General features: G+C 43.6%; 60 protein-coding genes and 3 pseudogenes (1 of these 63 cut by a window edge). 54 read left to right on the top strand and 9 right to left on the bottom strand.

Features of this window, described 5'->3' with window-relative positions; all coding sequences use genetic code 11:
• The 26 genes from rplD to rplQ all read left to right on the top strand — a co-directional run.
• Positions 1-562 carry the 3' portion of a 50S ribosomal protein L4 gene (gene rplD, locus DFP79_RS10040; RefSeq protein ID WP_133503824.1) on the top strand. The gene continues 44 nt to the left of window position 1, outside the view, so only the last 562 of its 606 coding nucleotides appear in the window; the start codon falls outside the window, past its left edge; the stop codon is at positions 560-562.
• The gene (gene rplW, locus DFP79_RS10035; RefSeq protein WP_013659450.1) at positions 559-855 is read left to right on the top strand and encodes a 50S ribosomal protein L23; all 297 of its coding nucleotides are present in this window, start codon (positions 559-561) and stop codon (positions 853-855) included. The genes rplD and rplW overlap by 4 nt, the downstream gene beginning before the upstream one ends.
• A gap of 14 nt (positions 856-869) precedes the next feature.
• A complete protein-coding gene (gene rplB / locus DFP79_RS10030; RefSeq protein ID WP_013659451.1) occupies positions 870-1,694 on the top strand; it encodes a 50S ribosomal protein L2 in 825 nt (274 codons plus the stop codon).
• Positions 1,695-1,709: 15 nt separating this feature from the next.
• Positions 1,710-1,985, top strand: coding sequence for a 30S ribosomal protein S19 (rpsS, locus tag DFP79_RS10025; protein WP_013659452.1), 276 nt, complete (start codon positions 1,710-1,712; stop codon positions 1,983-1,985).
• A gap of 15 nt (positions 1,986-2,000) precedes the next feature.
• Complete coding sequence (rplV, locus tag DFP79_RS10020) at positions 2,001-2,333, top strand: 50S ribosomal protein L22 (RefSeq protein ID WP_133503823.1); 333 nt, start codon at positions 2,001-2,003, stop codon at positions 2,331-2,333.
• A 14-nt stretch (positions 2,334-2,347) separates the two neighbouring features.
• Positions 2,348-3,028, top strand: a complete 681-nt coding sequence (rpsC, locus tag DFP79_RS10015) for a 30S ribosomal protein S3 (RefSeq protein WP_133503822.1) — start codon at positions 2,348-2,350, stop codon at positions 3,026-3,028.
• A 13-nt stretch (positions 3,029-3,041) separates the two neighbouring features.
• Positions 3,042-3,455 (top strand): 50S ribosomal protein L16, encoded by a 414-nt coding sequence (gene rplP / locus DFP79_RS10010; RefSeq protein ID WP_133503821.1) that lies wholly within the window; start codon positions 3,042-3,044, stop codon positions 3,453-3,455.
• Positions 3,456-3,647 carry a 50S ribosomal protein L29 gene (gene rpmC, locus DFP79_RS10005; protein ID WP_013659456.1) on the top strand — a complete coding sequence of 64 codons (192 nt, stop codon included), beginning with the start codon at positions 3,456-3,458 and terminating at the stop codon, positions 3,645-3,647.
• A gap of 2 nt (positions 3,648-3,649) precedes the next feature.
• Positions 3,650-3,913 carry a 30S ribosomal protein S17 gene (rpsQ, locus tag DFP79_RS10000; RefSeq protein WP_133503820.1) on the top strand — a complete coding sequence of 88 codons (264 nt, stop codon included), beginning with the start codon at positions 3,650-3,652 and terminating at the stop codon, positions 3,911-3,913.
• 47 nt (positions 3,914-3,960) lie between these two features.
• A complete protein-coding gene (gene rplN / locus DFP79_RS09995; protein ID WP_133503819.1) occupies positions 3,961-4,329 on the top strand; it encodes a 50S ribosomal protein L14 in 369 nt (122 codons plus the stop codon).
• Positions 4,330-4,344: 15 nt separating this feature from the next.
• Positions 4,345-4,662, top strand: a complete 318-nt coding sequence (gene rplX, locus DFP79_RS09990) for a 50S ribosomal protein L24 (RefSeq protein WP_133503818.1) — start codon at positions 4,345-4,347, stop codon at positions 4,660-4,662.
• A gap of 17 nt (positions 4,663-4,679) precedes the next feature.
• On the top strand, positions 4,680-5,219 hold the full coding sequence (rplE, locus tag DFP79_RS09985; RefSeq protein ID WP_013659460.1) for a 50S ribosomal protein L5: 540 nt from the start codon (positions 4,680-4,682) through the stop codon (positions 5,217-5,219).
• Positions 5,220-5,231: 12 nt separating this feature from the next.
• Entirely contained in the window at positions 5,232-5,537 is a 306-nt protein-coding gene (gene rpsN / locus DFP79_RS09980) for a 30S ribosomal protein S14 (RefSeq protein WP_133503817.1), read from the top strand.
• A 131-nt stretch (positions 5,538-5,668) separates the two neighbouring features.
• Positions 5,669-6,061: a 30S ribosomal protein S8 gene (gene rpsH / locus DFP79_RS09975; protein WP_133503816.1), complete on the top strand. Its 393-nt coding sequence runs from the start codon at positions 5,669-5,671 to the stop codon at positions 6,059-6,061.
• An 8-nt stretch (positions 6,062-6,069) separates the two neighbouring features.
• Entirely contained in the window at positions 6,070-6,603 is a 534-nt protein-coding gene (gene rplF, locus DFP79_RS09970; RefSeq protein WP_133503815.1) for a 50S ribosomal protein L6, read from the top strand.
• A 10-nt stretch (positions 6,604-6,613) separates the two neighbouring features.
• Complete coding sequence (gene rplR, locus DFP79_RS09965) at positions 6,614-6,964, top strand: 50S ribosomal protein L18 (protein WP_133503814.1); 351 nt, start codon at positions 6,614-6,616, stop codon at positions 6,962-6,964.
• A gap of 10 nt (positions 6,965-6,974) precedes the next feature.
• Positions 6,975-7,475, top strand: coding sequence for a 30S ribosomal protein S5 (gene rpsE, locus DFP79_RS09960; RefSeq protein WP_133503813.1), 501 nt, complete (start codon positions 6,975-6,977; stop codon positions 7,473-7,475).
• Between the two features lie 6 nt (positions 7,476-7,481).
• Positions 7,482-7,667, top strand: a complete 186-nt coding sequence (gene rpmD / locus DFP79_RS09955; protein ID WP_133503812.1) for a 50S ribosomal protein L30 — start codon at positions 7,482-7,484, stop codon at positions 7,665-7,667.
• Position 7,668: 1 nt separating this feature from the next.
• Positions 7,669-8,103 carry a 50S ribosomal protein L15 gene (rplO, locus tag DFP79_RS09950; RefSeq protein ID WP_133503811.1) on the top strand — a complete coding sequence of 145 codons (435 nt, stop codon included), beginning with the start codon at positions 7,669-7,671 and terminating at the stop codon, positions 8,101-8,103.
• Complete coding sequence (secY, locus tag DFP79_RS09945) at positions 8,104-9,435, top strand: preprotein translocase subunit SecY (protein WP_133503810.1); 1,332 nt, start codon at positions 8,104-8,106, stop codon at positions 9,433-9,435.
• Positions 9,436-9,454: 19 nt separating this feature from the next.
• The gene (gene rpmJ, locus DFP79_RS09940) at positions 9,455-9,571 is read left to right on the top strand and encodes a 50S ribosomal protein L36 (RefSeq protein ID WP_013659469.1); all 117 of its coding nucleotides are present in this window, start codon (positions 9,455-9,457) and stop codon (positions 9,569-9,571) included.
• 121 nt (positions 9,572-9,692) lie between these two features.
• Positions 9,693-10,049: a 30S ribosomal protein S13 gene (rpsM, locus tag DFP79_RS09935; RefSeq protein ID WP_133503809.1), complete on the top strand. Its 357-nt coding sequence runs from the start codon at positions 9,693-9,695 to the stop codon at positions 10,047-10,049.
• A 65-nt stretch (positions 10,050-10,114) separates the two neighbouring features.
• Positions 10,115-10,507: a 30S ribosomal protein S11 gene (rpsK, locus tag DFP79_RS09930; RefSeq protein WP_133503808.1), complete on the top strand. Its 393-nt coding sequence runs from the start codon at positions 10,115-10,117 to the stop codon at positions 10,505-10,507.
• Between the two features lie 14 nt (positions 10,508-10,521).
• On the top strand, positions 10,522-11,142 hold the full coding sequence (rpsD, locus tag DFP79_RS09925; RefSeq protein WP_013659472.1) for a 30S ribosomal protein S4: 621 nt from the start codon (positions 10,522-10,524) through the stop codon (positions 11,140-11,142).
• A gap of 39 nt (positions 11,143-11,181) precedes the next feature.
• Positions 11,182-12,186, top strand: a complete 1,005-nt coding sequence (locus DFP79_RS09920) for a DNA-directed RNA polymerase subunit alpha (protein WP_133503807.1) — start codon at positions 11,182-11,184, stop codon at positions 12,184-12,186.
• 42 nt (positions 12,187-12,228) lie between these two features.
• Positions 12,229-12,612, top strand: a complete 384-nt coding sequence (rplQ, locus tag DFP79_RS09915; protein WP_133503806.1) for a 50S ribosomal protein L17 — start codon at positions 12,229-12,231, stop codon at positions 12,610-12,612.
• Positions 12,613-13,148: 536 nt separating this feature from the next.
• Here rplQ and uvrA read toward each other — a convergent pair.
• A complete protein-coding gene (uvrA, locus tag DFP79_RS09910) occupies positions 13,149-15,971 on the bottom strand; it encodes an excinuclease ABC subunit UvrA (RefSeq protein ID WP_133503805.1) in 2,823 nt (940 codons plus the stop codon).
• Positions 15,972-16,272: 301 nt separating this feature from the next.
• Between uvrA and DFP79_RS09905 the strand changes: the two genes are divergently transcribed.
• Complete coding sequence (locus DFP79_RS09905) at positions 16,273-17,631, top strand: MFS transporter (RefSeq protein WP_133503804.1); 1,359 nt, start codon at positions 16,273-16,275, stop codon at positions 17,629-17,631.
• Between the two features lie 26 nt (positions 17,632-17,657).
• On the top strand, positions 17,658-18,383 hold the full coding sequence (ssb, locus tag DFP79_RS09900) for a single-stranded DNA-binding protein (protein ID WP_133503803.1): 726 nt from the start codon (positions 17,658-17,660) through the stop codon (positions 18,381-18,383).
• Between the two features lie 244 nt (positions 18,384-18,627).
• On the opposite strand, the gene DFP79_RS09895 is transcribed toward ssb, so the two are convergent.
• The 3 genes from DFP79_RS09895 to DFP79_RS09885 form a co-directional block, all read right to left on the bottom strand.
• Entirely contained in the window at positions 18,628-19,947 is a 1,320-nt protein-coding gene (locus DFP79_RS09895) for a KAP family P-loop NTPase fold protein (RefSeq protein WP_166637683.1), read from the bottom strand.
• A 115-nt stretch (positions 19,948-20,062) separates the two neighbouring features.
• Positions 20,063-21,151 carry a hypothetical protein gene (locus DFP79_RS09890; protein WP_133503801.1) on the bottom strand — a complete coding sequence of 363 codons (1,089 nt, stop codon included), beginning with the start codon at positions 21,149-21,151 and terminating at the stop codon, positions 20,063-20,065.
• 93 nt (positions 21,152-21,244) lie between these two features.
• Complete coding sequence (locus tag DFP79_RS09885; RefSeq protein ID WP_133503800.1) at positions 21,245-22,588, bottom strand: hypothetical protein; 1,344 nt, start codon at positions 22,586-22,588, stop codon at positions 21,245-21,247.
• Between the two features lie 866 nt (positions 22,589-23,454).
• Between DFP79_RS09885 and DFP79_RS09880 the strand changes: the two genes are divergently transcribed.
• The 8 genes and pseudogenes from DFP79_RS09880 (at position 23,455) to DFP79_RS18275 (ending at position 30,285) form a co-directional block, all read left to right on the top strand.
• On the top strand, positions 23,455-24,222 hold the full coding sequence (locus tag DFP79_RS09880) for an ABC transporter permease (RefSeq protein WP_133503799.1): 768 nt from the start codon (positions 23,455-23,457) through the stop codon (positions 24,220-24,222).
• Positions 24,222-24,962 carry an ABC transporter ATP-binding protein gene (locus tag DFP79_RS09875; RefSeq protein ID WP_133503798.1) on the top strand — a complete coding sequence of 247 codons (741 nt, stop codon included), beginning with the start codon at positions 24,222-24,224 and terminating at the stop codon, positions 24,960-24,962. The genes DFP79_RS09880 and DFP79_RS09875 overlap by 1 nt, the downstream gene beginning before the upstream one ends.
• A 2-nt stretch (positions 24,963-24,964) precedes the next feature.
• A complete protein-coding gene (locus tag DFP79_RS09870; protein WP_133503797.1) occupies positions 24,965-26,746 on the top strand; it encodes a glycosyltransferase family 2 protein in 1,782 nt (593 codons plus the stop codon).
• Positions 26,736-27,890: a UDP-galactopyranose mutase gene (gene glf, locus DFP79_RS09865; RefSeq protein WP_133503796.1), complete on the top strand. Its 1,155-nt coding sequence runs from the start codon at positions 26,736-26,738 to the stop codon at positions 27,888-27,890. The genes DFP79_RS09870 and glf overlap by 11 nt, the downstream gene beginning before the upstream one ends.
• A complete protein-coding gene (locus DFP79_RS09860) occupies positions 27,887-28,831 on the top strand; it encodes a glycosyltransferase (protein ID WP_133503795.1) in 945 nt (314 codons plus the stop codon). Before glf ends, DFP79_RS09860 begins: the two co-directional genes overlap by 4 nt.
• 136 nt (positions 28,832-28,967) lie before the next feature.
• A pseudogene (locus tag DFP79_RS09855) lies at positions 28,968-29,453 on the top strand (integrase core domain-containing protein); the annotation flags it as partial.
• A gap of 233 nt (positions 29,454-29,686) precedes the next feature.
• Positions 29,687-29,845 carry a VOC family protein gene (locus tag DFP79_RS17890; RefSeq protein ID WP_166637682.1) on the top strand — a complete coding sequence of 53 codons (159 nt, stop codon included), beginning with the start codon at positions 29,687-29,689 and terminating at the stop codon, positions 29,843-29,845.
• 173 nt (positions 29,846-30,018) lie between these two features.
• Positions 30,019-30,285 (top strand): WYL domain-containing protein, encoded by a 267-nt coding sequence (locus DFP79_RS18275; RefSeq protein WP_481822764.1) that lies wholly within the window; start codon positions 30,019-30,021, stop codon positions 30,283-30,285.
• On the opposite strand, the pseudogene DFP79_RS17965 reads toward DFP79_RS18275, so the two are convergent.
• A pseudogene (locus DFP79_RS17965) lies at positions 30,268-30,789 on the bottom strand (LipL32 family surface lipoprotein). The gene DFP79_RS18275 and the pseudogene DFP79_RS17965 sit on opposite strands and share 18 nt — an antisense overlap.
• 256 nt (positions 30,790-31,045) lie before the next feature.
• Here DFP79_RS17965 and DFP79_RS09835 point away from each other — a divergent pair.
• The 6 genes and pseudogenes from DFP79_RS09835 (at position 31,046) to DFP79_RS09810 (ending at position 40,699) form a co-directional block, all read left to right on the top strand.
• Positions 31,046-31,952: pseudogene (locus DFP79_RS09835) on the top strand (IS30 family transposase).
• Positions 31,953-32,960: 1,008 nt separating this feature from the next.
• Positions 32,961-34,871, top strand: coding sequence for a methyl-accepting chemotaxis protein (locus DFP79_RS09830; RefSeq protein ID WP_133503794.1), 1,911 nt, complete (start codon positions 32,961-32,963; stop codon positions 34,869-34,871).
• Between the two features lie 248 nt (positions 34,872-35,119).
• The gene (smrA, locus tag DFP79_RS09825; RefSeq protein WP_133503793.1) at positions 35,120-35,704 is read left to right on the top strand and encodes a DNA endonuclease SmrA; all 585 of its coding nucleotides are present in this window, start codon (positions 35,120-35,122) and stop codon (positions 35,702-35,704) included.
• A gap of 167 nt (positions 35,705-35,871) precedes the next feature.
• Entirely contained in the window at positions 35,872-38,796 is a 2,925-nt protein-coding gene (locus DFP79_RS09820) for an insulinase family protein (RefSeq protein WP_133503792.1), read from the top strand.
• A 30-nt stretch (positions 38,797-38,826) separates the two neighbouring features.
• Positions 38,827-39,930: a 1-acyl-sn-glycerol-3-phosphate acyltransferase gene (locus DFP79_RS09815; RefSeq protein ID WP_133503791.1), complete on the top strand. Its 1,104-nt coding sequence runs from the start codon at positions 38,827-38,829 to the stop codon at positions 39,928-39,930.
• Between the two features lie 37 nt (positions 39,931-39,967).
• Positions 39,968-40,699: a lysophospholipid acyltransferase family protein gene (locus tag DFP79_RS09810; protein ID WP_133503790.1), complete on the top strand. Its 732-nt coding sequence runs from the start codon at positions 39,968-39,970 to the stop codon at positions 40,697-40,699.
• A 63-nt stretch (positions 40,700-40,762) separates the two neighbouring features.
• Here DFP79_RS09810 and fabB read toward each other — a convergent pair whose 3' ends face one another.
• Together fabB and fabA are read right to left on the bottom strand one after the other, a co-directional pair.
• Complete coding sequence (fabB, locus tag DFP79_RS09805) at positions 40,763-41,977, bottom strand: beta-ketoacyl-ACP synthase I (protein ID WP_133503789.1); 1,215 nt, start codon at positions 41,975-41,977, stop codon at positions 40,763-40,765.
• Positions 41,978-41,998: 21 nt separating this feature from the next.
• Positions 41,999-42,514, bottom strand: coding sequence for a 3-hydroxyacyl-[acyl-carrier-protein] dehydratase FabA (fabA, locus tag DFP79_RS09800; protein WP_013659495.1), 516 nt, complete (start codon positions 42,512-42,514; stop codon positions 41,999-42,001).
• Positions 42,515-42,797: 283 nt separating this feature from the next.
• On the opposite strand from fabA, the gene DFP79_RS09795 reads away from it, so the two are divergent.
• Entirely contained in the window at positions 42,798-43,682 is an 885-nt protein-coding gene (locus tag DFP79_RS09795) for an alpha/beta fold hydrolase (protein WP_133503788.1), read from the top strand.
• 49 nt (positions 43,683-43,731) lie between these two features.
• Here DFP79_RS09795 and ispB read toward each other — a convergent pair whose 3' ends face one another.
• On the bottom strand, positions 43,732-44,721 hold the full coding sequence (gene ispB, locus DFP79_RS09790; RefSeq protein ID WP_133503787.1) for an octaprenyl diphosphate synthase: 990 nt from the start codon (positions 44,719-44,721) through the stop codon (positions 43,732-43,734).
• Positions 44,722-45,024: 303 nt separating this feature from the next.
• Between ispB and rplU the strand changes: the two genes are divergently transcribed.
• The 5 genes from rplU (at position 45,025) to DFP79_RS09765 (ending at position 48,471) form a co-directional block, all read left to right on the top strand.
• The gene (gene rplU / locus DFP79_RS09785) at positions 45,025-45,333 is read left to right on the top strand and encodes a 50S ribosomal protein L21 (RefSeq protein WP_133503786.1); all 309 of its coding nucleotides are present in this window, start codon (positions 45,025-45,027) and stop codon (positions 45,331-45,333) included.
• Between the two features lie 32 nt (positions 45,334-45,365).
• Entirely contained in the window at positions 45,366-45,623 is a 258-nt protein-coding gene (rpmA, locus tag DFP79_RS09780; RefSeq protein WP_013659499.1) for a 50S ribosomal protein L27, read from the top strand.
• 109 nt (positions 45,624-45,732) lie between these two features.
• Positions 45,733-46,923, top strand: coding sequence for an Obg family GTPase CgtA (gene cgtA / locus DFP79_RS09775; RefSeq protein ID WP_133503785.1), 1,191 nt, complete (start codon positions 45,733-45,735; stop codon positions 46,921-46,923).
• A gap of 39 nt (positions 46,924-46,962) precedes the next feature.
• Positions 46,963-48,087 carry a glutamate 5-kinase gene (gene proB / locus DFP79_RS09770; protein WP_133503784.1) on the top strand — a complete coding sequence of 375 codons (1,125 nt, stop codon included), beginning with the start codon at positions 46,963-46,965 and terminating at the stop codon, positions 48,085-48,087.
• A gap of 15 nt (positions 48,088-48,102) precedes the next feature.
• Positions 48,103-48,471 carry a diacylglycerol kinase gene (locus tag DFP79_RS09765; RefSeq protein ID WP_133503783.1) on the top strand — a complete coding sequence of 123 codons (369 nt, stop codon included), beginning with the start codon at positions 48,103-48,105 and terminating at the stop codon, positions 48,469-48,471.
• A 74-nt stretch (positions 48,472-48,545) separates the two neighbouring features.
• Here DFP79_RS09765 and rpsT read toward each other — a convergent pair whose 3' ends face one another.
• Positions 48,546-48,809 (bottom strand): 30S ribosomal protein S20, encoded by a 264-nt coding sequence (gene rpsT / locus DFP79_RS09760; RefSeq protein ID WP_133503782.1) that lies wholly within the window; start codon positions 48,807-48,809, stop codon positions 48,546-48,548.
• 316 nt (positions 48,810-49,125) lie between these two features.
• Here rpsT and murJ point away from each other — a divergent pair, with 316 nt between their 5' ends.
• The 6 genes from murJ to ispH all read left to right on the top strand — a co-directional run bounded on the left by murJ (position 49,126) and on the right by ispH (position 56,458).
• On the top strand, positions 49,126-50,688 hold the full coding sequence (gene murJ, locus DFP79_RS09755; protein WP_133503781.1) for a murein biosynthesis integral membrane protein MurJ: 1,563 nt from the start codon (positions 49,126-49,128) through the stop codon (positions 50,686-50,688).
• Between the two features lie 108 nt (positions 50,689-50,796).
• A complete protein-coding gene (ribF, locus tag DFP79_RS09750; protein WP_133503780.1) occupies positions 50,797-51,726 on the top strand; it encodes a bifunctional riboflavin kinase/FAD synthetase in 930 nt (309 codons plus the stop codon).
• Positions 51,727-51,757: 31 nt separating this feature from the next.
• The gene (gene ileS / locus DFP79_RS09745; protein ID WP_133503779.1) at positions 51,758-54,580 is read left to right on the top strand and encodes an isoleucine--tRNA ligase; all 2,823 of its coding nucleotides are present in this window, start codon (positions 51,758-51,760) and stop codon (positions 54,578-54,580) included.
• Positions 54,580-55,080, top strand: coding sequence for a signal peptidase II (lspA, locus tag DFP79_RS09740; protein ID WP_133503778.1), 501 nt, complete (start codon positions 54,580-54,582; stop codon positions 55,078-55,080). The genes ileS and lspA overlap by 1 nt, the downstream gene beginning before the upstream one ends.
• Positions 55,080-55,508, top strand: coding sequence for an FKBP-type peptidyl-prolyl cis-trans isomerase (locus DFP79_RS09735; protein ID WP_133503777.1), 429 nt, complete (start codon positions 55,080-55,082; stop codon positions 55,506-55,508). The genes lspA and DFP79_RS09735 overlap by 1 nt, the downstream gene beginning before the upstream one ends.
• Positions 55,508-56,458, top strand: a complete 951-nt coding sequence (gene ispH, locus DFP79_RS09730; protein WP_133503776.1) for a 4-hydroxy-3-methylbut-2-enyl diphosphate reductase — start codon at positions 55,508-55,510, stop codon at positions 56,456-56,458. The genes DFP79_RS09735 and ispH overlap by 1 nt, the downstream gene beginning before the upstream one ends.
• Positions 56,459-56,791 lie beyond the last annotated feature (333 nt).

Genomic DNA, 56,791 nt, shown 5'->3' with positions numbered 1-56,791 from the left:
TGATGTAACCTTCGCTCGTGAATACAACGAAGCATTGGTACACCAAGTTGTTACAGCATACTTGGCTGGTGCTCGTCAGGGTACACGAGCTCAAAAAACTCGCTCTGAAGTAGCTGGCGGTGGTCGTAAACCTTGGAAACAAAAAGGTTCTGGTCGCGCTCGTGCAGGTACTATTCGTAGTCCTCTATGGCGTTCTGGTGGCGTAACATTCGCTGCTAAACCACAAGACCACACTCAGAAAGTAAACAAGAAGATGTATCGTGCAGCATTGCGCACCATCTGGTCTGAACTTGTTCGTAAAGACCGTCTTGTTGTAGTTGAAGAGCTTAAAATTGAAGCTCCGAAAACTAAGCTTTTCAAAGCAAAAATGGCAGAGTTGAATGTAGAAAACGCGTTGTTTGTTTCTCATGATTTAGATGACAACCTGTTTTTAGCTGCGCGTAACATTCCGAATGTAGGCGTGTGCGACGCTGCGTCTATCGATCCTGTTAGCTTGATTGCATACGACAAAGTGTTGGTGACAGTTGGTGCTCTGAAACAAGTTGAGGAGGCACTAGCATGATCGGCGAACGCATTTATAAAGTTTTGTTAGGTCCACACATCTCTGAAAAAGCGACAATCGTTGCCGAAGGTAACGGTCAGTACGTTTTTCGAGTTACTGGTGATGCTACAAAACCTGAAATTAAACAAGCAATCGAAGCGTTGTTTGAAGTGAAAGTAGAATCTGTTCGCACGTTGAACCAAAAAGGTAAAACTAAGCGTACGGTTCGTGGCCTAGGTAAGCGTAACGATGTGAAAAAAGCATACGTTCGTTTGGCTGAAGGTCAAGAAATCGACTTCATGGGCGCTGAATAAGGGGAGATAGGTCAATGGCTGTTGTAAAAAGTAAGCCAACATCTGCAGGCCGTCGTCACGTTGTTAAAGTTGTAAACAACGATTTGCACAAAGGCGCACCTTACGCTCCTTTGCTAGACAAAAAAAGCAAATCAGGTGGTCGTAACAACAACGGACGCATCACTACTCGTCACGTAGGTGGTGGTCATAAGCAGCATTACCGTATGATCGATTTCCGTCGTAACAAAGATGGAATCACAGCGGTAGTTGAGCGTTTGGAATATGATCCAAACCGTTCTGCAAATATTGCACTAGTTAAATATGCTGATGGTGAGCGTCGTTACATTATCGCTTCCAAAGGTATGGCGGCTGGTACTGTTGTTTCTAGTGGTTCAGATGCCCCTATCAAGCCAGGTAATACTTTGCCATTGCAAAATATTCCTGTAGGTAGTGTGGTTCACTGTGTTGAATTGAAACCAGGCAAAGGTGCACAAATTGCACGTTCTGCTGGTGCTTCAGCTCAACTAGTTGCTCGTGAAGGTCGTTACGTAACTCTACGTCTTCGCTCTGGCGAAATGCGTAAAGTGTTGACTGAATGTCGTGCAACTCTTGGTGAAGTGTCTAACTCTGAGCACAGTTTACGTGTTCTTGGTAAGGCTGGTGCTAAGCGCTGGCGTGGTGTTCGTCCAACTGTACGCGGTGCAGCAATGAACCCGGTTGACCACCCACACGGTGGTGGTGAAGGCCGTTCATCTGGTGGCCGTCATCCAGTAACACCATGGGGTGTGCCTACTAAAGGGTACAAAACACGCAAGAACAAGCGTACTGATAAACTTATTGTACGTCGTCGTACTAAGTAATAAGAGGAAACGACTGTGCCACGTTCACTAAAAAAAGGTCCTTTTATCGACCTTCATTTGTTGAAAAAGGTAGAGGCTGCGGTAGAGAAAAGCGACCGTCGACCAATCAAAACTTGGTCTCGTCGTTCTACTATCTTCCCAGAATTTGTTGGGTTGACTATCGCTGTCCATAATGGTCGCCAGCATGTCCCAGTTCTAGTAACTGAAGACATGGTCGGTCATAAATTGGGTGAGTTCGCTCCGACCCGTACGTACAAGGGTCATGCTGCGGACAAGAAGGCCAAACGGTAAATAAGGGGTATAATCATGAGTGAAGTAAGTGCTTCATTGAAAGGTGCTCGCCTCTCAGCACAGAAGGCCCGTTTGGTTGCAGATCAAATTCGCGGCAAGTCTGTAAGCGATGCACTGAACATTTTGGCGTTCAGTCCTAAGAAAGCGGCAGCGATTGTTAAGAAAGTGCTAGAGTCTGCTGTAGCTAATGCTGAGCATAACGAAGGCGCAGATATCGATGACTTGCGTGTATCTACGGTTTACGTTGACGAAGCTATGACTTTGAAACGTATTAAGCCACGTGCTAAAGGCCGTGCTGATCGTATTTTGAAACGCGGTTGCCACATTACAGTTAAAGTCGCTGACTAATTAGGAGAAACCCAATGGGTCAGAAGGTTCATCCAACTGGAATTCGCCTAGGGATAGTTAAAGACCATACTTCTACTTGGTATGCGAACAATCAAAACTACTCTAAGCTACTACTAAACGATCTTCAGGTTCGTGAGTACCTAGAAGAGAAATTAGTTCAGGCATCTGTTTCTCGCATCGAGATCCAGCGTCCTGCACAAACTGCTCGTATTACTATTCACACTGCTCGTCCGGGTATTGTGATTGGTAAGAAGGGTGAAGATGTTGAGAAACTACGTAATGCAGTTTCCAAGATGATGGGCGTGCCTGTTCACATCAACATCGAAGAAATTCGTAAACCAGAACTTGATTCTAAGCTTGTTGCTCAGAATATCGCTGGTCAGCTTGAACGTCGTGTTATGTTCCGTCGCGCTATGAAGCGTGCGGTACAAAATGCAATGCGTGCTGGCGCGAAAGGTATCAAGGTTCAGGTAAGTGGTCGTCTGGGCGGTGCAGAAATCGCACGTGCAGAATGGTACCGCGAAGGTCGTGTGCCTCTACACACTCTACGCGCTGACATTGACTACGCTACTTATGAAGCAAGCACTACATACGGTATTATCGGTGTTAAAGTGTGGATCTTCAAAGGCGAAATCTTGGGCGGTATTGAACAAGTGCGTGCTGATAAAGGCGCACAAAAGAAGAAGTCTAAGTAAGGGGTAGTAAGTCATGTTACAACCTAAACGTACTAAGTTCCGCAAAATGCAAAAAGGCCGCAACCGTGGTTTGGCATTGCGCGGTAACCAAGTTAGCTTTGGTGAATACGGATTGAAATCGACTGCTCGCGGTCGTATCACAGCTCGCCAAATTGAGGCGGCACGTCGTGCGATGACTCGTCACATTAAACGTGGTGGTAAAATCTGGATTCGTGTATTCCCTGATAAGCCGATTACTCAGAAGCCTCTAGAGGTTCGTCAAGGTAAAGGTAAGGGTAGCGTAGAATACTGGGTTGCTCAGATTCAACCTGGTAAAATGCTTTATGAAGTTGAGGGTGTTTCAGAGCAGCTAGCACGCGAGGCATTCGCACTAGCCGCAGCTAAGCTTCCTTTGTCCACAACTTTCGTAACGCGTACGGTGATGTAGATGAAAGCAAAAGAACTGCAAGAAAAGTCTGTAGCTGAGCTACAAGAGACGTTGATCGAACTGTTACGTGAGCAATTCACTCTGCGTATGCAGAAGGCCACGGGTCAGTTAGCGCAAAGTCATTTGCTCTCAGAAGTTCGCCGCAATATCGCACGTGTTAAAACCGTGCTTAACGATAAGGCAGGTAACTAATAATGAGTGCAGAAACTAAAGCGCGCATTGCTACTGGTAAAGTGGTAAGCAATAAGATGGAGAAGTCCATCACAGTACTAGTTGAACGTACAGAAAAACACCCTTTATACGGTAAGTTTATTCGTCGTTCTACTAAGCTACATGCTCACGATGAGAACAATGAGTGCCAAATCGGTGATACAGTAACGGTGGTTGAATGTCGCCCTTACTCTAAGTCTAAGACTTGGAAACTGGTTCAGGTAGTTAATAAAGTAGCAGCTATTTAAGCTGTTACTTCGTGAGACTCGTTATCTAATTTGATTGGAGAGCAGCAATGATTCAAACGGAATCGATGCTTGATGTAGCAGATAACAGCGGCGCAAAGCGCGTTCAGTGTATTAAAGTACTGGGTGGCTCTCATCGTCGTTATGCTGCTATCGGTGACATCATCAAGGTCACAGTAAAAGAAGCGATCCCACGTGGTCGTGTTAAGAAAGGGCAGGTTTTAAACGCAGTTGTCGTTAGAACTAAGAAAGGTGTTCGTCGTCCAGATGGTTCTATTATCCGCTTTGATGTAAACTCTGCGGTTCTATTGAACGCTTCAGGGCAGCCTCTTGGTACTCGTATCTTTGGCCCTGTTACACGTGAGTTGCGTACAGAGCAATTCATGAAAATTGTTTCTCTTGCGCCTGAAGTGCTGTAAGAGGAGGGGGACATAATGCGTAAAATCAAACGTGACGACGAAGTTGTTGTAATTGCTGGTAAAGATAAAGGCAAGCGCGGCAAAGTTGTTAAGGTAGTAGACGAGACTCGTGTTCTTGTTTCTGGTATCAACATGATCAAGAAACATGAGAAGCCAAACCCTATGAAGGGAACAACTGGCGGTATCGTTGAAAAAGAAGCACCTATCCAAATTTCTAACGTAGCAATTTTTAATACTGCTACTGGTAAAGCGGATCGCGTCGGCTTTAAAGTGAATGAAGACGGTACTAAAGTACGTGTTTTCAAATCTAACAGTGAAGCGATCGACGCCTAAGAGCGAGAATTATAGCCATGGCGAGACTTAAGCAAGTTTATACAGATCAAGTTGTAGCTAAACTGACTGAACAGTTTGACTACAAAAACGTAATGGAAGTGCCAAAAATCACTAAAATTACGTTAAACATGGGTGTTGGTGAAGCTATCGCAGACAAGAAACTTCTTGAACATGCGGTAAATGATCTTCAAGCCCTTAGCGGCCAGAAAGTAGTAGTTACTAAGGCTCGTAAATCAGTAGCAGGCTTTAAAATCCGTGACGGTTACCCGATCGGTTGTAAAGTTACTCTACGTGGTGAGCGTATGTGGGATTTCTTCGATCGTCTAGTTGACGTTGCGATTCCACGTATCCGTGACTTCCGTGGTTTGAATCCAAAATCATTCGACGGTCGCGGCAACTACAGCATGGGTGTTAAAGAGCAGATCATCTTCCCAGAAATCGATTACGATAAAGTTGATCGTGTGCGTGGTCTTGATATCACAATCACAACAACAGCTCGTACCGACGAAGAAGGTCGCGCTTTGCTAGCCGCCTTTAGTTTCCCTTTCAAGAAATAAGAGGTAGGAATCATGGCAAAAGTATCAATGGTTCAGCGCGAAGCTAAGCGTACCAAGTTAGTAGCAAAACACGCTGAAAAGCGTGCTGCTCTAAAAGCGATCATTAGCGACGTTAATGCATCGGACGATGAGAAATGGGAAGCAACTCTTAAGTTGCAGGCGCTTCCACGTGACTCATCTTCTTCACGCCAACGTAATCGTTGTCAAGTAACAGGTCGTCCGCACGGTGTATACCGTCGCTTCGGTCTATCACGCATCAAGCTTCGTGAAGCGGCAATGCGTGGCGACGTACCAGGCTTGAAGAAAGCTAGTTGGTAAGCAAGTAGAGCGCGATCATAATACATTGCAGTGAGGGGGTGTCCGGAAAACTCTGGACATTCCGCTCGCTGCTGTGTACTATGCGCGAGCTCTATTTGCTGCACAATGGTTTTTTATTTAGGAGCTCTTAAATGAGTATGCAAGATACACTTGCGGATATGTTCACTCGTATTCGTAATGCTCAGATGGCAGCTAAGACATCTGTTAGCATGCCTTCATCAAAAATGAAGGTGTCATTAGCCAATGTTCTACAAGAAGAAGGGTATGTCACAGACTACTCTGTAGAAGATGGTGTTAAACCGACCCTTACTATCGAGTTGAAATACTACGAAGGTAAGCCGGTTATCGAAGAAATTAAACGCGTTTCTCGCCCAAGTTTGCGTCAGTACAAAGCATCTAACAATCTACCAAAAGTAGAAGCAGGTTTAGGTGTTGCAATCATCTCTACCTCTAAAGGTTTGATGACTGACCGTGCAGCTCGCGCTGCAGGGATTGGCGGCGAAGTAATCTGCACAGTATTCTAGGAGTTAGTATGTCTCGAGTTGCTAATAGTCCCGTGACGCTTCCTAGTGGTGTAGAAGCTGCTTTAAAAGGCCAAAATGTCGTCGTAAAAGGCGCTAAAGGTTCTTTGGAGCTAGACGTACACGCAAGCGTTGAAGTTAAAAAAGAAGAGAGTGTTCTTACTTTTGCTGCACGTGATGGTGCTAAGCAGAGCCGTGCTCTAGCTGGTACAACACGTGCACTAATAAACAACATGGTTGTTGGTGTGAGCCAAGGTTTTGAGAAGAAACTATTACTACAAGGTGTTGGTTACCGTGCTGCTGTTAAAGGCAAAGTGCTTAACCTATCTCTTGGTTTCTCTCACCCAGTTGACTACGAACTACCAGAAGGCATCACTGCGGAGTGTACTTCTCAAACTGAAATCGTGATCAAAGGCATTGATAAACAAGCCGTTGGCCAGGTTGCAGCAGAAGTTCGCGGTTTCCGTCCACCAGAGCCATATAAAGGCAAGGGTGTACGCTATGCTGACGAACATGTTCGTCGTAAAGAAGCTAAGAAAAAGTAGGTAAGCATTCATGATCACTAAGAAACAATCTCGAATTCGTCGTGCTCGTAAAGCACGTTTGCATATTCGTGACCTAGGTGCGAATCGTCTTACTGTACACCGTACTCCTCGTCACATGTATGCACAGGTAATTTCGCCATGTGGTAGCCAAGTGCTAGCAAGCGCTTCTACTTTGGACGAAAGCCTACGTTCTGGCGCTACCGGTAACAAAGATGCTGCTACTAAAGTAGGTGCTTTGATTGCTCAGCGTGCTAAAGAAGCAGGTGTTACTGCGGTCGCTTTCGATCGTTCAGGCTTCAAATACCACGGTCGCGTTCAAGCTCTAGCTGACGCTGCTCGTGAGGCTGGTCTAGAGTTCTAAGGGGAAGCAAATGGCAGTTAATGAACAACAAACTAGCGATCTACAAGAGAAGCTAGTTCAGGTAAACCGTGTTGCTAAAGTTGTGAAGGGTGGTCGTATCTTCTCTTTCACTGCATTGACAGTAGTTGGTGACGGCAACGGTAAAGTCGGTTTCGGTCGTGGTAAGGCTCGCGAAGTTCCTCAAGCTATTCAAAAAGCAATGGAACAAGCTCGTCGTAACATGGTTTCCGTTAAACTTGACGGTGATACTTTACAATACCCAGTAAAAGCAGCACATGGCGCTTCAAAAGTTTACATGCAGCCTGCTTCTCAAGGTACTGGTGTAATTGCCGGTGGTGCTATGCGTGCGGTTCTTGAAATCGCTGGCGTACACAACGTATTGGCAAAATGTTACGGTTCTACAAACCCAGTAAACGTTGTTCGCGCAACGATCAAAGGTTTGCAGGATATGAAAGCACCTGAGCAGGTTGCGGCTAAGCGCGGCAAGTCTGTCGATCAAATTTTGGGGTAATCTGGCATGGCTAATAATACCATCACAGTACAATTGACCCGCAGCCCGATCGGTCGTCTTCCAAAGCACCGTGAAACAGTTAAAGGCTTGGGTCTTAAGAAAGTTGGCCAATGCCGCGAGCTAGAGGATACTCCAGCAGTGCGTGGTATGGTTAATAAAGTTTATTACATGGTTAAAGTAGTAGGAGAATAACATGTTCCTAAATACCATTCGTCCTGGCGAAGGTAGCAAGCATGCTCCTAAACGTGTTGGTCGCGGTATCGGTAGCGGCTTGGGCAAAACAGGCGGACGAGGCCATAAAGGTCTTAAATCTCGCTCTGGTGGCTCAGTTAAACCTGGTTTTGAAGGTGGTCAAATGCCTTTGCAGCGTCGTCTGCCAAAATTCGGTTTCACATCACGTCAGGCTAAGTATGTTGCTGAAGTTCGTTTGAATGAGCTAGCAGCAGTAAATGCTGAAGTTGTAGATTTGGCTGCTCTTAAAGGCGCAGACATCATTGGTCATCAGATCAAAACAGCACGCGTTATTTTGTCAGGTTCAATTGACAAAGCGGTAACTGTTCGTGGTCTTAAAGTGACTAAAGGTGCACGCGCTGCTATCGAAGCAGCTGGCGGAAAAGTCGAGGAATAAATGGCAAAGCGTGGCTCACTACCAGCTGGAATGCAAAGCGGATTAAGCGAACTTTGGTCTCGCATCCGTTTCGTGTTTTTAGCGATTATTGTATATCGTATCGGTGCACATATCCCTGTTCCAGGTATTAACCCTGACAGGCTGTCTGCATTGTTTGATCAAAATGAAGGCACAATTCTGAGTTTGTTTAACGTATTCTCAGGTGGCGCACTAGAGAGAATGAGTATTTTTGCTCTAGGTATACTGCCGTATATTTCTGCCTCGATCATTATGCAGTTACTTACAGTAGTGAGTCCGCAGCTAGAGCAACTTAAGAAAGAAGGTGAGGCAGGACGCCGTAAAATCACTCAATATACACGTTACGGAACGGTACTTCTCGCGTTAGTCCAATCTGCTTCAATGGCAGTGGGTCTAGCAAGTCAGGGTATCTCGTTCAGCTCTGGTATCGAGTTCTACGCAGTTGCGGTAGTGACTTTGGTAGCAGGTACGGTGTTCTTGATGTGGTTAGGTGAACAAGTCACGGAGAAAGGTATCGGTAACGGTATCTCTATTCTGATCTTCGCCGGTATCGTTGCAGGCCTTCCTTCTGCTCTAGGGCAGTCATTTGAATCGGCTCGTCAAGGCGATATAAATATTCTAGCTTTGCTATTGATCGGTATTTTAGCAATAGCGACAGTTGCATTCGTGGTCTTCATCGAGCGCGGTCAACGTCGTATTACTGTTAATTACGCGAAACGTCAGCAAGGCAAAAAGGTTTTTGCCGCACAAAAGAGTCATTTACCGCTAAAAGTAAACATGGCGGGTGTAATTCCCCCTATCTTTGCTTCTAGTATTTTGTTGTTCCCTGCGTCTATTGGCCAATGGTTTGGTCAAGGAGAGGGCATGGAATGGCTGCAAAATGTATCGTTGGCTCTAGCTCCTGGGCAACCGCTATATGTGCTGTTGTTTGCGATAGCAATTGTATTCTTTTGCTTCTTTTACACAGCGCTGGTGTTCAACCCTAAAGATGTGGCAGATAACTTAAAGAAATCCGGAGCGTTTTTGCCGGGAATTCGTCCAGGCGATCATACAGCTCGATATATCGATGGTGTAATGACACGATTGACACTGTTTGGTGCGTTATACATCACCCTAGTGTCGCTTATGCCTCAGTTCTTTGTAGTTTTGTGGAATGTACCATTCTACTTCGGCGGTACTTCAATGTTGATCGTCGTAGTTGTTGTAATGGACTTTATGTCCCAAGTACAAAGTCACTTAATGAGTCATCAGTACGAGTCATTAATGAAAAAGTCTAATCTGACTGGTTATGGTCCAAATGGCCTAATGCGTTAAGCATAGGTTGGAGTTGAACATGAAAGTACGTGCATCTGTAAAAAAAATCTGTCGTAACTGTAAAGTCGTTCGTCGTAACGGTTCAGTTCGAGTAATTTGTAAAGCCGAGCCTCGTCACAAACAGCGTCAAGGTTAATTGAGTAATTACTCGATGATGGGATCGGGTGGTTGATTTTTGTCCGAGAATTCGGCATAATCTGCCGCCCTTGTAAAAGCAAAGTGATGATTTAGTCATCCATAACAACGGAGTAAAGTGAATGGCTCGTATAGCCGGTGTCAATATTCCTGACAATAAACATGCGGTCATTTCTCTGACTTACATCTTCGGAATTGGTCGCACTCGTTCTCGCTCGATTTGTGCAGCAACTGGCGTTGCTGAGACTGCGAAAATCGGTTCTTTGAGTGATGAAGTTCTTGACCAGCTACGTGGCGAAGTTGCTAAGTACACGGTAGAAGGTGATCTACGCCGCGAAGTCAGTATGTCTATCAAACGTTTGATGGATCTAGGCTGTAACCGTGGTATCCGTCACCGCCGCAGCTTACCAGTTCGTGGTCAACGTACCAAAACGAACGCTCGTACACGAAAAGGCCCTCGTAAGCCAATTCGTAAGTAATATTAACGCGTTTCGCTCTAACTAGAGATAGGGTTAGAGCTGAGCATTAGATAGGAAAGTGCAATATGGCTAAGCCAGCAGCGCGCAGCACCAAGAAGAAAGTCAAAAAGACGGTTGTCGACGGTGTTGCTCATGTACACGCGTCGTTTAACAACACGATCGTGACTATTACTGACCGCCAAGGTAACGCTCTATCATGGGCTACTGCAGGTGGATCAGGCTTCCGTGGTTCTCGTAAGAGTACACCATTCGCAGCTCAGGTTGCGGCAGAACGAGCTGGAGCAGTTGCTCAAGAGTTCGGTCTTAAAAACGTAGACGTACTGATCAAGGGCCCTGGTCCTGGTCGTGAGTCCGCAGTACGTGCATTAAATGCATTAGGTCTGCGCATTAACAACATCACAGACGTGACGCCAATTCCACACAATGGTTGCCGTCCGCCTAAGAAACGTCGCGTTTAAGAGGAGACAGACACATGGCTCGTTATTTAGGTCCAACTTGTAAGCTGTCTCGTCGTGAAGGCACAGATTTGCTTCTTAAGAGTGGCGCTCGCGCTCTTGAATCAAAATGTAAAGCAGAAACGGTTCCTGGTGTGCACGGTGCACGTCGCGGTCGTCTATCTGATTACGGCCTTCAACTTCGTGAGAAGCAAAAAGTTCGTCGTACATACGGCGTATTGGAAAAGCAATTCCGTAATTACTACAAGCACGCTGCTCGCATTAAAGGTGCGACAGGTGAGAACCTTCTACAACTTCTAGAATCTCGTCTAGATAACGTTGTATACCGTGCAGGTTTTGGTTCTACACGTGCGGAAGCTCGTCAACTAGTTGGCCACAAAGGCATTCTAGTAAACGGCGAAACGGTTAACGTTGCATCTTACCAAGTTAAAGCTGGTGATGTTGTGTCTATCCGTGAAAAAGCTAAGAAGCAGTTGCGTATTCAAAACGCACTAGAGCTATCTAAAAATCGTACTTCTATCCATTGGATTGAAGTAGACGCTACTAAATTGGAAGCAACTTTTAAAGCTGCTCCAGAGCGTGCCGATTTGTCAGCTGAAATTAATGAGAACCTAATCGTCGAACTTTACTCTAAGTAATAGTTAATTGACGATTAGGATAATGAAATAGGTGGATCTATGCAGCGTTCAGTGAGCGAATTGTTAACCCCACGCAACATTGAAGTACAGGAAATTAGCAGTACTCGCGCTAAAGTGACTCTACAACCATTAGAACGTGGTTTTGGTCATACTTTAGGTAACGCGTTACGCCGTATACTGCTGTCTTCAATGCCTGGTTGTGCAATTGTCGAAGTTGAAATCGACAGCGTATTGCATGAATACAGTGCGATTGAAGGGGTAAAAGAAGACGTAATTGAAATTCTTCTTAACCTTAAAGGAGTTGCGATCGCTCTACACGGGCAAGATGAAGCAACTCTGACTTTGAGTAAAAAAGGCCCAGGTGTCGTAACCGCTGGTGATATTCAGTTGGTAACGGACTCTGAAATTTCTAACCCAGATCATGTTATAGCGCACTTAGATGACACTGCAGAATTAAACATGCAGATCAAAGTCGCTCGTGGTCGTGGTTATGAGCCTGCTGACGCTCGTGTTGCCAGCGACGATGAGACTCGTCCAATTGGTCGTTTGCAACTGGATGCCTCTTTCAGTCCTGTTCGCCGTGTGGCTTACAGTGTTGATAATGCTCGTGTTGAGCAGCGTACTGATTTGGATAAGCTTGTCCTAGACATCGAGTCTAATGGTACTATCGACCCTGAAGAAGCAATTCGTCGTGCAGCGACTATTCTTCAACAGCAAATTGCTGTCTTCGTAGCGCTTGAAAGCGAAAGCGAAGCAGTTGTTGAAGAAGAAGAGGATGAAATTGATCCGATTTTGCTACGCCCGGTTGATGATCTTGAGTTAACTGTTCGCAGTGCTAACTGTCTGAAGGCAGAAAATATTTACTATATCGGTGACCTAATCCAACGTACTGAAGTTGAGCTTCTTAAGACGCCTAACTTGGGTAAGAAGTCGTTAACCGAAATTAAAGATGTTTTAGCACAGCGTGGTTTGTCTTTGGGAATGCGTCTAGAAAACTGGCCACCGGCTAGTCTAAAAGACGATAGCAAGGTACTAGCTCGCTAGATCATTGTTCCCTGACCACCGTAGTTTGGTAAGGAATTAAAAATGCGTCATCGTAAGAGTGGACGTCACTTAAACCGTACTAGCTCTCATCGTAAAGCGATGTTCAAAAATATGGCTGCTTCTTTATTCGAGCACGAAGTTATTAAGACTACGTTGCCGAAAGCCAAAGAACTTCGTCGCGTTGCTGAGCCACTAATCACATTGGCGAAAGAAGATTCCGTTGCGAATCGTCGCCTTGCATTTGCTCGTACTCGTAGCAAAGATGCAGTTGGTAAATTGTTCTCAGAACTAGGTCCACGTTACCAAAACCGTCCAGGCGGTTACGTACGTATCCTTAAGTGCGGTTTCCGCGCTGGAGACAATGCGCCAATGGCTTACGTAGAATTGGTTGATCGACCAGCTACAGAAGCTGCAGACGCTGAGTAATCAGCTCTCGAAATAGCAAAAAACCGGACTTATGTCCGGTTTTTTTATATCTAAAAAACCTGCTCTACTTTCTACTCTAACTTCTCCCGAAGAAGTTGATAGCCTCGATCTTTTCGTAATGCCTATAGTTGTGTCTTTAACGTTGTATAGGTTTCTCTTGTACATCTTATTAGATAATTCGGCGAAATAGTTTCGGCTCTTTTGATGTACTTATATTTAGTAACCCTCTGTTTATTTGAATTCTAAAATTTGTCCACAGCAAGAAGGGAAGTGTCAAAAAGACGAATTGTTGAAAACCCTGTATATAACCTGATTAATATGCACACAATTCCAATATCGATCGTGGGAAGGCACGGTTTGAGGATAGAACCAGTACCGCTCTTAACAAATTGGATTTTAATGGGGGTATAAAAGAAATGGGCGCGTCACTCTAACTTATCCACTGATCAAATAAAAAAGATTCAGTGGATAAGTTAGAGTGACGCGCCTATCAGTGATTCTAGCTAACGACGTTTACCGATAACGATTTCAGTAAGCTAGGAAAGCATTGGTTTTAAGAATCGTGCAGTATGCGACCCTTCTTGTTCAGCCACTTTTTCTGGCGTTCCTTCAGCAATGATATAGCCACCGCCGCTACCGCCTTCAGGCCCTAAATCAACAATCCAATCTGCAGTTTTGATTACATCGAGATTATGTTCAATTACGACAATTGTATTGCCGTGATCACGCAAACGATGCAATACCTTAAGCAGTTGCTCAATATCGGCAAAGTGCAGCCCTGTTGTTGGTTCGTCGAGTATGTATAAAGTTTTGCCTGTATCGCGTTTAGATAGTTCTTTTGCCAGTTTCACACGTTGTGCTTCGCCGCCTGAGAGCGTCGTCGCAGCCTGACCTAGTCGGATATACCCAAGACCCACGTCAATGAGAGTCTGTAGCTTACGCGCAATGGAGGGCACCGGATCAAAGAACTCACGAGCGTCTTCGATGGTCATTTCCAAACATTCGTGAATGTTTTTGCCCTTATAGTGGATCTCCAATGTTTCACGGTTGTATCGTTTGCCCTTACAGACATCACAAGGCACATAAACGTCAGGTAAAAAGTGCATTTCTACCTTGATCACACCGTCGCCCTGACAGGCTTCACATCGTCCGCCTTTCACGTTAAAACTAAATCGTCCTGGCTTGTAGCCTCGAGAGCGAGCTTCCTGAGTGGCAGAGAACAATTCACGCATTGGTGTGAAGATGCCTGTATAGGTCGCAGGGTTTGAGCGCGGAGTACGTCCAATTGGGCTTTGGTCTATATCGACGCATTTATCGAATAGGTCGAGGCCGTCTATTTTATCATGCGGTGCTGCTTTAAGTGTTGTGGCGCCGTTCAAAGCGGTTGCGGCTAACGGAAAAAGTGTCCCGTTAATCAATGTTGATTTACCGGATCCTGATACGCCCGTCACACAGGTCATAACGCCATAAGGAATATTCAGCGTTACATCGTTTAGGTTATTACCTTTTGCGCCGTGCAGTGTCAGTTGCTTGCCTTCTTTAGCAGGATGGCGTAATGCTGGAATTTCGATCTTACGCTCACCATTAAGAAATTGCCCAGTAATCGATTCTTTGCAAGACATGATGTCATCGGGTGTACCGCTGACGATGACTTCACCACCGTGAATACCCGCCCCTGGACCGATATCTACCACATGATCGGCGACTCTTATTGCGTCTTCATCATGCTCAACGACGATAACGGTATTGCCCAGATCTCTTAATCGGGTCAATGTTTGAATAAGACGTTCGTTGTCCCGTTGATGAAGACCGATGGACGGCTCATCTAGGATGTACATGACACCCACAAGCCCCGCGCCGATTTGGCTAGCAAGTCGGATACGTTGCGCTTCACCGCCTGAAAGTGTGTCTGCCTGCCTATCTAGTGTCAGGTACTCAAGTCCCACGTTAACTAAAAAGGTGAGTCGATCTTTGATTTCTTTGAGGATTTTTGACGCGATTTCACCTTTTGCGCCTACTAGTTTTAGCTCATCGAAATACTTTAAACACTCGGCAATTGGTAATTTAACAATTTCCGGCAATGTTTCTTCACTGATAAACACATTGCGCGCTGAACGGTTTAGACGTGAACCGCCACAATCGCTGCATGGCTGGATACTGATGTATTGAGACAGATCATCACGTACGCTTTCAGATTCGGTTTCGCGGTAGCGTCGTTGTAGGTTTGGTATGACACCTTCAAAGACGTGCGAACGTGTCATCTTATCGCCGCGCTCATTGATATATACGAAATCGATTTTGTCTTTTCCGGAGCCGAATAGAATCTTATCTTGGAATTTTTTCGGGATGTCTTGGTACTTCGACTCAATATCAAAGTCATAAAAATTTGCCAACGCATTGAGCTGCTGGAAGTAGAAAATGCTCCGTCGTCCCCAGCCCCGAATGGCGCCTTCAGCAAGCGTGAGAGATTCATCTTGAATGACTCTTTCTGGATCGAAAACCTGATGCGTCCCTAACCCGTCACAGGTTTGGCAAGCGCCATTAGGATTATTAAACGAAAAGAGCCTCGGTTCCAATTCGGTTAAGCTGTATCCACAAATTGGGCAAGCAAACTTACTGGAGAAAATATGTTCTTCCGTTGGCTCGTCCATGTTGATGACTTTCGCAATGCCGTCTGAAAGTGTTAAACAGGTTTCGAACGATTCGGCGAGACGGAGTTTTAAATCCGGTCGAACTTTAAAGCGATCAATGACTACTTCGATGGTGTGCTTTTTGTTCTTCTCTAGCGCAGGTGCATCGTCGAGATCGACCACTAAACCATCGATTCTTGCACGAATAAAGCCCTTAGACAGCAAATCACTAATAGTGTGTAAGTGCTCACCTTTGCGGTCTTTTACAATCGGCGCGAGCAGCATCATTTTACTTTCTTCAGGTAGGGACAAAACCTTATCCACCATCTGAGAGATCGTCTGTGCTTCTAATGCTTCTCCATGGTCAGGACATCTTGGTTGGCCTGCGCGAGCGAACAAAAGTCGTAAGTAATCGTAGATCTCTGTAATTGTCCCCACAGTGGAGCGTGGGTTATGCGAAGTAGATTTTTGCTCAATAGAAATAGCAGGAGACAAGCCCTCGATATGATCAATATCGGGCTTCTCCATCATGGAAAGGAACTGCCGAGCGTAAGTGGATAGAGATTCAACGTAACGGCGTTGGCCTTCTGCATACAAGGTATCAAACGCCAGCGAAGATTTACCTGAGCCTGAGAGTCCGGTAATCACAACCAACTTGTCGCGTGGAATGTCTAAATCCACATTCTTCAGATTATGAGTGCGCGCACCGCGCACGGTAATGGTATCCATGAGTCTCCTACCAAATATGGGTAAAACAGGAAAATAGTAATCTGTGTATAATAACTGTCTATTTTTACAGTAGTTAAAATAGAGCTTCAACGGTATTTTTAGTAAAATCACTCATCTTTTTTAATTTACCCTAGGGCTAAACGGGAAAGAGTAGGTTGCCACCCTTTCCAAGCTTATACGTGAATACGACAAGTTACGGCGTATTTTTGAAGAAATTACTATTATCTTCAATCACTTGCTGGGATGTTGGGTATGTCTCACACTCTGTATAACCCCTTTCATGCTCTAAATTAGGCTTATTATGGATCTTATTGAACGTCGCTCTGTATTGGCGCTCGCTTTAGTGTACCTGTTTCGCATGTTGGGCTTATTTCTCATTATGCCGGTTATTAGCATCGCAGCAGATGATCTAGGCGGTGCAAGTACAGCTTTAATCGGTGTTGCGATCGGTATTTATGGTTTCAGTCAGGCGAGCTTACAAATCCCAATGGGGATGATGTCAGATCACTTTGGCCGAAAACGCATTATTTTTATAGGCTTGATCTTGTTTGCTCTGGGTAGCCTTATCTGCGCCAACGCGAATGATATTTACCAACTTATCATCGGCCGAGCGGTGCAGGGCGCTGGCGCCATTGCTAGCACATTAATGGCGCTACTAAGTGATGTGACGCGGGAGCAAAACCGAACCAAAGCCATGGCGACCGTCGGCATCAGCATCGGTGCTTCGTTTATGATTGCGTTGGTGTTAGGCCCTTGGTTGTTTGACCTTGTTGGGCTAAACGGTTTGTTCTATTTATCCTTTGCATTCTCGATCATTGGAATTGGCTTAATCTTATTCGCTGTACCCAACGTGACACAACACAGTTTTAAGCGAGACACCACGCCGAGTAAAGTCGCCTTGGCTCGCGTGTTAAAAAACGGTCAGTTGCGCTTTTTAAACATCAGCGTCTTATTGTTGCACGCTTCGTTAACCGCCTTATTTGTCGCCATACCGACGATTTTATTAGAGCGTTTTGATCTCGCATTGGGTATGCACAGCATCTTGTACTTGATCGTGATGGGACTGGCGTTTATCGGTATGTTGCCGCTGGTGATCATGGCGGAAGCGCGCGGTAAAATGAAATTAATATTATTGGTTGTCATCGCCACAATAGGTATTTCCACATTACTTATGGGCTGGACTAAAGTATTATGGGTGTTTGCAATTTGGGTGTGTGCGTTTTTCATTGCGTTTAACACACTTGAAGCGACCTTGCCTTCTTTGATCAGTAAGATGGCTCCAGTTGGTTACCGTGGTACTGCCATGGGCGTGTTCTCAACACACCAATTTATGGGGGCATTTCTAGGCGGTGTTGGCGGTGGATGGCTAGTGCAGCACTATGGAATGCAAGGCCTCTTTACAGTGGTTGGTTTGATCTGGTTAGCTTGGCTTATTATTGCCAGCCGTCAGCCTGCCCCAAAATCGCTAAGCAGTTTAGCATTCAGCCTGCCCGACTTAACGGAGACAGAGTTGAGCGCACTTAAAAAGGATTTAGAGCGTATTCAAGGAGTGGAAGATATGCAGATTTTTACGGATGAGCAAACGGCTTATCTCAAGATAGACAAAAAACGGTTAGACAAAGAGACACTGAAACGCGTAGCGCCTCAAGTGTCAATTTAGAATAGAGTTTCTGGAGAACGAACGTCATGGCACGTGGAATTAACAAAGTAATCATAATTGGTAATGCGGGCAGTGATGCAGAAGTGCGTTACATGCCTTCTGGTGCAGCCGTGGCAAACGTCAGTTTAGCAACGTCTGAAAGCTGGAGAGACCGTCAAACAGGTCAAATGCAAGAGCGTACTGAATGGCACCGTGTTGCCTTCATGGATCGCGGCAACTACCGTTTAGGTCAAATCGCTGGCGAATACATCAAAAAAGGCTCTAAAGTCTACGTTGAAGGTTCACTGCGTACGCGTGAGTGGGAAAAAGACGGCATCAAACGTTACACCACAGAAATCGTAGCGAACGAAATGCAATTGCTAGACGGTCGTGCAGACGGCCAACAAGGCGGTTACGACAACAACATGGGCGGCGGCTTTGGCAGTCAGCAAGCACCTCAACAGGCTCCGCAACAAGCGGGTGGCTTCAACCAGCCACAACAGTCTGCGCCACAAGGCGGCTTTAACCAACCTCAAGGTGGTGGCTTCAATAACCAACCACAGGGCGGTGGTTTCAACCAGCCACAATCTGCGCCACAGCAAGCGGCACCTCAGCAGCCACAATCATTCGGTAGCTGGGGTAATAACCAACCGCAACAACCTGCACCGAGTGCGCCAGCTCCAAGCGCACCGCAGCAAAAGGCGCCTGAGCAAGCTAAGCCTCAACAGCCAGCACCAAACTTTGATGACTTTGATGATGATATCCCGTTCTGACGAATATCGAGTTTAGAGTTAGATCAATAGAAGCCTCGCATTTGCGGGGCTTTTTGTTTTGTGCTTAAAAAATAAACTTGATTTATGGTAGTGGTATGGAACTTCATCGAGAACAACTCATTTTTTAAAACGGAGAGAGTTATTTCTGTTTGTCGGATGCTAATGGTGAGCCTGATTCCTGGACAACTTTGTTCCTAAAGGAAAATTCTTTAGCCCGTTTTTCTAGCCCTCTGCGCCTTTACACTTAAAAAATTAACTTCTCACACACCTTAGTGAAAGCGTAATGTGCATTTTTGAAGGTGTGTCCTCTCCCTATAATCTTAATAATTGCCTCTTCGGCAGTAGTACATCTCTCAGGGTCATCGAGGCCCAGCTTGGCCTTGTTTTTATAGCCTTCGAGAGCTATGTACGTAAGACAGGCAAATGGTGTCCAGTCTTTAATCGCAAGGTAATTATATTCAATATCACTATCGTAATGCCCAACCTCTTCATGGCAATCAATGCTAAATCGCTTAAAATACTTTGATTCGTAATCTGCATCTTTATGTAACAGTGCCGTGGCTATCTCAGGGTATCTTGTTGCAAGAAATGCAGAAAGAGCTATGAAAGGGAAATTGTCTCGCTCAAGATCAAACTCACTATTATTCGAAACAAGATATCGTATTGAGCGGCCTAGTTTTTCAATATCCCTCAAGTTTATTCGTACAGTTTTTGTTAGATAGTCAATTACGTTAACTAACGCCGGACTCGAATAATTTTCTCCAACTATTTCTAGCAAGTACTTTGAGTTGTTGTTAATAGATTGCCTACGGTTAGTTACAAATGACTTTGTTCTCAAAGGGATTGTGAAATTGATGAACTTTTCTGTGTAGGAAGCACCGGAGCTGTTCCCATATAGATTAATGAAATTGCTCTCCAGTTGAGTGATGTTCGCAGATAAAATGAATCTGATATTAGGGACATCAAAGACATGCTTGGTTTGTTCGAGTAGTTTAATTGCATAGGATGGAGCGCAGCGGTCTAGTTCATCAATGACAAAAATGAGGGTTTGGTTCGCTGTTGCTTTTATGAGCGCAGCCTTTAACATTGCTAGGTTATTGGCTTTTTTGGCTTCTACCTCTAATAGCTTATCTATTTGTTTGTTGAGATAGGCTTCGCCTTGTTTCTCCAAGCTTTCTTCAAAGTCAGATTGAGCTTCGTCGGCATCTATACGGAAAATATGGTGAAGGGCTGCTTTTGCGATAATGCCAGAAGAAGTCTTGAGAGCTTCTCGCATTGAGTTCCACAAATTAGGGTCTTCTGACTCAGGAAGAATCTTTGTCAGCTCTGCGAGTAAGCTGAGAAGTGGTGATTCAGATTGGTCGTGTTCAAATGTATTGATGTAGAGAGCTTGAGTGGTATGGCTACTATCGTTATTTATTCTTTGTGTAATTCGCTGGCATAAGTCTGTTTTTCCTGTCCCCCAGTTTCCATCGATTGCCAACGGGCTACATTCTTCTTGTGTAGTCACAATGTCGGAAATCTTTTGAGCGGTTTTATCTCTTTCAAAAAGATCTGTATTCAAATTGAAATCATATATTGGCTTCTGCATCTGTATTCCTTTACTTGTTTAACATTTTTGCCCTTAGAAGGTTGACCTATCCAGACAAGTAGGGTGATCTTAATATAGTCTGACTTTTTTAAGCTGTAAGCATTAGCTTCACTTTAAGAAAAGTCAGGTTTCTTGTATCGCTTTCACTAAACTTAAACTTACCTTCGGTAACAGCATTTAGTCGTTCGAAGTAGTAATCGAGCATAGGGTCATATCTACCCGAATAAATCCAACTGTAGAACTTAGACAGCTCATAACTTAACTCCCTGCTCAACTCTGATCGACTTCTCAAGTCAGAGGCAGTCTTCAAATCAATGATGCTCATTGATTGCAGGTTACTCTTAATCTCTTCAATTGTTGGCAATAGTGAATTTTTATAATCTTCGGCTAGAGCGGTAAGCTCTGCATCATTCACTTTTGCTTCGAAAATCATAATAAGATCATCAATTTCACCTCTATAATAGTCATTATCCAATCGCTTATCTGACTCAGATCTTAATACATAGAGTTGTTCTAATGGATCCGATTTTATCTCAATCAACTGCTTGGAAAGCTCTATTCTGTATTCTTCAAACAGGCTTTGTATTCTTGTTGTAATCACATCGAGATAGTCATAACGAGTTGCGAGAAATTCCAATAACTCATTTATGTAGAGGTTCAAAGTTAAATCTTGCTCATTCACTTCTCGACTGTATAAGTGAACCGTTAAATCTGCGCTAGTTAAGCGGCTCTTGAACGGCCAACTAGCGAAGCGTTTTGAGCCAGATTGGTTCAATGAAACTGAATGAGCACCAAAGCAAGCTCTTAGAGTCGTAAAATAGGTATTGTCATCTTCGTTTTCAATTAGGCGATTTCTGAAACAGCTCTTCTCATTTTTAAATGGAACGGTTTTTTCATTCACAAAGACTCTGTGGAGTTGGGTGACAGACTCAGAAATCAGGTCAATAGATGATATGAGGGAATAGACCTGCATACACTTGACATCTATGTTGGAATCGAACTCTGCTACATTTTCCAAATGCCGCACTGAAACACTAATCCAATCCATGCAAGAGCAAACAAGGTGGAAAAGGTTCTTTCCACCTTTATCTTTGTAGATTTGATAAACAAACTTTGAATTTGAGTTTACTAAATCTCTAAAATCAGAGATCTTGCAGTCGTTTACTATATTTTTCACTTCAGCCTCGCTGTGGACTTCCTTGAGTTTGTTAGATCGTAGTCGCTCCTAAAATTAACATCGCGGTGGGGCGTGAATTAATGCTCCATGCTCCTATTGATTGTTCATTAGGTTGTTGAAGAATTCGATTTTTGAAAATCCTGATTCTCTTTCTCTTTCTCTTCTTTCAAAGTACAGCGGGGAGTGATAATAAGTTTGCTCAGTGATGCGATTAATAGCTAAATCGACAAGTTCATCAGCCATCGAGTTATCGATCAAGTGGCTAGAGTGAGGACGAGGTTGAATGATCTTCTTTATCTCACTTATAGAAACTAAGCTTTGGTTATAGCTTCTTGAAAAATCGAATGAAGCATCCAGTGACTGAACAAAGCTTGAGGCTTCTTTTCCTAGGTGATAAGACGTTTTATAGCATTCATTGCAGACTTGAATTATGTCGCAGTACTCTTCCGATCTCTCGTTAAAGGAATAAATTTCTTTAACTTCAAAAACCCATGATTTACTCTTTGATTTCTGAATAGAATTGAATTTGTTCCGACCGCAGCAAGGGCAAATCCAGTCTTCGTCAAACTTATTCCAAAAATGGCCTCTTACTTTCGATAAGTGCAGAGCATCTCCGACAGAAGGGGATGCTTTTGATTGAGGCTTGTTCTTTGTTCGCCAAGATGAAGCTTCACCTTTGAAAGGTGTTGTGTCATATAAAAGTTTATGTGCCTCTTGGGATGTATCAAGTTCATCGAGGCCAAGATGACTCAACCAGAATTTAGCTTGCCTTTTGACCTGCTTAGCTGTCATATGCGACGGTTTATACCAGTGCGTATCATTTGCTGCAAGATTTGCTATAGATTTTGCGAGCTCCATGCGTTGTTCAAATGTGTGTTTATTTTGGTGCCAGATCTCACTTCCTTTGTCTTTATCTATTTTATGTTCTTGATTGGGGGTAGTAATTATGAACTCTGAAATTTCACCTGGAGAGAATGAAAAATTACGGTCGGCACCGACTAACTTTTTCGCATCGCCATCGGCTTTATTGCAATCGGCGCAAATAACTGTGTTGTCATAAGCTGAAATTGCAAAAGCTGTTCTAATCGCAAAGCGTTCGGATAAGTTATCGGCAATCACATCAGTTCGATTTGCTGAGCTTTGAGCGAAAAGGTCTTTGACTATATCCTGCATGTGATCATGGTGCTCATGTAAATGACAAGATGCATAGTTATGATGGTCTAGCTTTGCAATATCCGGCTTCGGCCGGCAGCAGGAAGGGCACTTCCAGTCCATAGGAGTCATCACCCACCATTTATTGAGGTGCGCCTTTTTGGCTCCCAAGCTATCAATGATTTGTTTTGTTTGGTGCGAAAATTCGGCATCAATTTGTCTTACCTGTTCCGCATCAAAAAAGTCATAGAGCTCACTTATGTTTTTAATTAGTTCTCTAGGCATTTTGCTTCCCTTCAAGTATCAAAGATAAAGTTGATCACATGGCTCTTTAAAATCTGCCTATGTCAGCGCATGCATGTAACTAGAAGTATTTACCACAGTTGACAATCGGCGGCTATATTTTCGATCTGATTGATGGTTTCTTGAGAAGAGCAAGGTGGCTCTATATCACCCAACATTCTGATTGAGCATAGGGGCTAATGTAATGCTTGATCAAGCGCATGTGGGCCACTTTTCTATAGAGTTGACTAGGTACCTCTGTACTGCTTTAAAGTCACTGTATAACTCTAGAAGGGGCTCAAGTCTTAGTCTAAATGGCTAATTTTTTACTTTTAATAATATAAATGTAAAAAAATGAAATGAGATCAATTGGTCTAGGTACTGTTTTATAAGAAAAATTTTACTGTACTGACCCTATTTTTTATGAATTTGTCTTTGTTTTCCGTTCTAGAGTTTACCTGAGACATATTCTGTAAAGAATTTTAATAAAGCCCTTATTTATAAGGGCTTTATTGCTGTTAATTGAATTACCTCATGAGTGTATTCGTCATTAGCTTTCATACCCTACTTTCGCTGATATTTCATCTCGACAGATGTTCATGTTCTAAAGACTGGACTTTTTAGATCGTATTGAATTGATAAGAAACTTAAGGACAATGATAAGATCTTATGCTACTGAAAATATTGCAAGATTAAAACAACACAGGTACTATTCGTCGCCTTTATTGGCTTCGTATTAGTAGTTCTCAATCTTCGACTGTTGCTTAGGTAGAGTACTTGGGCACTCTATTCTTGCTGAGAGCATAGCTATATATTTAAAACCAGTTGTCTCAAAACTCTCAACTAAGGATTAAAAAGCAAAATCTCTTATGACGTTAGTGAAATGGCATGTTGAAGTTCTAGAGCAACTTATAAAAAAAGATTTCAAAATAAAGTACAAGAATACTGTACTTGGTTATATATGGTCTCTAGGGACTCCATTAATCATGGCGATTATTTTTGATGTTGCCTTCCGTCATGTCATGCGTATAAATATGGAAAATTACAGCGTTTTCCTGATTAGTGGTTTGTTTGCATGGCAGTGGGTCAGTAATGGCCTCAATGGTTCATGCTGGGCGTTCCTCGGCAATATGACATTGATCAAAAAGCTGGTGTTCCCAAAGTATTATATTCCTCTAAGTCTAATTCTCATAGACGGTATTCATTTTGCTTTGTCTGTGCCTATTATTAGTTTATTCCTATATATCCACGATTTACCTGCTTTTTACTGGTCTTGGCTATACCAGATTCCGATCGTGTTCCTCTTGCAGATGTTGATTTGTTATGGTTTAGCTCTTGTTATTGCATCTTGCAATATGTTATTCCGTGATATAGAACGGGTGACTACTTTGGTTGTCATGCTGCTTATGTATCTAACGCCTATTCTATACCCGTTAGATTTAGTCCCGTCGGAGTTCGTTTTGTATTTTAGCCTTAATCCGTTGCTGTATCTGATAGAGTCTTGGCACGAAATATTTCTACACGGTACGTTGCCATTGCTGAATGTAGAGTGTATGTCACTCTCTGCTTTGGTCTCAGTAATATTTGGGATGTATGTGTATCGAGTGATCTCCCCTAAATTTGCGGAGTTAGGTTGATGGGCAATATAGTGATTGAATTTCAGAATGTGAGTAAAACTTATAATTTAGTCAGCAGTCATCAACTAGGGCTTCGGGAAACTCTACTTAGTCTTCCTAGCAAATTGATGGGGGGAGTGGAAAAACAAACTTTTACGGCGTTGGATGATATTAGTTTCACTATAACACAAGGCGAAAGTGTCGGGATTGTTGGTCGCAATGGTGCGGGTAAAAGTACGTTGCTTTCTCTGATGGCTGGTGTGATTAAACCAAGCTCTGGTCGTGCTAGGGTATTAGGAAGAGTGTCTCCTATGTTGGAGCTCGGCGGCGGTTTTCACCCGGATTTAACTGGTAGAGAAAATATTTTTCTTAATGCAACTTTGATGGGTATCCCGAAAAGGCAAATTCGCGATAACTTAGAGCGCATAATTGAATTTTCTGAGTTAGGTAACTTCATTGATCAGCCAATTAAGTTTTATTCTAGTGGTATGATGTCGAAACTAGGTTTTTCGGTTATTACGCAGTTAGAACCAGAGTTGCTGATTATTGATGAGGTGCTAGCTGTTGGGGATGCTAAATTTCGCGAGAAGTGTTATGAAACTATCCATAGTTTTAAAAACAAAGGTGTAACTATTGTATTTGTTTCACATGATTCGAATGAAGTAATGAAACTGTGTGACCGGGCTATTTGGATTCAGAGTGGAGCTATACAAGTAGATTGCTCTGCAGAGAGCGCTTTGACTTTGTACGGACATCAATAAATATGAAAAATGTTATACAGAACGTGATTTGGCCTTCGCTGGATTTGGTTGCTGAAGCCGCTTTATACATTCGTAAAAACGAGTTTGCCAATGTTCGGCTAAGTGAGCACTTGGCAAATATAGATAAACATGGAAAACTGTTTTTTGATACTTACTTTAATGTGTTTCAAGTTGAGTGTTGGAAGCAGAATGCTAATTTAAGCGATCTCACCCTGACTCTTAAAGGTAAAGGTAAAGTGTGCGTTCGTATCGAATTGCATCGGATTGGTATATCACATCAGATACTGGATGAAGTTGATCTTATCCTTACACCTGATGGTGTAGATCTTCCTATTTCATGTTGGGATACTTTAGTTGATGGACTACTCAGTTTCTCTATTGAAGGGCTGGAGGAAGTGGAGTATTACGGTGGATTTTATAGCACAAGCACTAGTAAATTGCAGAGCGTTAAAGTTGGACTCGTAATTACTCATTTCAATCGAAAGTCCTATGTAGTACCGGCTATTAAAAGGTTATCGGAGCTGCTGTTAGCAAACAACAGTTATCGGAACAAAGTTACTCTTACTGTTATCGACAACTCTCAAAATCTTACGGATGAAGAAGCCAGTTTAGCAAATGTCGTCAAGAATCCAAATCTGGGAGGATCCGGCGGCTTTACGCGGGGGCTTTATGAGTTAATTAATCTAGGGGGTTACACACATTGTGTCTTTATGGATGATGACGCCTCCTGTGAAGTAGAGTCTATTATTAGGACTGTTCATATACTTGAATACTCCACTAATCCTAACATGGCCATTTCCGGTGCTTTGTTGCGGGAGTTGGAACCGTATAGATTATTTGAGAAGGGTGCCAAATTTAATATCGGTAGTTACCCTCTGAAATCTGGCCTTGATATGCGATCAGTTCATGATCTGCTAGTTGCCGATCAAACGTTTGAAAAGCCAGACTACGGTGCGTGGTGGTATTTTGCATTTCCAATTGAAAAAATCAAACATTTTGCTTTTCCGTTCTTTGTGCGCGGCGATGATATTATGTTTAGCTTGATGAACCATTTCGATATAAAAACGTATCTCGGTATTTCTTGTTGGGGGGATGACTTTAGTCTCAAAGATGGGCCTATGCCACGCTATTTGGACACACGTCAGAATTTGGTTCAGAATGCTCGTTTAGGTACAGCGATGATTCCTCAGTTGAAACTCATACTTCGGTTGTTCCTAGGGGCTTTATTCTCTTATAACTATGCTTCTGCACACTCTGTTACTTTGGCAATAAAGCACTATATGAAAGGTCCAATGTTTTGGCGGGAAAATATGGATATGGCTTCAGTCCGAAATGAGGTATCAAATCACCCTTGCCAAGAAAAAATGCAGCCGCTTGATCCAAGTGACTATGATTTATTGTTCGGATCTGTTTATGAAAAAAGGTACCAAAAGTGGCTTCGTGTGATCTCTTTAAACGGCTTTCTTTTGCCTAAGAGCTTTATTCGCAAGAGGACAGTGTTTCAGGAAAAAGGGTTTAAAGCGTGGGTTCGTATGCTCTATCGTTATGAATCGGTGCTTTACTACTATACGCCTTTAAAACTAGGTTATGTAGCGTCTCACGACAAAATACAATTTGCTAAGGAGCTAAAGGCATTCACTATTGTATTTTTGGGTTTACTTCGTAATTTTAAAACAATTCAAGTTCAATATCAGAAAGAGATTCCAGAACTAACTAATTATGAATTCTGGAAATCTGTATATACTGATCAATCTACTAAAAAAGGCGCAAGCCATGACAAATAAAATTGCTATCGTAGGTGCTGGTTTTTCTGGCGCTGTTATTGCTCGTGAACTTGCTGAAGCGGGCTATAATGTTGACGTTTATGAGAAGCGAGACCAATTAGCTGGTAACTGTTTCACTGAACGGGATACCGAGACGAACGTTATGGTTCATGTATATGGTCCACATATTTTTCATACTGATAATGAAAGAGTATGGCAATATGTGAATCGCTTTGGTGAATTCAAAGATTATACTAATCGAGTTAAGGCTTTTAGCCAAGAACGTGTATTCTCTCTTCCTATTAACTTGTTAACGATTAATCAGTTTTTTAACAAGACATTTAGTCCAGATGAAGCGCGAGAGTTTATAAAGAGTGTTGCGGATCAAAGTATCGATGAGCCAATTAGCTTTGAAGAGCAGGCATTAAAATTTGTTGGTAAAGAACTATATGAAGCCTTCTTCAAGGGTTATACCATTAAGCAGTGGGGGTTAGATCCGAAAGAACTGCCTGCGAGTATTTTGAAGCGCTTGCCTTTGCGCTTTAACTATGATGATAATTACTTTAATCACAAGTACCAAGGTATGCCTAAGGATGGTTATACCCCTATTGTTGCGGCTATTTGTGAACACGAAAATATTTCTATAAAGCTTAGTACTGCTTTTGATAAGAGTCAATGTTCTGATTACGCACATGTATTTTATACAGGACCTTTGGATGCTTGGTTTGACTATTGCGAAGGTCATTTACCATATAGAACATTGGATTTTGAAACCTTCCGCCGTGAAGGCGATGTACAGGGGACTGCGGTTCTTAATTATTGCGACCAAAAAGTGGCATTTACTCGTATTACGGAACATAAGCATTTTTCTCCTTGGGAACAGCACGAGCAGTCAATTTGTTATCGCGAGTTCAGTCGTTTAGCTCAGCCTGGCGACACTCCCTACTACCCTATTCGTTTAACTGGTGACCCAGAGCAGCTGATCAATTATGTTGATCTTGCAGAGCGAGAGCAAGGAGTAACATTTGTCGGACGTTTGGCGACATACCGTTATCTAGATATGGATGTAACTATCAAAGAGGCACTCGAAACTGCTGATCTATTTTTAGAGAAAAAAGGTCAAAATATGCGGTCTTTTACTATACAACCTTTGAGCAAGTCATGAAAATTGCCGCTGTAATTGTTACCTACAATCGATTAGAAAAACTCAAGAATACAGTTGCTTGTAGCTTAGGAGAAGCCCTGGATAAAATTATTATTGTCGATAATGCATCTACTGATGGAACGGGGGAGTGGCTAAGTCAGCAGGCTGATTCAAGGTTGGTGTGTTTACATTTGGAGCAGAATATTGGTGGTTCCGGTGGCTTTAGTAAGGGGTTTGCTAAAGCACTTGAGTTGAACGTTGATTGGTTAGTGTGTTATGACGATGATGCTTTTCCACAGAATGGTGCCATTGCTGAATTTCGTCATTTTTCAGAGAAAAATATTGACTCCACTTTGGCAGGAGTTGCTGCCGCAGTATATGGGCCTGATGGAAGTATCATGGAAATGAATAGGCCTAGCTTTCACCCGTTTAAATCACTGATTCAGTCGGCCAAGACTCTATGTTTTGGTCGAAAAGGCTTTCATATACCTGATAGTTACTATCAGAAACAGGAGCCGCAGAGTATTCAAGCATCGTCGTTTGTTGGTTGTTTTGTGCGTTGTAGCTCTATACGAGATAAGCTTGACCTTCCGCGTACTGAGCTTTTTATCTACGCTGATGACATACTTTATACTCTGAATATGGCGCAACGAGGGTACAAGCATTATTTTGTTCCTACGATTCGCTTTACTCATGATTGTGAAACTGTAAGTCAGCGTAAAAAGTATACTCCTCTATGGAAAGCTTACTATACCTATCGAAATGGAATTGAACTGTACAGAGTTACTTCTGGTTGGTTGTTTCCTTTTGTTATGGCAGTTAAAGCGGTGTCTTGGACAAAGAACGCCACACTTTATGAAGAAAAATCCAAATATCTAGCGTTAACTTTTGAGGCTATAAAACATGGGTTGATGCGAGATTTCTCCCAGAATCATCAAACTTTGTTGGAAAAGTACAAGTAAGTCTTAGACCTCAATAATAATCGACACACTTGGTAGCGATAAGAGAGTTAGTTGACTATAGTCTTCGAGCTCTCACTCAATCCACCAAGGTTGTCAGCCTTTTGGGACTAAATGGTAATTAGTGGTGAGACCTCAGAACCAAGTCTGGTCAATGGACTTTATGCATGATCTGCTAGCAGACGGGCGAAAGAGCCTCTTGTTTAATGTGATCGACGACTTTAAGCGTGAGGGATTAGTGATGGAAGCGGGCTTTTCCTTGCCATCACAGAGAGTGATTCGCGTCCTGAATCAACTATTGGAGTGGCGAAAGAAGCCTATTGCCCTTCGTTGCGACAACGGCTCGGAGTTCGTTAAGCGGGCTAAAGAGAAAGGCATCAGAATAAACTATATTCAGCCGGGTAACCCTCAACAAAATGCGTATATTGAGCGTTACAATCGAGCAGCGAGATACGGCTGGGTCAGTAAACACCTGTTTGATACGCTCGAAGAAGTCCAGGAGTATGCAACAGAGTGGTTATGGTTTTACAATCACGAAAGACCACATACAGCCAACGGAGGTAAGCCACCTCTAATGGCCGTTTTGAACTGCATTAAAAAGGGAATGATTACGAATCCCCTATGACTACCTAGTGGCGTTGTTTGAAGAGCTTCCGAAACGCAATGTAGGGGACAGCCTAGAAGACCTGTTACCTTGGAATATTACGCTCTGAGAGAGAAACAAGGTGTGGTTGCCCGTACGCTTACGATCGAACTAGCTGGTTTGAGGCAGGGGCTATTTCCACATGATGAAAAGTAGGCGGTTCGGGGGTGATTATTTTAGAGGTGTGAGAAACGCCTTCGAAAGAGGGGCGCGCGTTGTATTTGAATGGCGGTGATGATCTTTCAGAAATCTTATTGGGAGTTGAGTCTGCCGCTGGTGAAGTCCTGATGCTAAAACGCATTAAGGAAATAGGGTACATCGCGTACTTTTTGGATTCAGAAGGTAGTCGTGTCGCGCTGCGTTCAATGCTCTAGTATCTACAAAAGATAGGTAGATATTTATTGAGGTTGTGGCTATGCGTAGGGCAGATCGTCTTTTTTAAATTTTTCAATCGCCGACTAACGACGGCTAAATGGCTCGCTGAGAGGCTCGAAGTCTCTGAACGCATTATCTATTTATCGAGATATTCAAGACTTTAGCGTGTCTGGTGTACCTATTGGGACCTCGACTGTACTTGCCTGAATTTTTTCATAGTAATCAGATCTCGGCCCGATTGGATGAAGTTCATAACGCCATTAATGCTAAGAGTATTATCCATATCGAGTATTTTACGTTGCAAGATGATGTGTCGGAGCGTGAGTTAAGGCCACTTGGTTTATTATTTTGGGGTTTAGAGCATTGTTTTCTGGGCGGCAAAAAAATAAAGGCCCGTGTGGGCCTTTATTTAAAATCTGAGTTAGTTTGCGTTAACTAGATTGTGTAGCTCTGTTAAAGACGGAGCGATTTTTACGCCAGGGACATTTGTACCCACTGTTGCTTCAAATGAACCTTCGATGCTTGAGCGGAATGAGGTAAAAGAGATTCGGTAGACGCCACGCACTAACACTTCGCTAGGGTTGGCTGGTAGTTCGGATTAATCATCACGGCCAAGGTTCTGTAGCACTTCACCATCATTTTTGATTTTAGCGCTGTCTACAATATTTAAGCGATCTAAGGCCAAGTAAGTATCGAAGAATTTGCCAGCATCATTTTTCATGCCGACATTAAAGTTGTTATGAACGAAGTCTGAATCACTTGGGGCAGAGGTTGAAGGTGAGATCATCGATACACCAATTTCATCAACTGCGGCAGGCACCCAAACATAAAGGTAATATGCATCTTTGTTTTTATACTTACCATCTGGTTTTACTGAAGAATCAATGTAACCAAAGTAGTTTGTGTAATTTGTATAGGGTACGCGGGCTTCGATTCCTGCCATTCCTCTTGAAAAAGAGCTTTTTAAGTGAGGAGTTGTTGCAGAACAGCCGGCCAGAGCGGCTAAAGCTACGCACGGTAATACGAGGTGACTGACTCAATGTCATAATTTCGTGGCGTACCTCATCAATATTGAGCTGCACTTTGGCTGGTATGCCCTAAATTCAGATAATAAGTGCGACACTGCAAAACAGGTGTAGAAGAAGCCAACTGCTGAAGTTGGTTCACTTCTTTTCGCCACAAAAATAAGCAGTACAAACATGAATTATCAGCAATTGACCGAAGGGAAACGATACCAGATTTCCGCTCTTTTAGAACAAAAAATGTCAGTGTCCTATATCGCTAATGCCATTAAGTGCCATAAAGCCACGGTTTATCGTGAATTAAAGCGTAACAGGCAAGCGAAACACTATTGTTCTAAGGAAGCACATTCTTTTTGCCTAACAAGAGTATCGAATACCAACAAAAACAATCAATTATATACGGGCTCTTATTGAGTTTGACTGGAGTCCAGAGCAAGTATCTAACGTATTGAAGCGATGTGGTGTGCCAGTCAGCTATGAGTGGATTTATCAATACATTCATGATGATAAAAGGCGCAAAGGAACACTTTACCGACACTTAAGGCAGGGTCATAAGCGCTATCGAAAAGGCAAACGAACAAAAGATGAAGTTATAAAGAACGCTGAATCCATAGAGGAACGTCCTGATATTGTCGATACGCGAAAACGTTTTGGGGATTGGGAGATAGACACGGTTTTAGGTAAAAGTGGAACAGGCTCGATTGTCACACTACTTGAGCGAACGACGCGTTTTTACTTGATAAAGAAAGTGAATTCAAAGTCTGCCCTAGATGTCACCCAAGCGACAATAGAGTTGTTAATGCCCTTTAAAGATCACGTGCATACGATTACAGTAGATAACGGTAGAGAATTTTCTCATCACGCTAAGATTGCAGAAGCGCTGGATACTAAAGTCTATTTTGCCCACCCTTATAGCTCTTGGGAGCGTGGCGCGAACGAGAATAAGGCAATATGTGCGTAAAGGAACAGATTTAAGAGAGATTGAAGAGGACATGATTCACTGGGCGATGACGAGAATCAATTATCGCCCTTAGGGTTCAAGCAGCCAGCGGTCGTATTTAAAGAAATGAGCTTAGCGGCTTGAAATGAAAAGTGTCGCACTTCGAACTTGAATTCAGGGCCAACCAAAGTGCTGAATATACTTCGAGCTGTATATCTCAGTTTATAAACGATCCGGATTAATGGGCATTTTTCGAAGTTAACGACAATGTATAGGCTCGAATAACTTTCTGATCGTACTAGGGAGGGGGTGAATAAGTCCACTGGCTTTAGTGTGTGGATAACTCTTCTTTATTCGAGGTAAGTTTCGCTGTCCAATATTGAGCATATTGACAAGAAAGTTAACAAAGAATTAAAGAGAGCTTAGCCCACGTCCTTTGGGTCTTTCAGAGAAGCAACCTATCTTCGTTAAGAGTGATTGCAAGGTATCAATATCCCTGCTCACTTTCGCCTTCAAAGACTGTTTCTCTGATAAGACTGAAGCTCATAAGGCTTATTCGTACCTTCCCTAACTAAAGTCCATACGCTGCCGTGCTTTTGGCCAATTTAAAAAAACAGAATACTCCATCGTTGAAACTGTGAATATAGTTGAAACCAAGGGTTTAGAACTATTTAAAATCTCTGCAAGAGAAAGTCTTATCGTTTTTATAATTGATAATGAGTTTTATTTAATAACTTTGTGTAATTTAAAGGCTTTATTAAGTCTAAATTTTTGATAATAAGTGTCGCGAAATAACGTTTATATTTTGTAAATGAAATAAGGCCGTCTTTGTTATTATTACTCTTAGTTATAATTTCTTAATGCTCTCTTAATTCCTGTTAATAGCCCGTGGTGCGGGGGATTCGTTTTCTTATCTAATATTCAATGGTATTTATGAGTGTTGTTCATAATCCCTAATAAATACTAGATACTCCGCTTTTTCTCCGAAAAGTTACATTGCGTTACGTTTCGCCGTTTAAAGTTCTATGAGAAACTAGGGGATTGCTCTGGTTGCCGCGCCAACTGCGCTTCAGAGCGTATTGTAATAATGTGTAACAAATCTCTTCGTTGTGGCTCTGCATGGAGCGTTCTTAAATTATTGGATTGGTTAAAATGAATAAATTTCGAGTACAACTCTTTGGCACTCTAAGTGCTATCATTTTTATGATCGTTGTTTTGTTTGCGACGATGAACTACATCTCATTTAAAAGAGAATCAGTGGCACTTAATAAGTCCATATTACAAACTCAGAACGCTGAAATATCCGCAGAATTAACGACACGTGTAAGCGGTTATTTAAAAATGCTGTCTTCGATTGACGTGACGAATCGCGATATTGCCAATGATCGTTTATCAGAGCGTGGCTTGAATCAACTGAATGCATTGATTCGGTCTCAGAAAAGTATTACGGATGGCATTGCGATACTTAATAAAAAGGGAGAGCTTTTTGGAGGGCCGACCGGAGCAAAGTTTGGTTTTAATGCCAAAGAACTAAAACGCCCTTTTTATACAGAGCTGTTCCAAGGCGGGAATAAATCCTACATTTCAAAACCGTTTAAGTCTAAATTAACCAGTAATGAAGTGATCGCGATGTCGTACAAGATCAATGAAAATTTCGCTGTCGTTTCTACTGTATTATTAAGTGCGGTATTGGAAGAGCATTCTGAGCGGAAAGGCATGTATCTTTATACTTCAGATGGCACTATTTTACATGCACCAAACCCGAAGGATATAGAAAAAAACCTTTTTGAACTTCGTCCGTATTACAAAGGATTGAATGAAAGTAACCGAGAACTTTCTTATTCGACTTTTTCTCCGGTTCTCGACCGTGAAGTGAACCTTACAGGGTTCTGGGGGGAATTGGATATCACAAATTGGCAGTTTGTTGTTTTAACAGAAGACGACAGTATTTATGCCGCCGCTGAGCAGCAGTTGCTTCTCTCTCTTCTTTTAGGTTTTATCAGCCTTGTTGTTGCCATGGGCGTTCTGTATGTAATGATTAAAAGGCTTGTGTTGGAACCCGTGGGCGGCACGCCGAGTGAAATCGCCGAATTGCTTGAGGAGATGGCAAAGGGCGACCTTAGCCGTAATATTACTCGCAAAGGTGATGAAACGGGTATTTATCAATCTTTTGTCGATTTATCTCATCAGTTAACGTCTTTGATCAAAACGTCTTATGGAATCTCTGAAAATGTGTCTACCGCATCGACACAGTTAAACTCTGTGATGGAAAACACACAGGCGAATGCTAAGTCAGAGTTGGAGCAAATAGAGCAAATTACCTCTTCCCTTCGAGAGCTAAACTCCGCTTCTCAGGAAGTGAGTGAAAAAGCCGTCGTTGCAGAAGATGCCGCGAAGCGAGCACAAGAGAATGTCGCGAGTGGTAATCAGACGCTAGACAAAAACATTGATTTAACTAACCGTATTAATGCTTCGTTTGCTGAAACCGCACACATTGTGGATGAGCTGCGCCAGTTTGCGCTTGAAATCGGCAGTGTAACGGAAGTGATTAGCGGAATTTCTGAGCAGACTAACTTGCTGGCGCTGAATGCAGCCATTGAAGCGGCTCGTGCTGGAGAGCAGGGTCGAGGTTTTGCTGTTGTTGCCGATGAAGTGCGTAACCTTGCGTCTAAAACACAAGAGTCGACTGTGAACATTCAGGAAATTATTGAAAAGCTGCAATCGCAATCTGAGCGCGCGAATAACAATATGGGTAATAATGTTGAGCTGATCAAAAGTTCGGTTTCATTGGCGACGCAAGTAAAAGATTCGTTTGAAGACATTTCGCAAGCGGTTCAATCTATCTCGGATGTGAATACGTTAGTGGCTGCGGCATCGCATCAGCAATTGAGCGTTACGGAAGATATCGGGCGAATTACTACTCAAACGTTTGATTCTGTCAGTGAAAACATGACATCAATAAATGAAACCTTGCAAGCATCGCGAGATTTGTCTGAATTAGCGGAATCTCAAAAGAACTCTTTGTCGTACTTTAAGCTTAAAAGAGCGGTTTTTGAGTATTAATCGTTTCGAGTAGAAAAATACGGGAAGTGGGTAGAGTGGAAGGGCCTTAATTGGCCCTTTTTTATGAATGAACATATATGTGAGTTCACTCATTTTGGGCAGTGTTTTCCTAAGCATGCTCATGAGGAGAAACATAAATCAAATTTTCTGTTATCCGCTTTTTCGCGTAAAATCCCTTGTTAACGTTTTATTTATCTTCATGAGGGTGCATTGTTAACTTAATGCGTCGCTTGTGTTTGGGGTATTGAGTGGCAGACGACGATGATGATTTTTCCCTTTTTGCTCAGGAAGTAGAAGGGGTAACACCGTTAAAGAAAGACGAAGTTTATCTTGCTAAGAAAGGTGTGCCTGTTGATTACGATGCGAGAAAACTGGCTGCGCAAGTGGCTGTAGAGGCAGATCGTAATCATCTTTCTCATGATTATGTGCTGAAAGTCGATCCGAATGACATGTTGGAGTATAAGAAAGACGGCGTTCAGGACGGCGTTTTTAAACGCTTACGACAGGGTAAATACGGTATTGAAGCACGATTGGATTTACACCGTCGCACAGTTGAGCAGTCGCGTCAGCAAGTCTTTCAGTTTGTTGAAGATTGTATAAAGCACGATATCCGAGTTGCGATTATTGTTCATGGCAAAGGCGATCGTGAGCCTGACCCAAGCAATCAAGCCACTATCAAGAGTTACATCAATAAATGGCTGCGTGATTTAGATGATGTAATGGCTTTTCATTCAGCGCAGCGCCACCACGGTGGGCTTGGTGCTGTCTATGTTTTATTCCGAAAAAGTGAGAGAGCTCGTCTGGAAAATTGGGAAAAACATCAAAAACGATAGAATCGTGTGTCTATTTTTCAATCAGACGCGCAATTTGTTCTGTCGAAGCGCGTAATTTGCTACAATTACGCTCTTTTCTGGTCGGTTGCTTTTCGATTGTTGAATTTACCAGAGTGAATACCTAATTCTTCAGAGATCACCTAAGAATACCGTTTAAGAGGTAGGGAATGACAAATAGCATTGCACACCATCCTGCGTTTTCATTTGTACGCAGCGAATACATAGATGCACTGAATGTTTCAGTTCAAGAATTCGAACACACTACAACGGGCGCAAAGCATTACCATATTGCCTCTGATAATGATGAAAATGTCTTTTTGGTCGGATTGAAAACGGTGCCAACGGACTCCAGTGGCGTGGCTCATATTCTTGAGCATTCGGTATTGTGTGGTTCAGAACGTTTTCCAGTGCGCGATCCTTTTTTCATGATGATTCGCCGTTCTCTTAATACCTTTATGAACGCCTTTACTTCTTCCGATTGGACGGCCTATCCGTTCGCAAGTAAGAACAAGAAAGATTATTTTAATCTGCTTGATGTGTATCTCGACGCCGTGTTTTTCTCCCGTCTTGATCCGTTAGATTTCTCTCAAGAAGGCCATCGCCTTGAATTTGAAGAACCTGAAAATCCGGAATCAGATCTGACGTTCAAAGGCGTTGTGTTCAATGAGATGAAAGGGGCAATGAGTTCGACTACGTCTGTATTGTGGCAAACAATGACGAAGTATCTGTTCCCAAGTAATACCTATCACTTTAATTCCGGCGGTGAGCCAACGGACATTCCCGATTTGTCTTATGATGATTTGATGGCGTTCTATCGCAAGCATTATCATCCTTCTAATGCGGTCTTTATGACATTCGGTGATATTCCAGCAGAGACATTGCAAGCTCAGTTTGAAGAGAAAGTATTGTCTCGTTTTGAACAGTTGGATGCCAAAGTTTCTGTGGATAATGTGAAGCGCTATTTCTCGCCTGTTCGAGTGGAAGAAGGCTTTGCAGCAGAAGAAGTCAAAGAAGACGGATCACACGTCGTGGTAAGCTGGCTACTTGGTGAAAGCACAGATCTTGGGCAGCAGTTTGAGGCTCAGTTGCTTTCTAGTGTGTTGTTAGATAACTCTGCATCACCGCTTCGTCGTGTATTGGAAAATACCGAATTAGGGCAAGCGCCTTCGCCGTTGTGCGGCCTTGAAGACAGCAATAAAGAAATGAGCTTCATGTGTGGTCTTGAAGGTGTGAAGCGTGAAAACTCAGAAGCGGTTGAGAAGCTGGTTTTAGACACATTGGAAGATGTGGCTAAAAACGGTGTTGATCAAAGCATGGTTGATGCGATGCTGCATCAGTTAGAGTTAAGCCAACGTGAAATTGGCGGCGGCGGTTACCCTTACGGTTTGCAGCTTATCCTAGCAGGGCTTTCGACGGCTGTTCATTCTGGCGATGTGATCGCTCAATTAGATCTTGATCCTGTGATTGAGGATATGCGTGAAAAAGTCAAAGACAAAGAGTATATCCCGAACTTGATTCGCAATTTGATTCTGTCGAATGCACACCGCATAACGCTCACTTTGTCTCCTGATGAGTCTTTGGAAGGTCTTCGTAATGACGCAGAGAAAGAGCGTCTGGCGAACATAAAGGCGTCTCTTTCTGAGGCAGAAAAACAAGATATTATTGACCGTTCTAAGGCGCTAAAAGAGCGTCAGGAACAAGTTGACGATATCAGTATTCTTCCAAAGGTAGGTCTTGAAGACGTACCTGCTTCGATCCCGGTTTACGAAAACCTGCCTCTTGAAAAGGCGGTTCCCGTTACGTTTTATCCTCAGGGGACAAACGGCTTAGTTTATCAACAGCTGGTGGTTGAATTGCCAGAGCTTACGGCTGATGAAACGGCAGTATTGCCGACTTTTGCAATGCTACTTACTGAAGTGGGGGTAGGTGATAAAGATTATCTCGCAATGCAATCACACCAGGCGGAAATTTGTGGTGGTTTAGGAGCGTCTAATTCTATTCGCGCCACACTTGAAGATAAGCACGCGCTGAATGGATATTTTATTGTCTCTTCTAAAGCGCTTGTGCCAAACGCACTGGCAATGACCGAATTGATGACGGACACGCTGAAAAATGTGCGTTTCGACGAAGTGGGGCGCATAAAAGAGCTTATTGCACAGCGACGTGCTCGTCGCCAGCAAGCTATCACGGGGCAAGGTCATTCTTTGGCCATGACCTCTGCTGCAAGTGGTATCTCTGGTTTATCCGCTCAGGAAGAAGCATGGGGCGGTATGACGGGGTTAGCAAGCTTAATTGCACTGGACGATTCGCTGAAAGAAGGCGATGACGCGATGAATGCACTTATTGCTAAGCTGCAATCCATTCATGCGAAGGTGTTGAGCATGCCGAAGCAAGTGTTACTTGTGGCGGAAGGTCATCACTTAGACGATTTAGATTCGGGCCTTACTCCTGTTTGGCAGACTCTTGGTCAACCTACTGGCGACATGTCTCGTTTTACTTTGCCGTTTGTTGAAACGTCAGTAAAACAAGGCTGGACGACCGCAACTCAAGTCAGTTTTTGCTCTAAAGCATTCAAAACGCCTTCAGGTAGCCACCCTGATGTCGCTCCTCTAACGGTTCTAGGTGGATTCTTACGCAATGGTTACCTTCACCGAGCGGTTCGTGAACAGGGCGGTGCTTATGGTGGTGGTGCGAGTTTTGATGGTACGGCTGGAGCGTTTCGTTTCTATTCTTACCGTGATCCTCGTATGTTGGAGACGTTGGCAGATTTTGATCAATCGATTACTTGGTTGTTAGAGACCGAACATACCGAAGATGCGCTAGAAGAAGCGATTTTAGGGGTTATTGGTTCTTTGGATAAACCGAGTTCTCCAGCGGGCGAAGCGCAGGGTGATTTCTTCCTGAAATTACATGGGCGTGAGCAGGCGTATCGCGAGCAGCAGCGTAAGCGGATTCTTGCGGTTACGGTGGAAGATTTGCAGCGCGTAGCGAAAGCGTATCTTACGCCAGAAAATGAGAGTGCAGCGGTGATTACTTCCGCTGCAAATGCCGATGTTCTTAAAGAACAAGGCTTTACGATTAACAACCTATAACAGACAGTTCGCTAGAGAACGGAATTATTAATGGATCAGTTTCATGATATTCGCCCTTACAACGACGATGAGGTCGCCGGGGTGTTAGAAAGTCTGGTGGAAACACCAGACTTTATAAAAACCATCATTGGTTTTCGATTTGCAAAATGGCCACAATGGACGCGTGGTGTACTGAGCTCACTTGTGAAGTTCGTACTAAAACGGGAAGTTTCTAAAATTCAGTGTGTACATGACTTTCAAATGAAAGTTGCAGGTTACATGGAGCGTATGATCAAGACCACCACGACGGATGTTGAATATCGTGGTATTGAAAAGCTAAAGAAAGGAGAGGGTTACCTTTTCCTTTCTAACCATCGCGATATTGCGATGGATCCTGCGTTTGTAAACTATGGCCTCTATTTGGCTGGGCTCGATACGGTTCGCATTGCGATTGGCGATAACTTGTTACGTCGAGAGTTTGTGTCTGATTTGATGCGACTGAATAAGAGTTTTATTGTAAAACGCTCTGCGAATGGCGTACGTGAAATGATGGCTGCTTTTGGGCAGTTATCATCTTATATCACGCACTCTTTGACAGAAGATCATAGTAATATCTGGATTGCTCAGAAAGAAGGGCGTGCGAAAGATGGCATTGATCAGACGGATCCTGCCATTATCAAGATGTTTTACATGAGTCAGAAAAAGCAGAAAGTCGCTTTTCCTGACGCTATGAAAAGCTTAAAAATCGTACCAGTTTCAATTTCTTACGAATATGATCCGTGTGCTTTTGATAAGGCAAATGAGTTACTGCAGAAATCAACAACAGGCAGTTACGAAAAATCTGAATTTGAAGACATCGACAGCATTAAAAACGGCATTGTCGGTTATAAAGGGAAAGTCGTTGTAACATTCGGTGATTTGATTGATCACAATTGTGATACACCAGAGGAAATGGTCGAAGAAATAGATCGCCAGATAATTGCCAACTATGCGGTGCATCCGTCGAATCAGGCGGCATTGGCTATGTTGAACGGCGATGTATCAAAAGATAAGGCATTCTCTGAATACATGGAAACGTGCCCTGATGATTTACGGGAAACGGTACTGAAAATGTACGCGAATCCGTTGATTCAGCAGCAAAGTAGAGTGCAGTAGCGCTCTAGTAGGTTTAGCGATAGGAGTTTACATCTTTATGAGTTCTAAGATGTCATTTAGGTCGTGGATTGGTTCCATCCTGTTTTTAGTGTGTTATTCCGTGTTGACGGGCTTTACTGGTGTGTTTGTTCCTGCGATTGCGGTCTTGATGCCTACCGCTTGGAAACAGCCGGTTCTTAATGTACACAATCACATATTACTGTATTTATTTAGGGTGATATGTGGCGTTCGTGTGGAAATTGAGGGGCTAGAAAACCTGCCTAAAGGTAGACCCGTTGTTTTGGTGTCGAATCACCAAAGTGAATGGGAAACCTACTTGCTTCAGGTGTTAACGACACCTATTTCAACAGTGCTTAAAAAGGAGCTGCTTTCTATTCCGTTCTTTGGATGGGGGCTTCGAATGGTGCAGCCCATTGCAATTGATCGTTCTAAGAAGGCAGGAGCGTTGAAACAGATCTTAAAGCAGGGCAAAGAGCGCATCGCGTCAGGTCGATCAGTTCTAATTTTTCCTGAAGGAACGCGCGCTAAACCCGGCCAAGAAAAACCGTTTAATAAAGGTGCGGCAATGTTAGCTGCGTCAGCTAAGGCACCGATACTGCCTATGGTTCATAATGCTGGACATGTATGGCCGAGCCGCACTTGGAAGCGTTACTCAGGTGAAATTAAAGTATCAATAGGAAAGGTGATTGAATCCGAAGGGAAGTCTACCAGTGAAATCCATGAAGAGATGGAAACCTGGATGCGTTCGGCAATGAGGCAAAATCCTTAAAAATAAAAAAACCGCGAATAAGTCGCGGTTTTTTTTGATCTAATCAAACATCACATTGTTTGATTAGCCTTCGTATTTTTTGAATACTAGGCTGGCGTTTGTGCCACCAAATCCAAAGCTGTTAGACATAACGTAAGTGAGATCTACGTTGTCCTGACGCTCCGTTACAACTGGAATGCCATCTGCTGCTGAGTCTAGCTCTTCAACGTTAGCAGAGGCTGCAATGAAGTTGTTTTCCATCATTAAAATGCTGTAAACCGCTTCGTGAACGCCTGCCGCACCTAGTGAGTGACCAGATAAAGATTTTGTTGAGCTGATCGCAGGGATCTTGTCACCAAATGTTTCTTTAACGGCTTGTAGCTCTTTCATGTCGCCCGCAGGAGTACTTGTGCCATGTGTGTTGATGTAGTCAATGTCACCGTCGATTGTGCTCATTGCCATTTGCATACAACGCATAGCGCCTTCGCCTGATGGTGCAACCATGTCGTAGCCGTCAGATGTTGCTCCGTAGCCTACAACTTCTGCGTAGATTTTTGCGCCACGAGCTTTCGCGTGTTCAAGTTCTTCAAGAACCAACATACCGCCGCCGCCAGCAATAACGAAACCATCACGAGTCGCATCGTATGCACGTGATGCTTGTTCTGGTGTGTCGTTACGTTTAGAAGAAAGCGCACCCATAGCATCAAACATACATGTTTGAGTCCAGCTTTCTTCTTCGCCGCCGCCTGCAAATACAACGTCTTGTTTGCCTAACTGGATTAGCTCCATAGCATTACCGATACAGTGCGCACTTGTAGAACAAGCGGATGTGATCGAGTAGTTAACACCTTTGATTTTGAAAGGTGTTGCTAGACATGCAGATACCGTGCTCCCCATGGTTTGAGTAACGCGGTATGGACCAACACGCTTAACGCCTTTTTCACGAAGTGTGTCGGCAGAATCAACAAGGTTTTGTGCAGATGCACCACCAGAGCCTGCAATTAGACCTGTGCGAACATTTGATACTTGATCTTCCGCTAACCCTGAATCAGTAATCGCTTGTTGCATAGACAAGTACGCGTAGGTTGCCGCATCGCCCATGAAGCGACGTACTTTACGGTCAATAACCGTAGCGTCAACGTCGATACGGCCGCAAATGTGACTGCGGAAACCGTGTTCTTTATAATCTTCAGCAAACTGTATACCAGATTTGCCTTCTTTTAGAGAGTTTAAAACACTCTCTTTGTCATTACCTAAGCAACTTACAACGCCTAGGCCAGTTACTACTACACGACGCATAAATCTGCCTCTTTAATATAATTAGAAGTTTTCAGTTGAAGTGAAAAGGCCGACACGCAAATCTTTTGCAGTGTAAATTTCGCGACCATCAACTTTTACGCTTCCATCTGCGATACCCATTACTAACTTACGTTCAATGACTCGCTTCAATTGAATGTGGAAGGTTACTTTTTTTGCTGTTGGTAGGATTTGGCCTGTGAATTTAACTTCGCCAGCGCCCAAAGCACGACCACGTCCTTTGTTGCCTTTCCAGCCTAGGAAAAAACCAACAAGTTGCCACATAGCATCAAGACCTAAACAACCAGGCATGACTGGGTCGCCAGGGAAGTGGCACTCGAAGAACCATAGGTCTGGGTTGATGTCGAGTTCGGCGATGATTTCACCTTTATCAAACTCGCCGCCTTCAGCGGAGATGTGGGCGATGCGATCTATCATCAGCATATTGCCAACGGGCAGTTGAGCGTTGCCCGCACCAAACATTTCGCCGTAACCGCATTTTAGTAGTTCGTCTTTTTCAAACGATGAAGCTGTAGTCATTATAGTCCTATTTCCACTTTCAGCATGTCCCTAACATAGGGAGGCTTCTTGAGTGGTCCAATTAGCAGTAATAAATTCTGACAATTATATCGATATGATGGCTTAATATGAATGTTTGGTGCTAAAAAAACCAACGATACTGATAAAAAGGTTAGAAAAATAAAGGTACAGGCGTGGCGAAGTGAGGAATGTTGTCATATTGTATCTCTCTTGAAATGTCTTTTTGTTATTTTGTTGCTTCGTTGTTATGTGTTTTGTTTATTTTTTTGGTGATTGAGAATTCATGAGTTTGACTAATTTTGAGCCTTTGAGCTTCTGTAATTTGAAGGAAGATTGGGCGTTATCTGGTTACAAGCATCACGCTAAGGGTGCGAGTAAGGCGCTCCACTTTTTGCATGGAAATGGATTCGCCGTTGGCAGTTACAGTAAGGTCATTGCACCGCTTGCACGAGACTATTCGGTTATTGCCCAAGATGCTGCTGGGCATGGAAATTCGCCAGCAGGGAAATCGTTCGTTGGTTGGAACCAAACGGCAAGCCGTTTCAATGAATCGCTCACTCAATACATTGAGCACTCAAGTTGTCCTCTCTATGGTATCGGGCACAGTTTTGGGGGGTGTATGACCTTGTTAATGAGTGTTCAAGATCCTAAGCAATTTGAGCAGCTTGTACTTTTAGACCCTGCTTTATTTCCTCCTCGTCTCATTTGGTTGCTTCGTGGGGTACGAATGGCAGGCTTGGATCATTATGTGCCATTGGCTAAAAGAACGAGAAAGCGCAGAACGCAGTGGGATTCCTACGCGCAAGTTAAAGCCAACTTTACTGGGCGGGGCATCTTTAAAGGGTGGGATGATGATTGTTTAGACGACTACATTCGCTACTCCCTGTCTTGTGATGACAAAGGGCATTATCACTTAAGTTGTTCTACTTGGATGGAGGCGGCTATTTTTTCAAGTTATCCGAAGGGGCTTTGGAAGGCGATTAAACAATTGTCAGTACCAACTCATATCGTTTATGGGAAAAATACCTATAAGTACTTTAAAGAAGCATATCGGTTAGCCGCGAAGATCAATTCAAATATAAAGCTGATTGAGGTTGAAGGTGAGCATTGCTTTATGCAGGAGCGGCCAAGCGACACTGTTGAAGTGATCCGAGACCTTTTGAAGTAAAAGGTCTCTCGATTCTTTAGAGTGTTGGTGGTCGCTTTGTGATGATGGGTTAGTTGCGGCGTTTAACCGCTGCGTTTGCCAGTTCGATAAGTGCCGATTTGTATTCAGACTCGGGCAACTCTTTAATAGCATTGATTGCTAGGCTGGCTTGCTCCATCGCCTTATTTTCAGTGTATTCAATCGCGCCGCACTCTCGAACGTCCGAAAGTATTTGCTCAAGATGATCGAGGCCACCTGTTAAAATCGCTTGTCTAACACGTGCTTGAGCGTCAGCGTTGCCATGTTTCATAGTATAGATCAGAGGAAGCGTTGGTTTACCTTCCGCAAGATCATCACCGACGCTTTTACCCATTTCTTGTGCTGTACTGACGTAGTCCATGACATCATCAATCAGTTGGAATGCGGTGCCGACATACATGCCGTAGGCTTGAAGTGCTGCTTGATGTGCTGTTGATGCATTGGCGACTACGGCGCCACATAACGCAGCGCCTTCAAAGAGTTTGGCTGTTTTGTATTGTATTACTTTTAGGTAGCCATCTTCGGTAGTATCTGGGTCGCCACAGTTAATGAGTTGTTGAACTTCGCCTTCGGAGATGATGTTGGTTGTATTGGACAATATTTCCATACAAGGGACGCTGCCAACATTAACCATCATTTGAAATGCTCGCGAATAGAGGAAGTCTCCAACGAGAACGCTGGGAGCATTGCCCCATTCTTCATTTGCTGTTTTTTTGCCTCGGCGCATATCGGATTCGTCAACGACGTCATCATGCAGCAATGTTGCAGTATGAATGAATTCAATAATGGCGGCCATTTTTACAGCGCCGCTGAGTTGAGTCTCAGAAAGGCCCTGACTGGATTGCGCTGCGCGAGCTGCTAACAACACCATAAGTGGGCGCATTCGCTTGCCGCCGTTGCTGATAATATAATATCCGATCTGCTCAATAAGTGGGATTTCACTTTTTAATTGGCTGAGAATATGGTCATTTACCTGGCTGAATTCATCAGCCACAACATCGTGAATCTTGGTGGATTGCATGGGTTTTCCGAAGCTCTGTAATCTTATGCTATTTAGCAATTGCGCAACATGCTAGGTAAGCAGGGCGATAGGGTCAACTAAAAACACGAAAAAGAACTAGAAAACTTGTGTTGCTCTTGTTTTGAGTGGTTCTCTTTTGTACAATACTGCGTCCGATTTACCCAAACTTTGCTCCCTATCATATGGTATTTCGAAATTATTTAGCGTCTTAGGTTGTCCTTTGGCGGGAAGTAGATTCGAACTTGCCACTAGAAGTAGGTCAAACTTATTCCAGTAGCCGGGTAAATCTTATTGGAGAAAAAAATGTTTGCAGTTATCAAAACCGGCGGTAAGCAATACCGTGTGCAAGAAGGTCAAACTCTTAAAGTCGAAAAACTAGCTGTTGAAGCTGGTAGTGCTGTTGAGTTCAACGACGTTCTTCTTGTTAGCAATGGCGACGACGTACAAGTTGGCGCTCCTGTTGTAGAAGGCGTTAAAGTAACAGCTGAAGTTGTTTCTCACGGCCGTGGCGACAAAGTTAAAATCTTGAAATTCCGTCGTCGTAAGCACTCTATGAAACGCATGGGTCATCGTCAGTGGTTCACAGAAGTGAAAATCACTGGTATTAACTAAGCGTTAAAGTTTTAATATTTTAGGAGTAAATCATGGCTCACAAAAAAGCTGGTGGTAGTACTAAGAACGGTCGCGACAGTCAGTCGAAACGATTAGGTGTTAAGCGTTTCGGCGGAGAAGTTGTGATCCCAGGTAACATTCTGGTACGTCAACGTGGTACTCAGTTCCACGCTGGTGAAGGTGTTCGTATCGGTAAAGATCACACTTTGTTCGCGGTTTCTGAAGGTCAGGTTAAGTTCGAAGTTAAAGGTAAATTCAAGCGTCGCACAGTTTCTGTCGTTTCTGCTTAATTTCTTTTTCGAGAAGAATGAAAAGAGCTCCGCAGCGCGGGGCTTTTTTTTTGGAAAAATTCTATAATCAGGCAATGTTTGTCTGGTAACCCTCACAAGAGGTGATGTTGTGAAATTCGTTGATGAAGCGACCATTTATGTTCGAGCAGGTAAAGGTGGAAACGGCTGCTTGAGTTTTTGGCGCGAAAAATTTGTAGCCAAAGGTGGTCCTGACGGCGGTGATGGTGGTGATGGCGGCAGTGTAGTATTAGAAGCTGACGAGTCATTGAATACTCTAATCGATTATCGATTTACTAAGAAGTATCTGTCGGAAAATGGCGAGGGTGGTCAAGGTCGTGATATGACCGGTAAGAAGGGTGAAGATCTGGTGCTTAAAGTCCCAGTCGGAACAACGATTATCGATGAAGATACAGGCGAGACGCTGGGGGATTTGACTCAAGTTGGTCAGACTCTCAAAGTGGCTCAAGGTGGTCGCCGTGGGCTTGGTAATACTCGCTTCAAATCCAGTACTAACCGTGCGCCAAGACAAACGACTAAAGGTACTCCAGGTGAAGAGCGTAACCTGAAGCTTGAAATGAAAGTACTTGCGGATGTGGGTCTGTTAGGTTTGCCAAATGCTGGTAAATCAACGTTTATTCGTTCTGTCTCTTCTGCTAAGCCGAAAGTTGCCGATTACCCATTTACGACGTTGGTTCCTAACCTTGGTGTTGTAAAGGTGAAGAAACATCAGAGTTTCGTTATTGCCGATATTCCAGGAATCATTGAGGGTGCGGCGAATGGTGCTGGTTTGGGGATTCGCTTTCTAAAGCACTTGGTTCGTAACCGTATTCTTCTACATATTGTCGATATGGCTCCTTGGGATGAAGTGACACCTGCTGAGGCAGCTGTTATTGCGGTGAATGAGCTGGAGAACTTTTCTCCGACATTGGCAGAGAAGCGAGATCGTTGGTTGATTTTGAATAAAATCGACATGGTGCCAGAAGACGAAGTTGAAGAGCGTTGTCAAAGCGTCATTGATGCGTTGAACTGGGAAGGAAAAGTTTACCGTATTTCTGCTATCTCAGGTGCTGGTACAGAGCCGCTTTGTCTGGATCTGATGACGACTCTAGAGGCGATGAAAGATCGCTTGTTGGAAGATGATGCAGCGAAACAAGAAGAGAATGATATTCGTGCCTTGATCGACGAAGAAGGGCGAGATCGTATTCGTCTGTTACGAGAAAGTCGTCGCCGTAATTCGCAAGATGACGATGACGATTATGATGAAGACGATTATGATGTAGATGTTGAGTACGTGCGTTAACAGAGTACTGCTCAAGTTGTCGGAGAGTAGAGTAGAGAGATGGTGATCAGAGAGGAAATTGCAAAGGCGCAACGTGTCGTTGTAAAAATTGGCAGTGCGTTGCTGACTAACGATGGGCAAGGCCTAGATGTAGACAGTATTGGTAGTTGGGTTGAGCAAATTGCCATGTTAAGAAAGCAGGGCAAAGAAGTTGTGCTGGTCTCTTCTGGTTCTATCGCTGCAGGCATGAAGCGACTGGGCTTTCTCTCTCGACCGACACAAGTAAATGAGCTTCAAGCTGCTGCCGCTGTGGGGCAGATGGAGCTTGTGGGTGTGTATGAATCCCATTTCGAACGATTTGGGTTGAATACTGCTCAGATATTGTTGACGCACGATGATTTGTCTAACCGTCGGCGTTATTTGAATGCGCGATCTTCACTGAGAACGCTGGTAGGACTTGGTGTGGTGCCTATAGTTAACGAAAACGATACTGTTGTGACAGACGAAATTCGTTTTGGTGATAATGACACGTTGGGGGCACTTGTTACCAATTTGGTTGAAGCGGATTTGTTGCTTATTTTAACGGACCAAAATGGACTTTATGATAAAAACCCAAGAGATCATAAAGATGCAACATTAATATCGCATGCTTCTGCTTCTGATGACACGCTAGAGTCGATGGCAAGTGGTGGTGCAGGAGTGCTTGGTAGTGGAGGTATGCTTACCAAGGTTCGAGCTGCGAAACTTGCTGCTCGTTCAGGTGCGCATACACTGATTGCGTCGGGTCGTGAAAAAGATGTGATAGTGCGCACGGTCTCAGGTGAGAAACTCGGGACTTGGTTGTTGCCTGATTTCACGCCTATTGCTGCGCGAAAGCAGTGGTTGGCTGGGCACCTTAAGAGTCGTGGGGCTTTGATACTGGATGATGGTGCAGTAAAAGCACTGCGTAAGCAGGGTACTAGCCTTTTGCCTGTTGGTGTGAAAGACGCTGAAGGATCGTTTGCACGAGGTGATATGGTGCTTTGTGTTGATGAGCAAGGTGACTTGGTTGCGCGTGGTTTGGTTAATTACAGTATTGCAGAGACGCTGAAGCTTCTTGGGAAGCCATCGTCTAAACGGGGTGATATTTTGGGCTATGAGGGTGAGCCTGAATTAATTCACCGTGATGATTTGGTGATCATATAAATAGCAGAGGATTCAATGGCTAAGCCTGGAAAAACTGGATTTGAGCGTGTGATGGATGCGTCGAAGTATTCTTGTCAGGGGTTAAAGGCGCAATGGCATCACGAGGCAGCCTTCCGTCAGGAGGTAGGTTTGTTTTTATTGGCGGTCCCGCTTGCCTTGTGGCTGGGGGATTCTGCGTTGGAAATCGCGTTAATGATTTTCAGTATCAGTCTTATTTTGATTGTTGAGACATTGAACTCAAGCGTTGAGGCGATTGTTGACCGAATTAGTCATGAGCATCATGAGCTTTCTGGGCGTGCAAAAGATTTAGGTTCAGCAGCTGTTATGTTGGCTGTTATTCAGGCTGCGGTAGTTTGGGGGCTGATAGTGCTCTTTGGAAGCTAAAGGCTTAGCAAATGTTTTGGATCTAAGAATTTTACATATAAAAAAACCGGCTAGCGCCGGTTTTTTTATAACTATTAGCCTAGTGCTTTGATCTTAGCACTCAAGCGGCTCTTATGACGAGCTGCCTTGTTTTTATGGTATAGGCCTTTGTTTGCTGCTTTGTCTAGTTTAGACGTTGCTGCAACGTAAGCTGCTTGAGCTTCAGCTTGGTTGCCTGCTTCAATAGCTGCATCTACTTTTTTCAAGTATGTGCGCACCATAGAGCGCAGGCTACCATTGTGAGCGCGACGCTTGATCGCCTGGCGCGCACGTTTTCTTGAACCGGCGGAGTTTGCCACAGTCTGGCTCCTTCAAATCTTTATAAAATGAAACAATACAACACGTCGTGTATTGTGAAATTGATGTCAAGTTTAACTTGAAAATCTCGCGGCGGATTGTACCAGTTTTTGCGCTTGCAGCAACCCCATTATATAAATAATAGGCAAAATGGTGATTTTTTGAGCTGTAATGTGGTGGCGCGAATGCTATTCTAAATCGCCTTATTTGATTTCAATTGTGCGCTGTTAGCATGATGACGGGGCAAACTATTGAATGAAAAGCGCACGAATTCATCATTGCATCCCTGAATTATCTATTAGTTAAGCATACTTATTTATGTCCCAGACGACAGTCATACCGAAAAAATCTCTTTTGCGATCCAGTGCTCTTGTGTCTCTATGTACTTTACTTTCCCGTATATTGGGGTTGGTTCGTGATGCTGCTTTTGCCTCTGTTCTCGGAGCCAGTGGCAGTGCTGATGCCTTTTATGTGGCGTTTAAAATTCCTAACTTCTTTCGTAGGTTGTTTGCAGAAGGTGCCTTTGCTCAGGCGTTTGTCCCTGTGCTCAGTGATTATCGGGTCAATCATACAAAGGAGGAGGTGCGAGAGCTGATAGGTGCCGTAACGGGATCGCTGGCTTGTGTCTTGTTGGCCATTACAGCAGTGTTTATGGTTGCAGCACCGTGGGTGGTGTATGTTTTTGCTCCGGGGTTTATCGATAATCCCGCTCAATCAGCTATTGCCTCAGATTTGTTAACGATTACGTTTCCTTATTTATTGTTTATCTCTTTAACTGCGTTAGCAGGAAGTATATTAAATTCGCATGGTGAGTATGGCGTACCTGCTATTACACCGATTTTTTTGAACGTGTCGCTGTTGGTTGCGACATTGTATTTTGCAAAAGAAGCGGCAGTTGCTGAAACTGCGGTGGCTTGGGGTGTTTTTTTTGCAGGACTTATTCAGCTACTTTTTCAAATCCCTTTTTTGGCAAAAATGAAGTTGATCGCGCGTCCGCGTATAGGGTTTAGTCATCCAGGTGTTAAGCGCATTTTGCTGTTGATGGGGCCGGCGTTGTTTGGCGTGTCAGTAGGTCAAATTAACTTGTTGTTAGATACGGTGTTGGCGTCTTTTTTAGAAACGGGTTCTATTACTTGGCTGTATTTGTCTGATCGACTGTACGAATTGCCTTTAGGTTTGTTTGCCATTGCAATCAGTACGGTCATCTTACCTTCTTTATCTCGTAGTTTTGCTGCCGAAAATAGCGGTAAGTTTGTAAATACGCTCGATTGGGGGCTTAGAGTGTTGTTGGTGATTGCGTTGCCTTCGTCAGTTGCGTTGTTTTTTCTGGCAGAGCCGCTGATCGCTACTATTTTCTATCGCGGAGAGTTAACGGCAAATGATGTGCAGATGGCAGCTTTGAGTTTGCAGGCTTATTCGGTTGGGCTTGTATTTATGATGCTAATCAAGGTGTTGGCGCCGGGTTATTACGCTCGTCAGGATACTAAGACGCCGGTGCGCATTGGTATTATTGCTATGATTTCAAACATGGTCTTCAATTTAATTTTAGTGTGGCCATTTGGGCATGTCGGTCTTGCGCTTGCTACTAGTTTGTCAGCAGGGCTGAACGCTTTTCTATTGTGGAGAGGGCTGGCAAAAGACGCATACTTCGTGTGGCATCGCCGTTGGTTGAAGCATATTGTTGCGCTTGTTATGGCTTGTGGTGTGTTAGCTGGGTGGATTTATTTTTATCAGCGGCAAGGCGTTGATTGGCTTCAGCTGCATGATATGCAGCGTGTTGGTCATGTGGCGGTGTTGGTTGTTGTTGGAGTGGCTCTCTATGGTTGTTCTTGTATTCTATTCGGTCTTAGAGTTAAGGATCTAAAAGTAGCTGCGGGGTGATCTACCTTTGAGTAGCTGAGTACTATATAATTCCGGTTATTTTTTCGACGCAGGTCAAAATGGTTGGCTTGTCTGTTGTCGAGTGGTTGATTCAGCATCAGAGGTTTTATGGAGCTAATTAGGGGTATTCACAATATCCGCTCTAAACATCAGCGTGGCGTACTTACGATCGGGAACTTTGATGGCGTGCATTTAGGTCATCAAACGATTCTGTCTCGTGTAAAGTCTCTTGCTAAGCAATATCAATCGCCTGCAGGTGTTATGGTTTTTGAACCTCAGCCGCGCGAGTTTTTTGCGCCTGAGTCTGCTCCTGGCCGTATTACTCGTATGCGAGATAAAATTGAGCTGTTGAAAGAACAAGGTATTGACTATGTATTATGCCTTCCGTTTAACAATAAGTTGCGTAATCTAGATGCGTCGGAGTTTTGTCGTCTCATATTAAAAGATGGCCTACATATTCGTCATTTGGTTGTAGGTGATGACTTTCGATTTGGTTGTGATCGACAGGGGGATTTCAATTACTTGTCTCGCTTCGGTGAACTGAGCGATTTTGAGGTTGAGAATACATCTTCAGTGCTATCGCAAAATAATGAGCGAATTAGCAGTACCTTGGTTCGACAACAACTTGAGTCAGGTCAATTTGATGCCGCCGTTCGTTCCATGGGGCATTCTATGGTGATGGGCGGACGTGTCATTGGTGGCAAGCAGCTTGGCCGAACGATAGGTTTTCCAACGGCGAATGTGCATCTGAAAGGATGTGAACCCGCATTACGTGGTGTTTATGCGGTGACTATGACCGTCGATGGCCTTAAGCATCAAGGTGTCGCTAACGTGGGTGTTCGTCCTACGGTAAATGGTAAGCACCCATTGTTGGAAGTACATGTATTTGATTTCAGTGGAGACCTTTACAATAAGTATGTCTCTGTTGAGTTTAATTGTTTTATTCGACCAGAACGAAAAATGTCTGGGTTAGATGAGTTAGAAAAACAAATTCAGTGTGATAAAGAGGAAGCTCAGCGCTTCTTCTGCAATCTGTGAACGATGATCTTTGAGGATAAGTTAACAAACCATGAGTGATTATAAACCAACGTTGAATTTGCCGAACACGGGCTTTCCGATGCGCGGTGATTTGGCAAAACGTGAGCCTGCAATGCTTAAACGCTGGCAGGATATGGATCTATATAACAAAGTACGTGAAGTCAGTGCGGGCCGTAAGCCTTTTATTCTTCATGATGGTCCTCCATATGCCAACGGCAGCATCCATATTGGTCACGCGGTTAACAAAATCCTCAAAGATATTATTGTTAAGTCTAAAACTGTAAGTGGATACGATGCCCCCTATATACCTGGTTGGGATTGTCATGGTTTGCCCATTGAGCACAAAGTGGAGCAGATGATTGGTAAGGCCGGCGATAAGGTGTCTTTCAAAGAGTTTCGTGCAAAGTGCCGTGAATACGCTTACTCACAGATTGAAGAGCAGAAAAAAGATTTTATCCGTTTAGGTATTCAGGGTGATTGGGAAAATCCTTACCTGACTATGAATTTTGAAACGGAAGCTAACATTGTTCGAGCTTTAGGCAAAATCGCTGAAAACGGTCATTTGGTAAAAGGCTTTAAGCCTGTTTACTGGAGTGTGGTTGGTGGTTCGGCTTTGGCGGAAGCTGAAGTGGAATATCAAGACAAAACGTCTCTGTCATTAGATGTGCGTTATGCTCCTCAAGACCAAGCTGCGTTCTTAGCAAACTTCTCTGAAGTCGAGGGAGAAGGCGATGTATCGGTTGTTATCTGGACGACCACTCCTTGGACTCTACCAGCGAGTCAGGCGGTTTCTGTTCACCCAGAGTTTAGTTACGCCTTAGTCGAAGTCGATATGGGGCAAGGTACAGAGCGTTTGGTGCTTGCAGAAGACATGGTGCAAGGCATCATGCAGCGTTATGGGCAAGAGAGCTATCGAATAGTTGGTCGTGCATTTGGTAAAGACTTGAATGGTTCTGTTTTGAATCATCCATTTGTTAAGCGTGATATCCCAATGATTTTGGGTGAGCACGTTACCACTGAAGCAGGTACAGGTTGTGTTCATACTGCACCAGATCATGGTGTGGATGACTTTAACGTTGGTCGTGCAAACGGTCTTGGTACGATTAATTTAGTACAAGATAATGGAGTCTACTCCGAAGCAGCTGGTGAGTTTGCCGGTATGCATGTGTACAAAGTTGACGGTGCGATACTAGACGCATTGAACGCGAATCAAGCGTTGGTCTTTGAATCCAAAATTTTCCACAGCTATCCGCATTGTTGGCGTACTAAAACGCCGTTAATCTTCCGTGCGACTCCGCAATGGTTTGTCAGTATGGACGAGAAGGGGTTGTTGGATTCTGCAAAAGACGCTGTAAAAGGTGTGAAGTGGACGCCAAGCTGGGGACAAAACCGTATGGAAGGGATGTTGAATAACAGCCCGGACTGGTGTGTATCTCGTCAGCGTACTTGGGGGGTTCCAATTGCTCTTTTCATTGACAAAGAGACTCAAGAGTTACATCCAGAAACGCCTCGTTTAATTGAAGAAGTTGCGAAGCGTATTGAGAAAGAAGGCATTGATGCATGGTTTGAACTGGATGCCGCTGAATTGCTTGGCGCCGATGCCGAGAAGTACAGTAAAGTGACAGACACTTTGGATGTGTGGTTTGATTCTGGTGTGACGCATTACTCTGTCATTGACCAGCGCGAAGAGCTAAGTTTTCCAGCAGATTTATATCTTGAAGGGTCTGACCAGCATCGTGGTTGGTTCCAGTCGTCACTTAAAACGTCGATCGCCATCCGTGGTGTGCCGCCGTATAAAGGTGTGTTAACTCATGGTTTCACGGTAGATGGCGATGGCCGTAAGATGTCTAAATCTTTAGGCAATGTGGTATCGCCTCAAAAAGTAATGAGTACGCTTGGTGCGGACATTATTCGATTGTGGGTTTCTGCAACAGATTACACCGGTGAAATGACGGTTTCCGATGAAATATTGAAACGAGTCGCAGACTCTTATCGTCGTATTCGAAATACAGCTCGTTTCATGTTGGCGAACTTGAACGGCTTTAATCCTGCAACAGATATGGTTGAGAGCGATAAGATGATCGCGCTAGATCGTTGGATTGTTGATCGTGCGGCGCAGTTACAAAAAGAAATTGGTGAGGCTTACGACGAATATCAATTCCACACAGTGAACCAGAAAATTCAAAATTTCTGCTCTGTGGATTTGGGCGGTTTCTATCTGGATGTTATTAAGGATCGTCAATATACAACTCAGCCAGATAGCTTGGCACGTCGTTCAGCTCAAACTGCTTTGTATCATATTGTTGAAGCCTTCACGCGTTGGATTTCTCCGATTCTAAGTTTTACTGCTGATGAAATTTGGCAATCTCTTCCTGGAGAGCATGGCGAGTCTGTTTTCCTTGAAACGTGGTATGAAGGGCTGACTGAGTTGACTGGCGAGGAAGAGTTTGGCCGTGAATTCTGGAAGCAAGTGCTTGAAGCGAAAGTTGCTACAAATAAAGTACTAGAAGCCGCTCGTAATGACGGTAAGATCAAAGCAAGCTTGAGTGCTGAGATTACACTCTTCTGTGACGACAACTTAAAATCTTTGCTTGATAAATTAGGTGAAGAGCTGCGTTTTGTATTGATTGCGTCTGACGTTAAAGTTCAGCCTTTGTCAGAAGCAACTGAAAATGCAGTTGAATCTGAGTTGGAAGGTTTGAAAGTGGCAGTTGTTATTAGCTCTAGTGAAAAATGTGTTCGTTGTTGGCATCATCGCGAAGAGGTGGGCAAACATGAAGCTCACCCAGAGTTGTGTGATCGTTGCGTAAGCAACCTACCTGAAGGAGAGGGAGAGCAACGCCTCTACGCCTAATGATGAAAAAAGCATGGCAACAGGCTCGCCTATGGTGGGCCGTTGCTTTGATTGTATTTGTATTGGATTGGATAACCAAACAAGCGATTGAAGCAAGCTTACATTATGGGCAAGAGATCGCTATTTTGCCTTTTTTTGACCTGACTCTTCGTTATAACACTGGTGCGGCATTTAGCTTTCTTGCTGGTGCTGGTGGGTGGCAGCGTTGGTTTTTCTCTTTGATTGCGGCGGCTGTTGTCATTGGCATCAGTTGGCGATTAATCAAGATTGGTAAAACGCTTGTAATGGAATCGTTGGCTCTTGCTCTTATTATGGGTGGCGCGGTCGGTAACTTATATGATCGTCTGGTTTATGGTCATGTGGTTGATTTTATTCAGGTGCATTGGCAAGGCGCGTGGTACTTCCCCGCTTTTAATATTGCTGATTCAGCAATTACATTAGGGGTTATAGTGATGCTGTTTGATGGCTTTTTCCCCCAACGCCAACAAGGTGATAAGTAATGACGGTAATAACCGAGAACAGTAAAGTAACGTTGTTTTTTGAACTGTCATTGGAAGATGGTCAAATTGTAGATTCTAATTTTGATAAAGTGCCTGCGACCTTTGAATTTGGTGATGGGAGTTTATTGCCTGAATTTGAAGCTGTGTTGCTTGGTTTGAAAGTGAAAGATTCCCGATCCTATAGCATGTCTCCTGAAAAAGCATTTGGGGCACATAATCCAAGTAATGTGCAGACGATTTCTCGTGATCAGTTTGAGATGGATATAGAGCTTGGGATGGTTGTTTCTTTTGCGGATGCAAATAAAAATGAATTGCCGGGTGTAATTGCGAGTATAGATGAGCAATCTGTAGATGTAGATTTTAATCATCCTTTGGCGGGTCGTACTCTTACTTATAGAGTTGAAATTGTTGCGGTTGAGGAAATATAGTGGGCTTTTCAATTCAATTAGCTAACCCAAGAGGTTTTTGTGCGGGAGTGGACCGTGCTATTGATATTGTGAACCGGTGCTTGGATTTGTTTGAGGCGCCTATCTATGTCCGTCATGAAGTGGTTCACAATAAGTTTGTTGTTGAGTCGTTAAAAGAGCGCGGTGCCATCTTTGTTGATGAGTTGGATCAAGTGCCTGATGATAAAATAGTTATCTTTAGTGCTCATGGCGTATCTCAGGCTGTTAAGGCTGAGGCAGATCGTCGTGGATTAAAAGTATTTGATGCGACATGTCCGCTGGTGACTAAGGTGCATTTAGAAGTTGTGCGTTATGCTCGCGACGGAATGGAGTGTGTATTAATAGGTCATGATGGGCACCCTGAAGTTGAAGGTACGATGGGGCAATATGATACTTCTAAAGGCGGCGCGATTTATCTGGTTGAAAACGCCGATGATGTCGCAAACTTAAAAGTATCAGACCCAGAACAATTGGCATTCGTCACTCAAACGACGCTTTCTATGGATGACACCTCTGTCGTAATTGATGCGCTACGTCAGCATTTCCCTAGTATTCGTGGCCCGCGTAAAGATGATATTTGTTATGCGACTCAAAACCGTCAAGATGCAGTGAAAACGTTGGCATCAGAGTGTGATTTGGTTTTGGTGGTTGGCTCTGTTAACAGCTCTAACTCAAATCGCTTGCGTGAGCTTGCGGAGCGAATGCAAACAAAAGCCTATTTGATTGATAATGCGAACGAAATACAGTGCGATTGGTTAGTTGGAGTGAATTCCGTGGGGATTACTGCCGGAGCATCAGCGCCCGAGGTGTTGGTTTCGGATGTAATACAGCGTCTAGTGTCTGAAGGTGGCGAAGAGCCTAAAGAGCTGAAAGGGCAGGAGGAGAATGTATCGTTCTCTATGCCCAAAGAGCTGAGAATCGTTCAGTTATAGATTTTACTAGTCTATTGCGAATTGCTCACGAAAAAGCCCCCTTTTATTTACCACTAAATAAAAGGGGGCTTTTTGTTGTCAGAGCTTAACTAATTAAGCTTTTTAAGAAAAAACAAAATAAATAAAAAAAGTACTTGCGTAAAAAAATCTGGAAGGTAATATACGCACCCACTGACACGGACAACCACTCAGAACAACGAGTGAGACACTAAGAAGAACGCTTCTAAGTAACCGAGTTGGTACGCTCTTTAAAATAGATAATCAGATAATTTGTGTGGGCGCTCGCTGGAGACTTCTAAAAAATTAAAGTCTTTGATGAGTGAACACGTCAAT

The sequence above is a fragment of the Marinomonas balearica genome (genome assembly GCF_004362145.1).
Classification (GTDB): domain Bacteria; phylum Pseudomonadota; class Gammaproteobacteria; order Pseudomonadales; family Marinomonadaceae; genus Marinomonas; species Marinomonas balearica.
The sequence above is the reverse complement of the archived record's forward strand: the minus strand, read 5'-3'. Positions and strand labels throughout refer to the sequence as shown.

What these genes read in the sequence shown, in the direction of transcription:
- rplW (WP_013659450.1), top strand. Translation starts at nt 559, where the DNA reads ATGATCGGCGAACGCATTTATAAAGTTTTGTTAGGTCCACACATCTCT.
- rplB (WP_013659451.1), top strand. Translation starts at nt 870, where the DNA reads ATGGCTGTTGTAAAAAGTAAGCCAACATCTGCAGGCCGTCGTCACGTT.
- rplV (WP_133503823.1), top strand. Translation starts at nt 2,001, where the DNA reads ATGAGTGAAGTAAGTGCTTCATTGAAAGGTGCTCGCCTCTCAGCACAG.
- rpsC (WP_133503822.1), top strand. Translation starts at nt 2,348, where the DNA reads ATGGGTCAGAAGGTTCATCCAACTGGAATTCGCCTAGGGATAGTTAAA.
- rplP (WP_133503821.1), top strand. Translation starts at nt 3,042, where the DNA reads ATGTTACAACCTAAACGTACTAAGTTCCGCAAAATGCAAAAAGGCCGC.
- rpmC (WP_013659456.1), top strand. Translation starts at nt 3,456, where the DNA reads ATGAAAGCAAAAGAACTGCAAGAAAAGTCTGTAGCTGAGCTACAAGAG.
- rpsQ (WP_133503820.1), top strand. Translation starts at nt 3,650, where the DNA reads ATGAGTGCAGAAACTAAAGCGCGCATTGCTACTGGTAAAGTGGTAAGC.
- rplN (WP_133503819.1), top strand. Translation starts at nt 3,961, where the DNA reads ATGATTCAAACGGAATCGATGCTTGATGTAGCAGATAACAGCGGCGCA.
- rplX (WP_133503818.1), top strand. Translation starts at nt 4,345, where the DNA reads ATGCGTAAAATCAAACGTGACGACGAAGTTGTTGTAATTGCTGGTAAA.
- rplE (WP_013659460.1), top strand. Translation starts at nt 4,680, where the DNA reads ATGGCGAGACTTAAGCAAGTTTATACAGATCAAGTTGTAGCTAAACTG.
- rpsN (WP_133503817.1), top strand. Translation starts at nt 5,232, where the DNA reads ATGGCAAAAGTATCAATGGTTCAGCGCGAAGCTAAGCGTACCAAGTTA.
- rpsH (WP_133503816.1), top strand. Translation starts at nt 5,669, where the DNA reads ATGAGTATGCAAGATACACTTGCGGATATGTTCACTCGTATTCGTAAT.
- rplF (WP_133503815.1), top strand. Translation starts at nt 6,070, where the DNA reads ATGTCTCGAGTTGCTAATAGTCCCGTGACGCTTCCTAGTGGTGTAGAA.
- rplR (WP_133503814.1), top strand. Translation starts at nt 6,614, where the DNA reads ATGATCACTAAGAAACAATCTCGAATTCGTCGTGCTCGTAAAGCACGT.
- rpsE (WP_133503813.1), top strand. Translation starts at nt 6,975, where the DNA reads ATGGCAGTTAATGAACAACAAACTAGCGATCTACAAGAGAAGCTAGTT.
- rpmD (WP_133503812.1), top strand. Translation starts at nt 7,482, where the DNA reads ATGGCTAATAATACCATCACAGTACAATTGACCCGCAGCCCGATCGGT.
- rplO (WP_133503811.1), top strand. Translation starts at nt 7,669, where the DNA reads ATGTTCCTAAATACCATTCGTCCTGGCGAAGGTAGCAAGCATGCTCCT.
- secY (WP_133503810.1), top strand. Translation starts at nt 8,104, where the DNA reads ATGGCAAAGCGTGGCTCACTACCAGCTGGAATGCAAAGCGGATTAAGC.
- rpmJ (WP_013659469.1), top strand. Translation starts at nt 9,455, where the DNA reads ATGAAAGTACGTGCATCTGTAAAAAAAATCTGTCGTAACTGTAAAGTC.
- rpsM (WP_133503809.1), top strand. Translation starts at nt 9,693, where the DNA reads ATGGCTCGTATAGCCGGTGTCAATATTCCTGACAATAAACATGCGGTC.
- rpsK (WP_133503808.1), top strand. Translation starts at nt 10,115, where the DNA reads ATGGCTAAGCCAGCAGCGCGCAGCACCAAGAAGAAAGTCAAAAAGACG.
- rpsD (WP_013659472.1), top strand. Translation starts at nt 10,522, where the DNA reads ATGGCTCGTTATTTAGGTCCAACTTGTAAGCTGTCTCGTCGTGAAGGC.
- DFP79_RS09920 (WP_133503807.1), top strand. Translation starts at nt 11,182, where the DNA reads ATGCAGCGTTCAGTGAGCGAATTGTTAACCCCACGCAACATTGAAGTA.
- rplQ (WP_133503806.1), top strand. Translation starts at nt 12,229, where the DNA reads ATGCGTCATCGTAAGAGTGGACGTCACTTAAACCGTACTAGCTCTCAT.
- uvrA (WP_133503805.1), bottom strand. Translation starts at nt 15,971, where the DNA reads ATGGATACCATTACCGTGCGCGGTGCGCGCACTCATAATCTGAAGAAT.
- DFP79_RS09905 (WP_133503804.1), top strand. Translation starts at nt 16,273, where the DNA reads ATGGATCTTATTGAACGTCGCTCTGTATTGGCGCTCGCTTTAGTGTAC.
- ssb (WP_133503803.1), top strand. Translation starts at nt 17,658, where the DNA reads ATGGCACGTGGAATTAACAAAGTAATCATAATTGGTAATGCGGGCAGT.
- DFP79_RS09885 (WP_133503800.1), bottom strand. Translation starts at nt 22,588, where the DNA reads ATGCCTAGAGAACTAATTAAAAACATAAGTGAGCTCTATGACTTTTTT.
- DFP79_RS09880 (WP_133503799.1), top strand. Translation starts at nt 23,455, where the DNA reads ATGACGTTAGTGAAATGGCATGTTGAAGTTCTAGAGCAACTTATAAAA.
- DFP79_RS09875 (WP_133503798.1), top strand. Translation starts at nt 24,222, where the DNA reads ATGGGCAATATAGTGATTGAATTTCAGAATGTGAGTAAAACTTATAAT.
- DFP79_RS09870 (WP_133503797.1), top strand. Translation starts at nt 24,965, where the DNA reads ATGAAAAATGTTATACAGAACGTGATTTGGCCTTCGCTGGATTTGGTT.
- glf (WP_133503796.1), top strand. Translation starts at nt 26,736, where the DNA reads ATGACAAATAAAATTGCTATCGTAGGTGCTGGTTTTTCTGGCGCTGTT.
- DFP79_RS09860 (WP_133503795.1), top strand. Translation starts at nt 27,887, where the DNA reads ATGAAAATTGCCGCTGTAATTGTTACCTACAATCGATTAGAAAAACTC.
- DFP79_RS09830 (WP_133503794.1), top strand. Translation starts at nt 32,961, where the DNA reads ATGAATAAATTTCGAGTACAACTCTTTGGCACTCTAAGTGCTATCATT.
- DFP79_RS09820 (WP_133503792.1), top strand. Translation starts at nt 35,872, where the DNA reads ATGACAAATAGCATTGCACACCATCCTGCGTTTTCATTTGTACGCAGC.
- DFP79_RS09815 (WP_133503791.1), top strand. Translation starts at nt 38,827, where the DNA reads ATGGATCAGTTTCATGATATTCGCCCTTACAACGACGATGAGGTCGCC.
- DFP79_RS09810 (WP_133503790.1), top strand. Translation starts at nt 39,968, where the DNA reads ATGAGTTCTAAGATGTCATTTAGGTCGTGGATTGGTTCCATCCTGTTT.
- fabB (WP_133503789.1), bottom strand. Translation starts at nt 41,977, where the DNA reads ATGCGTCGTGTAGTAGTAACTGGCCTAGGCGTTGTAAGTTGCTTAGGT.
- fabA (WP_013659495.1), bottom strand. Translation starts at nt 42,514, where the DNA reads ATGACTACAGCTTCATCGTTTGAAAAAGACGAACTACTAAAATGCGGT.
- DFP79_RS09795 (WP_133503788.1), top strand. Translation starts at nt 42,798, where the DNA reads ATGAGTTTGACTAATTTTGAGCCTTTGAGCTTCTGTAATTTGAAGGAA.
- ispB (WP_133503787.1), bottom strand. Translation starts at nt 44,721, where the DNA reads ATGCAATCCACCAAGATTCACGATGTTGTGGCTGATGAATTCAGCCAG.
- rplU (WP_133503786.1), top strand. Translation starts at nt 45,025, where the DNA reads ATGTTTGCAGTTATCAAAACCGGCGGTAAGCAATACCGTGTGCAAGAA.
- rpmA (WP_013659499.1), top strand. Translation starts at nt 45,366, where the DNA reads ATGGCTCACAAAAAAGCTGGTGGTAGTACTAAGAACGGTCGCGACAGT.
- proB (WP_133503784.1), top strand. Translation starts at nt 46,963, where the DNA reads ATGGTGATCAGAGAGGAAATTGCAAAGGCGCAACGTGTCGTTGTAAAA.
- DFP79_RS09765 (WP_133503783.1), top strand. Translation starts at nt 48,103, where the DNA reads ATGGCTAAGCCTGGAAAAACTGGATTTGAGCGTGTGATGGATGCGTCG.
- murJ (WP_133503781.1), top strand. Translation starts at nt 49,126, where the DNA reads ATGTCCCAGACGACAGTCATACCGAAAAAATCTCTTTTGCGATCCAGT.
- ribF (WP_133503780.1), top strand. Translation starts at nt 50,797, where the DNA reads ATGGAGCTAATTAGGGGTATTCACAATATCCGCTCTAAACATCAGCGT.
- ileS (WP_133503779.1), top strand. Translation starts at nt 51,758, where the DNA reads ATGAGTGATTATAAACCAACGTTGAATTTGCCGAACACGGGCTTTCCG.
- lspA (WP_133503778.1), top strand. Translation starts at nt 54,580, where the DNA reads ATGATGAAAAAAGCATGGCAACAGGCTCGCCTATGGTGGGCCGTTGCT.
- DFP79_RS09735 (WP_133503777.1), top strand. Translation starts at nt 55,080, where the DNA reads ATGACGGTAATAACCGAGAACAGTAAAGTAACGTTGTTTTTTGAACTG.